This window comes from Xanthomonas sp. 3075 (assembly GCF_014197275.1).
Classification (GTDB): Bacteria; Pseudomonadota; Gammaproteobacteria; order Xanthomonadales; family Xanthomonadaceae; genus Xanthomonas; species Xanthomonas campestris_B.
This window is the reverse complement of sequence record NZ_JACIFI010000024.1, coordinates 1-57,671: the sequence shown is the minus strand read 5'-3', so window position 1 is coordinate 57,671 and position 57,671 is coordinate 1. Positions and strand designations below refer to the sequence as shown.

The following is a 57,671-nucleotide window of genomic DNA, read 5'->3' as shown; positions in this document are numbered from 1 at the left end:
AAAGTTGGTCAACAGAAACAGGAAAATGCGGTTGAACATGGCGCACTGGCTCCACTGATGTGCAATCAACTGCAACGGATTTGCGGCCGTTGGCGCTTGAAATCAAGCAAGCACCTGACCGACGATTCAGTTGCCCATGCCATCGCCCACCTACCGCGGCCGCTTCGCGCCCTCCCCCACCGGCCTCCTGCACTTCGGCTCCCTGCTGGCAGCCTTCGGCAGCTGGCTGCTTGCCCGGCATGCCGGCGGGCAGTGGTGCGTGCGCATCGAGGATATCGACCCGCCCCGCGCCGAAGCGGGCGCCTCCGACCATCAACTGCGCACCCTGGCCGCATTCGGGCTGACCTCGGACCTTCCGGTCATCCGGCAGTCCGATCGGCACGCGCACTACACCGCCGCGCTCACCCAGCTGCTGGACGCCGGGCTGGCCTTCGAATGCAGTTGCAGCCGTGCCGACCTGGCAGGCATGGGCGGCATCCACCACGCCTGCGTGGCACCGCTCAGCGCGCGTCGCGCGGTGCGCCTGCGGGTGTCGCCACAGGCGCCGGTCAGCTTCGACGACGGGCTGCAAGGCCGCGTGGTGCAGGACGTCTACGCGCAGGTGGGCGACGTGGTGCTGCGCCGCGCCGATGGCTACTGGGCGTACCAGCTGGCGGTGGTGGTGGACGACGCCGCACAGGCCGTCACCGATGTGGTGCGCGGCGCCGACCTGCTCGACTCCACGCCACGCCAGCTGGTGCTGCAGCGTGCGCTGGGCCTGCCGCAGCCGCACTACCTGCACCTGCCGCTGATCCTGGATGAGGAGGGCCGCAAGCTGTCCAAGTCGCACGCTGCGCCTGCGCTGGACCCTGCCGACCCGCTGCCGGCGCTGCACGCGGCCTGGGCCGCACTGGGCCAGCTGCCAGCCGCGCTGCCAAGGCACGCCGGCATCGACACGGTGCTGCAGCATGCCGTGCAGCATTTTTCGCCCCAGCGGCTGCCGCGCAGGCACAGTCAGGACGCTAGCGGACGCGCATCACAGCGCGCGCGTGACTAGAATTGCCTCCCAGAACCGGCATCCGGGACGGCGCGTGCGCCAGCGCCCGGCGTGCTCCCAGGCTTTCTTTCGATTTGGAGTCGTCATGACATCTCGCGTCGCATTGGTCACCGGCGGCACCGGCGGTATCGGCACCGCCATCTGCAAGCGTCTGGCCGACCAGGGTCATCGGGTCGCCAGCAACTTCCGCAGCGAAGAAAAAGCGCAGGCGTGGCAGCAGCGCATGCAGGCGCAGGGCTATGAATTCGCCTTGTTTCGTGGCGATGTGGCTTCGTCGGACCATGCGCGCGCGCTGGTCGACGACGTCGAAGCCTCGCTGGGGCCGATCGAAGTGCTGGTCAACAACGCCGGTATCACCCGCGACACTACCTTCCACCGCATGACCGCCGAGCAGTGGCACGAGGTCATCAACACCAACCTCAATTCGGTGTTCAACGTCACCCGCCCGGTGATCGAAGGCATGCGCAAGCGCGGCTGGGGCCGGGTGATCCAGATCAGCTCCATCAACGGGCTCAAGGGGCAGTACGGCCAGGCCAACTACGCCGCCGCCAAGGCCGGCATGCATGGCTTCACCATTTCCCTGGCGCGCGAAAATGCAGCGTTCGGGGTGACCGTCAATACGGTCTCGCCCGGTTACGTGGCCACCGATATGGTGATGGCGGTGCCGGAGGAAGTCCGCGCCAAGATCGTCGCCGACATCCCCACCGGCAGGCTGGGGCGGCCGGAAGAGATCGCCTATGCGGTGGCGTTTCTGGTCGCCGAAGAGGCCGCCTGGATCACCGGCTCCAATCTGGATATCAACGGCGGCCATCACATGGGATGGTAGCGTTTGCTGCAACTTTGCATCGCAGCATGAAATTTCCTTAAAAATCATGCTGCGCAGCATTTTTTTGATGTCTGCTTAAGAAAATAAGGCCTTCTGGCTGTTGCAAGGGCTGCTGCGGTGCGCCATCCTGCGCGCACTATCGTTGTGAGTGAACGCTCCATGGCCGGACTTCGCATCATCAAGAAGTACCCCAACCGCCGTCTCTATGACACGGAAATTTCCAGCTACATCACCATCGAAGACGTGCGGCAACTGATCATCGACGGCGAAGAATTCGAAGTGCGCGACGCCAAGAGTGGCGAAGACCTCAGTCGCGCGGTGCTGCTCCAGATCATTGCCGACCGCGAACAGGACGGCGAGCCGATGCTGTCGACCCAGTTGCTGAGTCAGATCATCCGCTTCTACGGCGACTCGCTGCAGGGCTTCATGGGCAACTACCTGGAGCGCAGCATGCAGGTGTTCCTGGACCAGCAGCAACAGTTCCGCCAGCAGATGGGCAACCTGCTCGGGCAGACCCCCTGGGCGATGATGAACCAGCTGACCGAGCGCAACCTGGAGCTTTGGCAGGAATTCCAGCGCAATTTCGGTGCCGGCTTCGGACGTCCGGGCGGCCCCGGTACGCCACCGACCCCGCCGGGTTCGGGCGGCATGGGCAGCGGCCCGATGGGCACCGGCACGCATGGAACCTCTGGCAGCACCACCGGAAAGGCCCGCAATCGCGGATGAGCGACCGCTGCGCCCGGAGCGTGACGCGCTTCGGGCATGGCAGACCTCAGCGGCGGGCCGGTTTCTCGCAGGCCGAGCAGATACGCTCCACGTGGTAACCACGTGCACGCAGGCGCTCCACCACACCATCGCGCCCCAATAGATGCAGCGCACCGACCACCACCAGCGTGGTCCCGCTGCCCTTGCCGAGCCGTTGCTCAAGACGTGGAACCCAGCGCGCATTGCGCTCGACGTTGATGTCCTGATACAGCGCCGGATAGTGTCGCCGCATGTCCTCGGCCATCTGCGTGGACAGCGTCTGCACATCGCCGTTGCGCCACGCCGCATGCAGTTGGCGGAGCTGATCGCCGGCATCGGCCTCGTCCAGCGACTCTTCCAGCAGCTGATGCTGCTCGGCCGGCGACATGCCATCGAGCAAGGCGATCTGCTCGTCGGCACGCTCCAGCCCATCGGCCGGCTTGCCCCGGGCCTGTGCCTGATCCATCAGGTAATGGTCCAGCCCTGCGTTCGGATCCATGCCCTGCCGGCTCATCTGCGCCAGGCTGATGGTCAACGCCACAAACCAGGGTTCAAGCGGCTGCAGGTGGTCGATCGACATGCCGTATTTGCGCGCATACCTCGTCAAGGCCTGCCAGGTCTTCGCATCCAGCACGTCCTGCAGCCGGCGTCCGTCGGTGCGTCGCGCCGCCTGCAGCATGCGGCTGCCCAATTCCGGCGACTGCGCGTCGGCTGGCGGCAATTCGAACACCAGCCGATCTGCCTTGGCGAAGGCCTGCATCACCTCCGGCGACAGCGGGTAATCACTGGGCTTGAGCAGATGGAACGAGCCGAGCAGATAGACCGTGCCACCCTTGCCATCGACCTTCCACAACAGCGGCACCGGCGGTCCGATGCTTGCGTCGCTGGCGCCACGTGCCCAGGCTGGCGCACTCGCCCCGCTCCATAACACCACGGCGATCAGTGCGCCGCTGCACCAGGTGGCAAAACGGGCGCGCCTCGTTGCATTCACCATGTCGGTTCTCAACCGTGTCGGTCCGGTCACGTCAGTGCGGCGCCTTGTAGGCTTTTTCGCCTGCGGTCACCGCCAGATCGATGCGGTTTTCCGGCGGCGGCAATGGGCAGGTCGCGAATGGGGTGAACGCGCACGGCGGGTTGTAGGCGCGGTTGAAATCGACCACCACCTGCCCCGCTGCATCGGCCACATCCAGGTCGAGAAAGCGCCCAGCAGGATAGCTGCCATGCCCGCTGGTGCGATCGGCGAAGACCACGAACATCGGCTGCCCCGGTGCGCCGATGGTTTCCAGCCGATACGACTTGCCGTCGCGCTCGAATACGATCGCTCCGGCATTGGCCTGCTCGCTGCTGATGCCGACGATGTCCACGATCGGAATGGTCTTTCCGACCGCGTTAGGCACATAGCGCGCCGTGATGCGCCAGGATGGATCGGCCGGCCAGTACTCCAGGCCGGCAAAGCGAGTCCGCGATGGCGCGTCGGCATGCTTGACCCGCAGCGCGTCACGATCGCCACGATGAATCAGGCTCAGCACACCGTTGCCGTCATCGAAACGGATGAAGGTCGGTTGCGGGTCGAGATCGGAGTGGAAACGGATCCTGCCGGTCAGCGGTTTGCCATCGACGGTCAGCGCAGCGCCACGCTCGGGCACGAACCACACCACGCCACCCTCGCTGGACACCATCCCCATCTTCGGCGGACCGACCGCCAGCCTGATGCCGCTATCGGCACTGCTGCCGATGTAATGCGCCTTCAACGACAACCAGTGCAGGCCGACCAGGCTGGTCCAGCCATCGGGCGCACGCAGTTCTTGCAGACGGCCATCGCGCCAGGCGGTGTTGTCGGCCAGGAATGTCTTGTCCGGCACGACCGGCGCGGCAGGCGGCGGCGCGTCGCGTCCGCACCCGGCCAGCGCCGTCGCCACCAGCATGCCAAGCAGCCACCACCGTTCCCTGCGCACGGCCATCAACGTCCCCTCAGGAACCAACGATCGATGTCGCTCAGCGTAAACCGTGCCCAGGTCGGCCGGCCATGGTTGCATTGACCCGAACGCTCGGTGATTTCCATATCGCGCAGCAACGCGTTCATTTCCGGCACGGTGAGGCGGCGATTTGCGCGCACCGCACCGTGACAGGCCATGGTGGAAAGCAGTTCGTCGCGCGCACTGGCGATGCGGCGGCTCTGGCCATGCTCGCGCAGATCGCCGAGCACATCGCGCAACAGCGCCTCCGGTTCGGCATTGGCGAGCAGCGCGGGAATGCTGCGCACATGCAGCGATTGCGGGCCGGCACGGGTGATCTCGAAGCCCAGGCTGGCCAGCGTGTCGGCTTCGCGCTCGGCGGTGTCGGCCTCGCGCTCGCCCACTGCCAGCGTCATCGGCACCAACAGCGGTTGCGCGTGCAGACCGATGCTGTCGTGCGCGTTCTTGAGCCGCTCGTAGCCGATGCGTTCGTGTGCGGCGTGCATGTCCACCACGATCAGGCCTTCGGCGTTCTCGGCCAGGATGTAGATGCCGTGCAATTGCGCGACCGCGTAGCCGAGCGGCGGCACACCACTGTCTGCAGCGGTCTGCGGCAGGCCGGTGCCGGAACCGTTGGGCATCGCTGTGGACTGCTGCTGCGCATCGCTGGACGAGGGTGCGTATAGCGCGCTGTAGGCGGCACGCGCTTCATCCACGCGCAGGCCCAGCGGGGTCTGCGATGGTGTCCAGGCTGCATAACCGCTCGCACCGCCTGCATGACCCCTTGCGGCGCCGTAGCCCGGGCTGTTGTTGCCCATGCCGATCTGCGGGGCTGTCGCATATCCCGCGCTTTCACTGCCAATGGCGTTCGGCGTCGCGCCGGCACGCGTGTGCGCCAGCGCGTCCTGCAAGGTGCGGTACACGAAGTCGTGGATCAGCCGCGCCTCACGGAAGCGCACCTCGTGCTTGGCCGGATGGACGTTGACGTCCACGCGCGCCGGGTCCAGTTCCAGAAACAGCACGTAGGCCGGCTGACGACCATGGAACAGCACATCGCCATAGGCCATCTTGACCGCATGCGCGACGCTGCGATCGCGCACCGAGCGGCCATTGACGTAGAGATACTGCTGGTCGGTGCTGGCGCGCGAATAATGCGGCTGCGCGACCCAGCCATGCAGACGCAGACCGGCGCCGCTGTGATCCACGCGCAAGGCCTGCCGCGCGAAGTCCTCGCCCAGCGTTTCGCCCAGTCGCGCATCCGAATACAGATCCCCCGGCTTGTAGCGACGCGAGGGTTTGCCGTTGTGCGAAACCCGCAACTCCACATCCGGCCGCGCCAGCGCCAACGAACGCAGCCACTCTTCGATATGCCCGAGTTCGGTGCGCTCGGCACGCAGGAACTTGCGCCGCGCCGGCACATTGAAGAACAACTCGCGTACTTCGACGGTGGTGCCGGGCGCGTGCGCACGTGGCATCACCTCGCCCAGGCGCCCGCCTTCGATCTCCAGCGCGGAGCCATGCTCGGCATCGTGGCGACGCGAGATCAGGGTGAAGCGGCTGACCGAAGCGATCGACGGCAGGGCTTCGCCACGAAAACCGAGCGTGGCGACGGTCTCCAGATCGTCCAGCGACGCGATCTTGCTGGTGGCATGCCGCGACACCGCCAGCGGCAGTTCGTCCGGGGTGATGCCAGCCCCGTTGTCGCGGATGCGGATCAGCCGCACGCCGCCTTCTTCCAGCTCGATATCCACGCGCGTGGCGCCGGCATCGAGTGCATTTTCGACCAGTTCCTTGACCACGGAAGCGGGCCGCTCGACGACTTCGCCGGCGGCAATCTGGTTGATCAGAATCTCGGGCAGCTGGCGGATCGCCATCAGCGCAGGCTCGCGCGGTGGACGCACAACATGCGACAGAGCGAGGGTGTAACAGGCAAGACAGACGTCGGCACGGCAATCCGGCGGCGCGCGAGCGCCGTCATCCAGGGAATCAATACGGAATGATAGCCGAGCGGCTTAGCGGCTGCCGCCGGCCACGGTGCCGGCGGCAGCATCGGCTTCGGCCTGCGCACGCGCGGCAAACAAGGTGCCCGGCGGCGGCTGGCGGGTGAAGAAGGTATCGATGCCATCCAGCACCGCCGAGGCGATCTTGCGCTGGTAGGCCGGATCGATCAGGCGGCGTTCTTCATCCGGGTTGGAGATAAACGCCGTTTCCACCAGCATCGCCGGCATGTCGGAGGTACGCAGCACCGCGAAGTTGGCGCGTTCCAGCTGCGGCTTGTGATTGTTGCCGATCCGCTTGAGGCCGCCGAGCACATGCCCTGCCGCGTCTTCGGACGCCTTCATGTGGCCGCTCTGCGCCAGATCGAGCAGCACATTGGCCAGCGTGCTTTCGGTCTGCTGCAAACGCACGCCGCCGACCAGGTCGGCGGCATTTTCCTTGTCGGCCAACCAACGTGCGCGCTGCGAGGAGGCGCCCTTGGTTGACAGCACATAGACCGACGAGCCGGTCGCGCTGCGATTCTCGGCTGCGTCGGCGTGGATGGAGATGAAGATATCGGCCTTGGCGGCGCGTGCCTTCTGCGCACGCATCGGCAGCGGAATGAACACGTCGCTGTCGCGGGTCAGGTAGGCCTTCATGCCGGGTGTGGCGTTGATCTGGCGCGCCAGCTCACGACCGACCGCCAGGGTCACGTCCTTTTCGCGCTTGCCGGTGGGGCCCATGGCGCCCGGATCCTGGCCGCCGTGACCGGGATCGATCGCCACGATCAGCGGCCGCATGCCAGCTGCCATCTTGACCCGCGCAGCCTCGCTGGGCAGCACCGGACGCGGCGGAATGTCGTCATCGTCCGCAGCGGCGATGTTTCCGGACGCGGTCGTCGGCGCAGCGGCGATCGGGGTTCCGTACGCAGCGCGAGACGGCGCATTGCCGCCATTCAAGATGGCCGCGGGCGATGCGGCATTGCCCGCCATCGCGGTGCCTGCCGAGGCGTTAGCCGTGGAGACGGTGACGCGATTTGGCGTGTTGCCGGCGGTGCTCGCCGGTGCGGCCGTGCTGGTCGTCACCGCAGTGGTCGCGGTACCCGGACGCGGTGTCGGCACGCCGGTGGCGACCGTGGTCGGCACCGCTGCCGGCGTGACGCTGGGCATTGCCGATGCGGGCACGTAAGGCGGTGGGGTCGGTGCAGGCGGCGCTGCGGATGCACGTTGCGCGGAAGCGGCCAGCGCGGCAGTGGCGCGCGCCGCTTCGGCTTGCGCATCCACCGGACGCGGTGCGGGCATCGCAGGTGCCATCGTGGTGGTGGCGATGCCATTGGAGGCGGGCGTCGGGTCGCCCGGCCACTCGATCACCAAGGTCGAAGCGCTACCCAGCGTCTGCATCTGCGGCTTCAGCGGCGTGACCGGCGTTGCCAACTCGAAGACCACCCGGAAGGTGCCGGGGACCGGTTGACCGGTACGCACCGATGTCACCAGACCAGCGGCAGCCGGCAGCTTGAGCCCACGCATCCCCGACGAATCGGGAAAATCCACCACCAATCGGTTGGGATTGGCGAGCGACAGTGTCTTGAAACCGCCGCTGCCGGCGAGTTGAATTTCCGCACGCGTCCCGGTGGCACCGGTACTGACGCCAACGCCCTTGATTTCCCCGGCCCATGCAGCAAAAACCGCCAGGCTCAGGCTGGCGGTCAGGGCGGAAACACAAACTTGGCGGATCCCCGGTGTCATGGCGCTGGATTCAATCATCCAACAGCGTGAATTGCAAGGCAATTTCCCTTAATAATCCATAACCTGGCGTTCATTCCTCCTGTTGGCTCGCAAAAAGGGATCGCAACTGAGGCAGGCGCGACATGCGCGTCAGCCAGTCGCGGCCGGTGTCGCTGCGTCCCCGCAGTTGTACGCTGCGGCCATCGCCTTCGACGGCCAGTTCGATGTCCAGATCCGCCGGCGGCAGTACGCCTGCGCCGCGTTCCGGCCATTCGACCAACCACAGGCTCGCGCTGCCTTCGTCCAGGCCGAGAAAATCCAGCTCGCCAGCGTGGCCGATGCGGTACAGGTCCAGATGCCAGGCTTCATCGCCGGTGCTGAGCGGATAACGCTCGACCAAGGTGTAGGTGGGGCTACGAATCGGCCCGGTGACCCCGAGTGCGCGCAACAGCGCGCGCGCCAGCGTGGATTTGCCCGCACCCAGATCACCGTGCAGTTGCACGACCGCACTGCCAGGCCGCACTGCAGCCAACGCCTGGCCGAGGGTTTCAGTGGCCTGCGCGTCGGCCAGGTGTGCGGCGAGTTGATTCATGCAATGGCTCCGGCGTTGGCGAGGCGACGTAATTCGGGCAGTAAATCGGTCGGCAGCAGGCCGCGCTCGCCCTCGCGCGCAGCCGCATCGCCGGCGCAGCCATGCAACAACGCGCCGAGGCTGGCGGCATCGAAGGGCGACCAGCCCTGCGCCAGCAGGGCTGCGATCACACCTGTCAGCAGATCGCCCATACCGCCGACCGCCATGCCCGGATTGCCGGCGTCGATGATCCGCGGCAGCGCATGCGGCGCAGCGACCACGCTGCCGGCCCCCTTGAGGACGACTACCGCGTCGAAGCGCTTGGCTAATGCATCTGCGGCGGCCAGGCGATCGCGCTGGACCTGTGCGGTGGACAGACCAAGCAGACGAGCGGCCTCGCCGGGGTGCGGAGTCAGGACGCGCGGGCCGCGCGTCGGCAGCGCGTTGGCGGCCAGCAGATTCAGGCCATCAGCATCGATGACAACGGCGGTGTCCGACGCCAACACGGCGCGCCACACCCCTTCCGCCCAGGCATCCTGCCCCAGGCCCGGCCCCAGTGCGACCACGTCGGCCTTATCGGCCCATGCAGTGATGTCGTCGTCGGCCTGCACCGCGCGCACCATCGCTTCCGGGCAGCGCGCCAGCAGCGGCGCCACGTGTTCGGCGCGGGTGGCGACCTGCACCAACCCTGCCCCGCTGCGCAACGCGGCTTCGGCGGCGAGCATGATTGCGCCGCCGCTGCCGACATTGCCGCCGACACATAGCACACGCCCGGATTCGCCTTTATGCGTATTGCGGCGACGCGGGCGCAGCTGCGCGGCCAGGGCGTCGATGTCCCACCGCTGCGCAGCCGGCGCAAGCCCATCGAATGCGGCATCGGGGACATCCAGCGATGCGAGTGCGAGCGTGCCTGCATGCTCCAGCGCATCGCCGGTAGACAAGCCGACATGCGCCACGATGAACTGCAAGGTGGCGTCGGCACGTATCGCAGCGCCGAATGCCACGCCGTGATCGGCATCGATCCCGCTGGGCACGTCCAGCGCGAACACCGGAACGCCGGCCGCATTGATGGCCTCGATCAGACCGGAGGTCTCGCTATCGGGTGCGCGGTTGAGACCGATACCGAACAGCGCATCGACAATGACATCGGCCTGCGCCAGCGGATCCGGAAACAGCGCGATCGTCCCGCCTACAGCCAGATAATCGGTACAGGCGCGCTGCGCCAGGTCCGAGCCCGGGCCATGCTCGGGCAGATGCACCACGCGCACCTGACGCCCGGCCCGCTGCGCCAGGCGCGCCAGCACGTAGCCATCGCCACCGTTGTTACCAGTGCCGCAGACCACCACGATGCGGCGTGCCTGCGGCCAGCGTTGCAACAGGTCATGCCAGGCGGCCTGCCCGGCGCGTTGCATCAGGGTGTAGCCATCGCCACCGAGCAGCGTGGTGGCCTGCGCATCGAGCCTGCGCGCGGCGGCGGTGTCGTAAAGATCGAGCGGTGCATACATGCCGGGAATTCTATACTTGTCGCCATGTCTGCCGTTTCCATCCGACCCGACCCCACCGACGCCGCCGCGCGCATCCGTGCGCTTGCGCGCGAGGCCGGCTTTCAACGCTGCGGCATCACCGGCATCGAGCTGGGCGAGGACGAGGCGCATCTGCGCAGCTGGCTGGAAGAAGGTCTGTACGGAACCATGCACTGGATGGCCCAGCACGGCGACAAGCGTTCGCGCCCGCAGGAGCTGGTGCCCGGCACCTTGCGCGTGCTGTCGGTAGGCATGGATTACGGCCGCAAGGACGACAGCGAAGCCTGGAACACCTTGCACGATGGTCGTCGCGCTTACGTGGCGCGGTATGCACTGGGGCGCGACTACCACAAGCTGATGCGCAACCGGCTGCAGAAACTGGCCGAGCGTATCCAGGGCGAGATCGGCGCATTCGGCTATCGGGTGTTCGTCGATTCCGCGCCGGTGCTGGAGCGCGCATTGGCGCGCAATGCCGGGTTGGGCTGGATCGGCAAACACACCTGCCTGATCGATCGCAATGGCGGCTCGTGGTTCTTTCTGGGCGAGATCTATCTTGATCTGCCGCTGCCCATCGACACTCCGGCCACCGCGCATTGCGGCAGCTGCACGCGCTGCATCGACATCTGCCCGACCCAGGCCATCATCGCCCCGTACCGGCTGGACGCACGTCGCTGCATCGCCTATCTCACCATCGAACACGAGGGTGCGATTCCCGAACAGATGCGCAAGCCGATCGGCAACCGCATCTTCGGTTGCGACGACTGTCAGTTGATCTGCCCCTGGAACAAGTTCGCCCAGCGCACCGACGAAGCCGACTTCCGCGCCCGCAACGACCTGGACGTGGCCACACTGCCGCAGCTGTTCGCCTGGGACCAGGACGAGTTCCTGCGCCGCACCGAAGGCAGCCCGATCCGTCGCAGCGGCCATCAGCGGTGGTTGCGCAATATCGCAGTGGGCCTGGGCAATGCGCCCGGCACGCCGGACGTCTTGGCGGCACTGGAAGCACGTCGCCACGATGCATCGGAGCTGGTGCGCGAGCATGTGGGCTGGGCGCTGGCGCAACACGGCCTGTGAGTTCCCGACCGATGCGCTCACACACGCGCATCGCCGCTGCGGGATAATACGGCGATGGCCGACCGCAACGAACAGATCCTCACCCCCAGCCAGCTCAACACGCTGGCGCGCGACCTGCTGGAGGGCAGCTTTCCGTTGGTCTGGGTGGAAGCGGAGTTGAGCAGTGTCACCCGCCCGTCCTCGGGCCACCTGTACTTCACGCTCAAGGACGCCCGCGCGCAGATCCGTTGCGCGATGTTCAAGCCCAAGAGCACCTGGCTGAAGTTCCAGCCGCGCGAAGGCTTGCGCGTGCTCGCGCGCGGACGCCTCACCCTGTATGAAGCGCGCGGCGACTACCAGCTGGTGCTCGATCACATGGAAGAGGCCGGCGAAGGCGCCCTGCGTCGCGCCTTTGACGAACTGCGGGCGCGCCTGGCCGCCGAAGGGCTGTTCGATAGCGAACGCAAGCAGCCGTTACCGGCGCATGTGCGCCGCCTGGCCGTGATCACTTCGCCCAGCGGTGCGGCGGTGCGTGACGTGCTCAGTGTCTTGGCGCGCCGCTTTCCGTTGCTGGAGGTGGACCTGCTGCCGTCGTTGGTGCAAGGCGACAGCGCAGCCGCGCAGATCACCTCGCTGCTGCAGCGTGCCGATGCGTCCGGGCGCTACGACGTCATCCTGCTCACGCGCGGTGGCGGCTCGCTGGAAGATCTTTGGGCATTCAACGACGAGCGGCTGGCCCGCGCGATTGCCGCCGCGCAGACGCCGGTGGTGTCGGCAGTCGGGCACGAGACCGACGTCAGCCTCAGCGATTTCGTCGCCGACGTGCGTGCGCCCACGCCGTCGGTGGCAGCGGAACTGCTGGTGCCCGATCAGCGCGAGCTGGTCGCGCGCGTGCAGCGCGCGCATGCACGCATTGCCCAGCTGCAACAACACAGCTTGGGCAACGCGATGCAGCGCGCCGACCGGCTCGCCTTGCGCCTGCGTGCGCATCGCCCGCAGGCGCGGCTGCAGCTGCTGCACCGCCGTCAGGAAGATGCCGCCCGCCAGTTGCGTGCGCGCATGACCCAGGTGCTGGAGCGGCTGCAGGCACGCGTGCAGCGTGGGCAGGGCCAGCTGCAGGCGCATAACCCGCAGCGCAACCTGGCCAACTTTCAGCAACGGCTGCGCGCACTGCATCCGCAGGCAGCGATGCAGCGGCGCCTGCAGCATGACCAGCTGCGTCTGCGCAGCGTGGCGCGCTCGCTGGAAGCGGTCAGCCCGCTGGCCACGGTGGCGCGTGGTTATGCCATCGTCACCCGCCCCGGCGATGGACGCGTGGTGCGCAGCGCCACCGATGTGGTGGCAGGCGAGCGCCTGCGCGCGCAGCTGGCCGAAGGCAGCATCGACGTGCGAGTCGAATCAAGCGACGACTGACGGCGACGAATCACGTCTACACGGGTTTGCTGCGGACTACCGGAGAAGAACACACCTGCGCGTTGCCGCGATGACAGCGGCACCGTATCGGGTCGCCATCGCCGCCACGCAGCTGTATCGGTGATCGACTTTGCGTTGTTCCCGCTGTATCGCAGTGAGAACTCCGACTGCGGCCGCCCGACGATCGCCGCGTGGCGTGACAGATGGCGCGCCGACGCTCCATTCAACGCCTCGCCCAGGCGGCCCGCCCGGGCGAGGGTTCAACAGACCGCGCGCACCGCTCAAGGTGCGTCAAAGGTGCATCACACGCGCTTTAGCCGTGACTGGGCGTCTGCGCCGCACGTTCCCAGCCCTGCATCAGCAGGCCTGCCAACGCCACTGGATCATGGTCGAAATGATGCCCGCCAGGACGCACCACCACCTCCACGCCACGCGCACGTAGCTCCGGGCACAGCGTGTCTTTCTCCTGATCGCCATAGATGCATTGCAGACGATGCGGATCCAGCGACTGGATCGCCGGCTCCACGTCGCGCTCGGCATCGTTATGCCAGCCCAGCCAGCCACCGACGCGGACCTTGAAATCCGCCTCGTGGCCGAGGCCGAGCAAGCTCACGAACTGCACCGATGCGCGCTGTCGCGGCGACAGGTCCGGGTAGGCAAACGGCAGCACATCGGCACCGAACGAGTAGCCGACCAGCGCCACATGATGGATGTGCCAACGCTGCTGGTAGGTTGCGATCACCCGATCCAGATCCGCACCGACCTGCTGCGGCGTGCGGCTGGCCCAGAAGTAGCGCAGGCTGTTCCAGCCCACCACCGACACGCCCTGCTGCTGCAATTGCGCGGCAATGCCTTTATCCAGTTCACGCCAGCCACCATCCCCGGACAGCATCACCACCAGCCGGTCGCTGCCCGGCGCGTGCAATTCGACCAGCGGTAGATCGCCCAAGCCTTCCGCCTGCGCTGCCAGGAAGTGGTCCCTGGTGGCGGCGGCGATCTGCATCGGGCTGGCATCGTCGACCAGATCATCGAGGAAGCCCTGATTGGCGTCGTGCACGTCGCGCGAGCAGGCCAGCCCCGGATCGTTGGTACCCGCATCGGCGACGACGGCACCACCCAGCACGTCGGGCGCCGCCGACGCCAACGCCTGGCGTGCCAGCACCGCACCATCGCCCTGCCCCACCAGCACCGGCGGCATGAACGCATCCACATGCTCGGCCCGCAGCAGCTTCTTGCCGAGCCGCTCGGCGTCGTCGGCCAGCGAACTGCACGCGGCGTGGTGGGAACGCACACGTTCGCGATACCTCGCGGTATCGACCACCGCCACCAACGCACCGTCGTTGCTGAGCATCTCGGCAAGCCGCTGGCCATCCTGGGCATGGCCGCTGTCGGGCAACAACACGACCATCGCCTTGGGCACGCCTTCCGGGCGAATCACCTCCACCGAACGATAATGCCCGGCGGTATTGCCGTCCTGCATATGCCGCGCCACCGCGTAGCCGCTGCCGCCAATGAGCAGCGCCGCCATCACCCAACGAAACATCTTGATCCCCAAGCCCATCGCGGCAGTCCTGTCAGAAGCGCACAAGCTTAGACCTGCGCACCCTCACCCGGTTCGGCCGCCTGTCAGCACGTGTTCGCTGCGGTTAAGCCTGCCGGCGCCGGTGGATCGGACCAGGCAGGTCCACGCGCGGCACATCGCAGGCAACATCGCTCAAGGCGCCGCACGCTGCCGACCGAACAGGCGCGGGCATTCACTGACTGACCAGCATTGCCGGTCACGCCCTGCCCGCACCCGGGGTGAGCACAGCGATAGCTGGGCAGCACCGTCGGTCGCATCGCTGCCGGCGTCCGCGCCCGCCCCGTGCCTGGTCGCTTGATGGCTGCTTTAGATGCCGCGCGCCAGGCGAAAGCCGATGCGTGCGCTGGTGGTATCCGAATCCTGCGACTGCCGCCATGCCGCGCGCGTCTGCTGCGGGGAGTTGGCCCAGCTGCCGCCACGGATCATGCGCTGCCGGCAGCCGGGGTTGAACCACGCCGCACCGTCGGCGGGCGCGCGGCGGTAGCTGGCATGCCAGCAGTCGGCCACCCACTCGCTCAGGTTGCCGCCCATGTCGTGCAGGCCCCAGGCGTTGGCGCGGAAACTGCCAACCGGCGCCGGCCCCCAGAAGCCGTCGCCATATCCGACGAAGCCGTTGTTCCAGTGCCGGCCGCTGCGCGAGACATCGTTGCCGCCGGTGACGTTGCCCGCATCGATCGGCGGCGAGCCGGCATTGCCCCACGGATAGCGACCGGTGGTGCCGGCGCGCACCGCATATTCGAACTCGGCCTCGCTGGGCACGTGGTAATGGCGGCCGGTCTGTTCCGACAACCAGCTCGCATAGGCCTCGGCGTCGCGAACGCTGACGTGCATCACCGGGCTGTTCGGCGCGGCCTGCGCGCCGTTGTAGTCCGATTGCCAATCCACCCCACTGCGTCGGATGAAGTTACCGCTGCGCTCGTCGTACACCACCGAATGCCCGCGCCGGGTGGCACGCGGACGGGCGCCGGTGGCGCGGACGAATTGACGAAATTCATCGACTGTCACTTCGGTGATCGACAACGCGAAGCCGCGCGCGAAGCGCACGTAATGCGCGGGGCGCTCGTTGTCCGAAGCACCCGGTTCGGCGTCGCCTGCGCCCATCTGAAACGCACCGTGCGGCACCACGATCATCTGCGGCCCGCGACCGCCGACTTTCAGCCCATCGGTGAATACCTGCCCGGGCCGGAAGCTGCCGTAATGCGTGGCCAGCTCCAGGCGACGGCGCAGGTCGCCCGCCACCGGATCGCCCGGATCGGCGATACGCAGTACCTCGGCCAGTTTTTCGCCGGCAGCCTTGAGTCCACGCGGCGAATTCAGATCGTGCAGCCCGGCGTCGTGCAATGCGGTGATTTGCGCCCGACGCATGCGTTCGATGCGCGTGCGCGCATCGGCCATGGTGGGCGCGCGCTCGCGCACCTGGCCGGCCATCTGCAACCAATACCGCGCACCGATGAAGTCGCCCACCTCGGCCGCACGTTCGGCGCGCGCCAACAAGCCACTTTCCACTGCCGCCAGCCCCTGACGCGTGCGCGGGTTATCCGCATCCAGCTGCGCGGCATCGCGAAAATTCGCCAACGCGCCATTACCGTCTTCGCCCAGGCGCCCGGCGCGCAGGTCGTCCTCGCCGGCGCGATTGAACCCGAGCACGCGCTGCGCAGTTTCCACCTCGCGTTGCAGCCCACGCACCTTCGGGTCCTGTGGGGCGAGCGCCAACGCCACGATCGCCAGTTCGCGCGCCTGTTCCAGCGCATCGTCCTGGCGCTCGGTCTGCGCGATCAAGGCATCGCCACGCTCGATCAACCGGCGCCGCGCCTGCTCCAGGCCGCGACGGCTGGCCGCATCCTGGCCACCGGCACGTTGCTGGATCGCCAGATACAGCGGAATCGCATCGTCGGCGGTGCGAAACAGCCGATCTTCCTTCAGCGCCTGGTCGGCACGCTTGCGCGCCTGCGCGAGCGACCCATCGCCAAGCTCTACCGCAGGCGGTTGCCATTGCGCCACGGTTTCGGCGGATTCTTCGCCGCCGATGGATACATTCGGCTTGCTTGGTGCAGCCTCCACTGCCGCCGGTTTTGGCGCAGCGGCAGGCGCAGGCGCCGGTGCGCGCGAACAGCCGCACATGCTGAGCGCGACCAATGTCCACGCTGCGATCCGGTTACCGCACTCACCCACCACCTGCTCCTTCCAGTGCTCTGCCGCACGACAGGCGATCGCGACGTTAGGCTATTCTGCGCGTTCTGCGCAAACCCCTGCTGTCGACGGAAATCACGTGCCCCACTGGATCACCCACCCCTCCGAGCTCACTGAACGCCTGCAAGCGTCGCGTCCGGCCCGCATTGGCCTGGATACGGAATTCATCCGCGAACGCACCTACTGGCCACAACTGGCGCTGGTGCAGATGGCCATCGGCGAGGAGATCCTGCTGATCGACCCGTTGATTCCCGGCATGAACGAGGCACTCGGGGAGTGGTTGACCGCCACCGATATCGTCAAGGTGATGCACAGCGCCAGCGAAGACCTGGTGACCTTCAAGTGCGCCTGCGGCGTATTGCCTCGGCCGTTGTTCGACACCCAGATCGCTGCCGCACTGGCCGGCGTGGGCGGTGGCATGGGCTATCAGAAACTGGTGCAGGAAGTGACCGGCACCTTGCTGACCAAGGGCGAGACGCGCTCGGACTGGATGCGTCGTCCGCTGTCGCCGGCGCAGCTGGAATACGCCGCCGACGATGTGCGTTACCTGTTCGCCATCCACGACGAACTCACCCGCCGCCTGACCGAGCAGGATCGCCTGGGCTGGTTGGCCGAAGATGCCGAGCGCCTGCTCGCGACGGTCGAACACGACGATGGCGAGCGTTGGCCGCATGTGAGCCTGCGCACCGCACAGTTCCTGGAGCCTGCCGCGCAACGTCGGCTGCTGCGGCTGCTGCGTTGGCGCGACCTGCAGGCGCGTCAGAGCGATCGTCCGCGCAGCTGGATCCTGGACAACGAACTGGCCAGCCAGCTGGCGCGCTTTCCGCCCGCCGATCTGGACGCCTTGCTGCGCCAGTTCGACAAGTTCCCCAAGGCGCCGCGCAAGCTCGCCGCTGCGGTATGGGACGCACTCAACACGCCACTGCCCGACGAAGACAAGGCGCCGCTGGCGCAGGCCGCCACCGACGGCAACAAGGCCACGCTCAAGCGCCTGCAGGATGCGGTGGCCCAGCGCAGCCGCGAGCTGGAATTGCCCGACGGCATCCTGGCCTCGCGCCGACACCTGGAAACCCTGATCGAACAACGCAGCTGGCCTGCCGCACTCGGCCAATGGCGCCGCGAGGTGCTCGAAGCGCAGCTGACGCCGCTGCTGGACGACGCGACGGCGTAATGCCGGCAGATAGTCCGCGATCGAAGCGCGCAGCGATGCGGGCATTGGCGTCGCTCGTGCATACCGCCGATCCTGCGACGCCGGGCCCACGGAAGGCCGAAAGAGATTGATAGCGTCGGTGCGGCGCCGACGCCGGACTTGCAGCGACATACATCACAGGATGTCTGGCATCGCGTCCTTGCTGCTCCTGTATCGTTGCAGCAAGGATCGCGGCATGCCCAACCGGCGTTGCCGCCTCCGGCAGGACAATGCGACAGTGCGCCACCGGGCCTTGCAAAAGACCTGGTCGCCGCATGTGCAAGCAGTGCACACGCAGCGGTCGCCCCCGGACCGCATGCCATAATGACGCGCGCCCATTGGGCAGCGTCTCCACCCTTATTCCGAGGCCATACCTCTGTGAGCAATACTTCTTCGAAACTGGACTCCATCGCGCAAGCCAAAGCCAAGCTGCTGGACGAGCTGCAGAAGCTGGAAGAACAGGAGAAAACCGAGCGCGCGAGCGAGGCATCCTCTGCGCATGCCACCATCGTCTCGCTGCTTGAGCAGTTTGCCGGCCATTTCAACACCAAGCAGCGCAACGACATTGCCGCCTACCTGGGCACCACCGGTGCACGCAAGGAAGTGGTCAAGAGCGGCCGCAGCGAAGTGAAGCCCAAGTACGAACTGCCGCACACCGGCGAGACCTGGTCCGGCCGTGGCCGTACCCCGAAGGCCTTTGCGGCCTGGGAAGGCTCGGTGTCGTACAAGGAATGGAAGGCCAAGAACCCGGACCTCAAGTTCCCGCTGGTTCGCGAGTAATGTCTGCAGGGCCGCGCTGTGACGGCGCCGCCCGTCGGCGCCGGACGCCATTGGCGAACCGCGCGGCATGTGGTTAGAATCAAACCACGTGGGGCGGTAGCTCAGCTGGGAGAGCGTCGCGTTCGCATCGCGAAGGTCGAGGGTTCGATCCCCTTCCGCTCCACCATTGCATGATTCATCAAAGGCCTCGGAAACCACGTTTCCGGGGCTTTTTTGCGTAGGCACGGTACTGGTCGCCGGCGCCGCCTGCAGCCATGGCGCGGGGATCACACCGTGCGCGCTAACGTGTCTGCCACCTTCACAGCGGACGCACGCCATGAGCAACGACCAGCGCCAACCCGACAAGGCTGCCGACAACACCCACGGCGTCACCGAGAGTCAGCAAGACCGTCAACAGGACGATGTCGCCAAACAGCGTCCCGGGGTCGAGGACCTGAAAGTCGATAACGAACAGAACCGCCGTCCGAAAGGCAATGCCGGCCAGGGCAAGTAACGCCTGCCACGTCGCTGCAGCACCGGCATGCATCACGCACATTCCACGCCGTTGGCCGATATGGCACCATTCGATCACGCATCGGTTGCTGGATGGCTGACGCGTGCTGCTTCATCGTTTGGAGGCAGACCGGGCTGCGGCTTGGCGACATCGGCATCGCCGCTGCCAGACACTCATCGCGCTATCGGCGCCCTTTCCGGTTGTCCTTTGCATGCAGATTCCTGACGCGCCAGCGTTGAACCTGGTCCACGCCACGCTGTTGCCCGGCGGGATACATGCCGGCCTCGGCGCCCGCAAGCCGGCCAACGAAGACGACCGGCTTGCCGCGCTGCACGATTACCAGATCCTGGATACCGCACCGGAACCGGGCTACGACGCCTTCACCTCGATCGCCGCTGCGGTATGCCGGACCCCAATGGCGCTGATTTCGCTGGTGGATACCCAGCGTCAGTGGTTCAAGTCGAAGGTCGGCATGCAGCCGAGGCAGACGCCGCGCGAGTTGTCCTTCTGCGCCCACGCCATCCTGCAGCCCGATCAGGTGATGGAAGTCGGCGACACCCACCTGGACGCACGCTTCGCCGACAACGCACTGGTCACTGGCGAGCCGCAGATCCGTTTTTACGCCGGTGCCCCGCTGCTGACATCCAACGGCATCGCGCTGGGCACGCTATGCGTGCTCGACCGCACGCCGCGACGCCTGTCGGTGGCCGAACGCAATGCATTGCAAGCGCTGGCACGGCAGGTCGTCAGCACGATCGAATTGCAGCACGCGGCCAAGCTGGTCGAACTGGACACGCTGCGCGACGCGCTCACCGGGCTGTGGAATCGCGACGGCCTGGAGCATGCCATGCAGACGCTCGTACAGCCTTCGACCGCATCGTCACCGCTGCCGCTGAGCTTTGCGCTGATTGATCTGGACGGCTTCAAACGGCAGCAATTGCAGGCCGGTGCGGCCGCCGCAGACGCAACGCGTGTGCAGGCCGCCCGGATCCTCGAAGCCCACCTGCCGCAGCACGCCACGGTGGCGCGCCTGGCGGGCGATCAGCTTTGCGTGGTGTTACCGCAGACCTCGGCGCCGGACGCGGCCAACACCATCGACGCGGTGCGCGGGGCAGTCGAAGCGGCCAGCTGGCCGACCGGCGCACTGACCATCAGCGCCGGCCTGGTTGAGGTCACGTCCAACGAGGCGCACGACAGCCATACCTTGCTGGCGCGCGCGCGGCATGCCCTGCAGACCGCGATTCGCGGCGGACGCAACCGCGTGCAGCGGTTCGATGGTTGGCAGCTGCACGACTGATTGGCCAATGTCGTCGTCTCCCTGACGACCTCTGCAACCTGGCGTTGCCATCCGCAGGCCTTCGCATGCCGAACAGCGTGGCCCCTGCCGGAAGGCGGCATGCACCGTGTCCGGTGTTGAGTGCCGCGCACATCTGCACGGCACAGGCTCTGCGCATTCCGTTGCCGGCCGCGCTCAGGCGGCCAGTGCGTCGCCGCCGCCCGCGATCTCATCCACCTGCAGCACCTGCTCCATGTCCAGCAACACGACGAAGCGTTCGCCGACCTTGCCCATGCCACGCAGCAGATCGCGGCGGATATGCGTGCCGAACGACGGCGCCGCCTCGATATCCTGATCGGCCAACTCGATCACCGCGTTGACCGCATCGACCAGCACGCCGATCACCTGGGTTCCCTGCGCCTGCTCGGTCGCCAGGATCACGATGCAACTGCGCTTGCCGATTGTGCAATCGGCACGGCCCAGTCGTGACTGCAGATCCACCACCGGCACCACGGCACCGCGCAGATTGATGACGCCGCGCACGCAGGCCGGCATCGACGGCACCGGCGTCGGCGTGCGGTACTGGATGATTTCGCGAATACCAAGAATGCTGATGGCGAAGGTTTCGCCATCCAGTTGAAAGGTCAGGTACTGGGCCGCCGCATCGGCGTCGCCAGGCATCACATCGGGGGTCTGTGCAGTCATCGGTCGGTCTCTCAGAAGCGAGCGAATTGGCCTTCGTCCGGGCCCTCGGACATCGCATAGGCCGGCGCAGCCGCGTGACGCCAACCGCTGTTGGCCGCAGTGCGTGACGGGCGTGCGGCGGCGACCTTGCCCCGCTTCGGCGGCGTGCTGACCGGCCCCTGCCCGCCCAGGCGGAAGAACGCCATGCTCTGCTGCAGCTGTTCGGCCTGTGCGCTCATCTCTTCGGCAGTGGCGGCCAGCTCTTCGGACGCACTGGCGTTCTGCTGGGTGGTCTGGCTCAGCTGCACGACCGCCGAATTGATCTGGCTGACGCCGGAAGACTGTTCTTCGGACGCGGCCGAAATTTCCTGTACCAGATCGGAAGTGCGCTTGATGCTGGGCACGATGGAATCGAGCAGACGGCCGGCGCGATCGGCCAGCTCCACGCTGGAACTGGCAACCTCGCCAATCTCCTGGGCGGCGACCTGGCTGCGTTCGGCCAGCTTGCGCACTTCGGCAGCGACCACGGCAAAGCCCTTGCCATGTTCGCCGGCACGCGCCGCTTCGATCGCGGCATTGAGCGCGAGCAGATTGGTCTGATAGGCAATGTCGTCGATGATGCCGATCTTCTGCGCGATCTGCTTCATCGCCTGGGTGGTGGCGACCACGGCTTCGCCGCCTTCGATGGTTTCCTTTGCGGCCTGGGTGGCCATGCCATCGGTGACGCGCGCGTTTTCGGTGTTCTGGCTGATCGATGCGGTCATCTGCTCCAGCGACGCGCTGGTTTCTTCCACGCCGGCGGCCTGTTCGCTGGCGGCCTGCGACAGCGACTGCGCGGTGGCGCTGACTTCTTCCGAGGCACTGGCCAGGGTTTCGGCGCTGGTATTGACCTCGCCCACTACCTGCGACAGCTTCTGCACCATGGTGCGCATCGCTTCGAGCAGCTGCGCGGTTTCGTCGCGGCCCTGCACCTCGATGCGCATGGTCAGGTCGCCTTCGGACAGACTGTTGGCCACCGCCACGGCGCGACGGATCGGGCCGGTGACGCTGCGGCTGATCACCACACCGAGGATGACGCCGAGGATGACGCCGCCAGCAATGATGGCGATCAACAGCTTGGAACTGTTGGTGTGGATGGCGTCGGTTTCCGCGTTGGCCGAAGCCGCGCTGCGCTCGCGCAGGCCGCCCAGGTCGGTCATCAGCGCATCCACTTCATCCGAGCTGGCACGCACCGCGTTGGACAGTGCCTCCAGGTCCGGATCGGCCTGGCGCAATGCTTCGCGGTTTGCGGCTTCGAGGAAGCGGCCGCGCTCGTCCAGATATTTCTGCCAGGCGCGGTCGAATTGCGCCAGCTTGTTCTTGCCTTCCTCGGTCTGGAAGCTGGACCGTGCGCGGGTCATGTAATCGACCACCTTGGCGGTGTATTTGTCGATGTTCTGCACGTGCGACTGGCGCTCTTCGGCGCTACTGGCCAGCAGGAGGTTGGCACGGGCGCGGCCGGCGTAGATGAGGTTGATGTTGGCCTCCTTGACGTTCGACAAACCCAGCAACTCACGCTCGTACAGCGAGGTGGCCAGACTGTTGATGCGACCGGAGTTGGAATAGCCAACCCAGCCGATGCATACGCCGATCGCCGAGACGATCAGGAAGGCGGCAATGAGCCTGGTTCCGATTCTGAGGTTGCCTAACATGGGAAAGTTCTCTTAAGGAGGAGGTGCGCGACATGCGCTGCATGGAGGAAGATGGCGTGCTGCGCTACGCGATCGCTGCGATACGGCTTGTCTAACCAATCGCTTATGGCTATCGGCGACGGCAAAACCCGCTTGAGACATGAACGGTGGTGAAACCCCCATTCAGTGCAGTGGATATCTGCATCTGTGACAGATCACGCACTCTTAACACTCTGTATTCAGAAAATCCCTACCCCTCGTGGCGATCCCCCACGCACCAGCCCGCTGCGGCCTCACCGCCCGATTGCCAGGCTTCACGCATGCCGCCCGCACCGCTCCCGCGCAGCGTCTACGCCACGACGCGCGCGTGGTGGCGCCCCGATTGCTCAACAAGATGCTGGTCGGCATGGACGGACGACGCGGACGCATCAGCGAAGTCGAGGCGTATTGCGGCAGCGAGGATGCGGCCGCGCATTCGTTTCGTGGCATGACGCCGCGCACGCAGGTGATGTCCGCTGCGCATGGGCACCTGTATGTGTATTTCATCTACGGCATGCATTGGGCGATCAATACCGTCTGCGGCGGCGCGCCCGGTCATGCGGTGCTGATTCGCGCGCTGGAGCCGCTGGTCGGTATCGACCGCATGCAGGCAGCGCGCGGTGGTGTGCCGGACAAACACCTGACCACCGGTCCAGGCCGTTTGACGCAGGCCTTCGGTGTGACGGCCGCCGACAACGGGCTGGATCTGACCGATGGCGGGGCACGCTTGTGGATCGAAGACGACGGCACGCCGCCGCCTGCGACCCCACTGGCAACACCGCGGGTCGGCATCCGCAAGGCGGTGGATGCGCCGTGGCGCTGGGTGGTCCCGGGTAGCCGCTATCTGTCGCGCCCGCTACCGCGGTTCAGCGATACACGGCGTGCGCTGCCAGGCGACTGAGCCAGCCACTGCTCCATCGGGGTTTGCTCTGCAGCCCCGGGGCCACGCTGCAACACCTGCAGCGCCTGCTCGGTGTGTTCGGCAGTAAGTTCCTGCAGCGGTTGCAAGCGCTCTGCGGCCCACACCGCCATCGGCATGCCATCGAGATACGCGACGCGATTGCCGGGCACGCGCGCCACGCGCTCGCCGGGCAGGAGGCTGCCCAGCAGATTGCTCGGGTCGCTGGCGCTGACGCATACCCACTGTTGCGGCAAGGCCTGTGCACGCACGCGGCGCAATGCCGCGATCGCATCCGGCAACGCGAACTGCTCGCCGGACAGGCCGGCGATGAATCGGCCACCACGGATGTCGCCACGCGCTTCAAGACGTTGATACATGCGCAGCAGTTCGCGCCACGGTGGCAGCCATGCGGCCTCGCGTTCGAGCAGACGCCAACACACCACCCCATAGCGCCGCAGCAAGCTGCGCGCGACATGTTCCAGCATGTCCTGGTGGCGCTCGCTGGCTTCGGCCAACGGCACCTCCGGCAACGCGCGCACCGGCGCCCAGCGGCCGGCATCGCGAATCCCCAGCGCATTGGCACGGCGACGGTGGCGCGATAGTGCGCTCGGTCGCTTGGAAGCCGGCACCAGCAGCGCGCGCAGCCCGGCATAGCTGTCGCAGTGCGCGCGGCCGCGCATCACCAGCTCGCTCAAGGCCTCTTCCAGTTCGGTTGTCATCAAGCCGGCGGCGTCGGCGATCTCGTCGAAGAACAGCGCACCTTGCTGCTGCAAGACCTCCACCACGCGTTGCGCGCGCGAGCCCAGGGGCGCGTCGTCGGCATCGCGTGCCAGGCTGCTCCAGCGTTGCGCCTCGCGACGTGGCAGCAACACGATCGGCGTGGTCCGCAGCGCCACACCGCTGCGTCCACCGCCGGGGCGTAACCGCGCCCACACGGTGCGCCCGGCGGTGCACAACTCGTCCAGCCATGCCGGTCGATAGTCGCGCACGCGTGCAGGCAGCAACTCGCTCTCCCAGAGCACAGCTGGTGCCTCGAAGCCTTCCAGCTGCCCGACCACGCCGGCCAATGCATCCGGCCCCGCCACCCGGCTACTGCCGTCCACGTGCTGCCACTCGAACAGAAAGCGCGCGTAGTCGCGCTGCGCCACCGGCTCGATCTCGCGGCGCAATCGTCCCAGGGTATAGCGATGGATGCGCGCCAGCAGATGGCGTTCGCACCATTCTTCCGACTGCGCCTGCGCACTGAACCGCCCGGCCATGACATAGCCCTCGCGCTGCAAGGCGGCCAAGGCAACCAGGATCTCGGCCGCGGGCAACTGCAGTGCGCCGGCCAACGCCGGCACCTGCGCCGGGCCAACGGCAGACAAGCGTCCACGCAGCAGTTCGCGGATGGCCCACTCACGCGTCCATTCGTCAACACGACAATCGGCCGGCGCCTGTAACGGCGGCTGCGGCAACGCCTGCGGATACAGCGGCAGGAACCAGTCGATGCGCTCGGCACTGATCCACAGCGCCGGTGCGCCATCCAGGGCAAGACAACTGGCGCGGCCATCGCCAGCAAGTGCGGCCAGCCACACATGCCAGTGCGCATCGGCGGCTTCATCGACGGGAAGTACGCCCAGCCCGACCAAGGCCTCGTGCATTTCCTCGGCATCGCGTGGCTGCGGCCATGCCTGCTCGCGTACCGAGGCGATGGCATCTGCATCGAGCTGCCCCAGGTCGTCGCTGCTCTGCGGCAGGTAGTGGCGGTTCTGCACGGCCTGGGTGCGGCGTTCTTCCAGTGGTGCGTCGTCCAGAAACGCATATGGCCGCGCGTTCAAGGCTTCGGCGGCCAGCGGCGACGGCGCAGCGAGATCGCGCGCCACCAGCGTGATCGCGCCCGATTCCAGCCCGCGCAGCACCTGCAGCCAGCCTTCGCTGTCCATGGCCTGATGCAGGCAATCGTCCAGTGTCTGCATCACCAGCGGGTGATCGGGCACTTCGCGCTCGCCGACCAGATTCTCCGCGCAGGCAACCTGATCGGGAAACACGGTCGCCAGCAGATCCTCCGACTTCATCCGTTGCAGTTGCGGTGCGACCTTGTTGCCGCCGCTAAAGCGCGGCAGCGCCATCGCGTTGGTCGCATTCCAGCGCCAGCGCACGCCGAACAGCGGCGCATCCAGCAAGGCCTGGATCAACACATGCTCGGCCGATGACGAATGCAGATAGCGGGCCACCTCCTCCAAGGCAAAGCTGTGGCTGGTGGACAGCGACAACACGATCGCATCCTCGGTGGCGGCAGCCTGCAGTTCGAAGTTGAAGGTGCGGCAGAAGCGCTTGCGCAACGCCAGTCCCCAGGCACGATTGATGCGGCTGCCATATGGCGAATGGATCACCAACTGGGTGCCGCCGGTGCCATCGAAGAAACGCTCCATCACCAGGCAATGCTGGGTCGGCATCGCGCCCAGCGCCACGCAGGCACTGGCGAGGTAATCCACCAGTTGCCGCGCCGCCTCCGCCGTCAGTCCCCGTTCGCCCACCAGCCATTCGCAGGCGGCCTGGTGCGGCGCTGTTTCGGACGGCACGGAGTCGAGCCGTGCCGCGATCTCGTCGCGCAAACGCGATACCGCCGCCGACAGTTCGTCGCTACGGCCTGGCGCCTCGCCCAGCCAGAACGGAATGTTCGGCGGCGCCCCCTTGGCGTCTTCCACCCGCACCCGCCCCGCTTCCACGCGCAGAATGCGGTAACTGGCGTTGCCCAGTTGAAACACGTCGCCGGTCAGGCTTTCGACGGCGAAATCCTCGTTCACCGTGCCGATCTTGTCTGCCTGCGGCTCCAGCACCACGCTGTAGTCGCCCGTCTCGGGAATGGTGCCGCCGGAGGTCAGTGCGGTCATGCGTGCGCCGCGGCGCGCATGCAGGCGCCGATGCACCGCATCGCGATGCAGATAGCCCGCACGCGGCCCGAGCCGGGTGCTGAAGCCGTCGCACAACATGCGCACCACGCGATCGAACGTGGTGCGGCTCAGTTGCGCGAACGGCCATGCGCGACGCACCAGCGCGAACAGCGCGTCCTCGTCCCAGTCTTCGCATGCGGCCTCGGCCACGATCTGCTGTGCGAGCACATCGATCGGTGCCAGCGGAATGCGCAAGGCATCCAGTTCGCCACGGCGCACGCTATCCAGCAGTGCGGCGCACTCGACCAACTCATCGCGGGTCTGCGGAAACAAGCGTGCCTTCGGCGTCCCACCGACCGCATGCCCGGAACGTCCGGCACGCTGCAGGAACGTGGCGATCGAACGCGGCGACCCGAGCTGGCAGACCAGATCCACATCGCCGATATCCAGCCCCAGTTCGAGCGAGGCGGTGGCCACCAGCACGGTGAGTTCGCCGGCCTTGAGTCGCCGCTCGGCCAGCAGACGGGTTTCGCGCGACAGGCTGCCGTGGTGCGCGGCGACGCGCTGCTTGCCGAGCAGATCGCCAAGATGGCGCGCTGCGCGCTCGGCCATGCGCCGCGTGTTGACGAACACCAGCGTGGTGCGATGTTGCTGCGCGAGTGCGGCCACGCCGGCATACACCTGTAGCCACTGATCGTTGGACATCACCACGCTCAGCGGCGTCGGCGGCAAGGCCAGTGCCAGATCGCGCCTGCGGGTGTAGCCGATATCCACGATCTCGCAGCGCGGCGCCAGCTGGCCGGCATCGCCCGTACCGACCAGGAACTGCGCCACGGTCTCGATCGGCTTCTGCGTCGCCGATAACCCGATACGGGTGATCGGACGCTCCGCCAGCCGCTGCAAGCGCTCCAACGTCAGCGCCAAATGACTGCCGCGCTTGTCCGCCGCCACCGCATGGATTTCATCGACGATGACGGTACGCACATGGCGCAATGCGCTGCGCCCGGAGGCCGAGCCCAACAGCACGTACAACGACTCCGGCGTGGTCACCAGAATATGCGGCGGCGTGCGGCGCGCTTGTGCCCGCTCGCGCTGCGGGGTATCGCCGGTACGCACTGCCGTGCGCACTGCCACATCCGGTAGACCGCTAGCGACCAGTGCGGTGCGGATCCCCTGCAGCGGCGCATCCAGGTTGAGATGGATGTCGTTGGACAGCGCCTTCAATGGCGACACGTAGACCACACGGGTTTCGTCCGGCAACGCACCGCCGTGGGCCAGGCCCTCGCGGATCAAGCCGTCGATGGCGGCGAAGAATGCGGTCAGCGTCTTGCCCGAGCCGGTCGGTGCGGCGACCAGCGTGTGGCGTCCGGCCTGGATTGTCGGCCACGCGGCGACCTGCGCCTGGGTCGGCGCGGCAAAGGTCTGCGCGAACCACACAGCCACGACGGGATGAAACTGCTGCAGGACCGGATGCATAGGCGATAGCGCACACCGTCACGCCAAACCAGGGCGCGCGGCGCATCGATGCGATATGGCGGGAGTTCACTGGATGGGGTTGCGCTGTATCCGACACAAGCCGGCCGCGACGACGGCGGTGAATGGTTTAGAACTGCGATCGCTCTTGTTGCGCGGCGTCCAGGCGTGCATGGCCGGTGCCTGGACACGGCATGCCACTCATGCACTCGGGCGCGTTCGCCTGCTCCGCGCCCGGCCGACCGCCGCTTGCGCTCTGTCGTCAGCCACATCGGTGGAGACACTACGCTGCCGGGGTGATCGCTGGACTCGGTCAGCGCAGGTGTTCCCGGATGGCATGCGCTGACGTGGACAACCGCACATCTGGTCCTGATGCGTGCGCCGACGATCGATGCCCGCGTGTCGGCCGTGACCCTGCAAATGGCCGACGCTCGGCTGATTGGATGCAAGCACCTCGGCATCGGAACGTAGGTGCGCCGATTGTCGATCGGCCGCATGCCATGGCACATTGGCGGCATGCCCAGCCTTATTCTATTGATGATTGCCGGCGCCGCGCTGTACGCGTTCTGGAACTCCTCGCGCGCCGCTGCCGAACGCGCCGGTATCCTCGGCCGCAATGCCTGCCGCGCTGCCGATGTGCAGTGGCTGGATCAGAGCGTGCACTCCACCAGCATCCGCCTGTGCCGCAAGGCCAATGGCTGGCTGGGCTTCGAGCGAACGTTCCGCTTCGAGTATTCGCACGACGGCATCGACCGCCACAGTGGCCGCCTGGTGCTGCGCGGCGATCAGCTGATCGCCTTCACCGGCCCGCAAGTGGCCACGGTGACGCCGCTGAATCCCGAGCATCAGCGCCTGAATTGACAGCTAGCTGTTGCTGGGCGCGTCAGCATGGCGGTCGCGCGCATTGCGGTGGATCGAACGTCCCGACCATCGCTGGTTCCCGGCATCGCCGCACCGCCATCCTCGCTGGCGATGGCCTGACCGGCAGCAGGTAATGCGACGATGCACCACATGCAGCCCGACCCACCCCGTTGCGCGGGGGAACAGGCGACATACGTGGATGCAACTGCACCCATGCAGACGTTAAAAGCCCCGACGCGTTGCGCGCCGGGGCTCTTAGCTACTTGACCACACGCAGATGCGGGCGCTTGCCACTGCTGGGTGGCTCGTCCGGCGTGGGCGCACCCGGCGGCGGCGCACCCGGATCCGGTGGCTCGCTGCTGGTCCCAGGAATGTCATCCGGCAACGCCATGCCCTGCCCGGTCTCACGCGCGTACACCGCCAACACCGCCGCCATCGGCACCATCACCGGATGGCTGACGCCGCCGAAGCGCGCGTTGAAACTGACGCTCTCATTGTCGACCTGCAAGCCGACCACGGCACGCTCGGCGATGTTCAACACAACGCGGCCGTCCTTGACGGCACTGGCAGGCACCTGCACACCTGGCAGCCCTGCGTCCACCAGAACGTGCGGCGTCATGCCGTTGTCGTTGATCCATTCAACCAAGGCCCGCAACAGGTACGGGCGATGGCTGGTCATGCGGGGGAAATCTTCGCTCATGGCGTCATTTTACCCGCACACGGCCCGCAGCGGCGGCTGCACAACAGGGCGTCGGTCTGTTGGCATACAGTCGGCGCATCAGCCCGGCATATCGCGCAGTTTCTTTTCCTGATCGGTCAGGCTGCGGATGAAGCCGGGGTTGCGGAAGATCCGGTTGCCATAGTCCTCGATCGCCTTGCCGTCCTTGGGCAGACCGATCTCCAATGCTTCCAGTCGCCAGATGATCGGCGCCATCGCGCAATCGGCCAGACTCATTTCCGGATTGAGGAAGAACTTGCTGGCCTTGAACAGCGGCACCGAGGCGGTGAGCAGTTCTTTCAGGCGCTTGCGGCCGGCCTCGGCCTGGGTCTTGTTGCCGAGCTGGATCGCCTGCACCTGCGGCACCCAGTCGTGCTCGATCCGCAGCATCGCCAGACGCAGGCGCGCGCGCGAGAGCGGGTCCACCGGCATCAACGGCGGATGCGGGTAGCGCTCGTCGAGGTATTCGCTGACCACCGACGCGGCGTACAGCACCAGATCGCGTTCGACCAGGGTGGGAACCGAATGATAGGGATTGAGATCGATCAGATCTTCGGGGGGATTTTGCGGGTCGACCGGCACCAGGTCGTAGGTCACCCCTTTCGCCGCCAGGACCAAGCGGACCCGGTGGCACAACACGTCGTCGTTGGACGAAAACAAAGTCAAGGTATTCCGCATACGCACACTCGTCGCCATTCAAGGCTCTCCGACGACCGGAATCCGCCGGCCGCATCGGCGCGGCCGGCCCAACGCCGACCGTCACCACGGTCCTTCGAGTGTGCAATCACGTCACGCAAAAGCCAAGAGTGATAGACACCATTCGCCGGCGATTTGGCCATGTTTCTATCTCGAATGTGCGATGGCGCGAGCGAATGACGCCAAATACGCACGCAGTGAGCGGCTGGTCTGCACCCAGCCCGAACAGATGGCTGGCAGTCCAGGCCACGGATGACGGGCTGGGTGCAGGTGGCCGCACGCGACGCTGCCTATCGACACACCGGTCAAACACGCCCTGCCATCCACAGCTACATCGTCGACAAGGCCGATGATCCGCGCCGAACGCAGCGAGACACCGCGCCGCACGAAAATTAACGCGCGCAATCCACAAGGACAGCGCAGATTTCCGTCAATGCAGGCCTTGCCGGCGTGTCGCCCTCGCCTACGTTGCGGCGAGGGGTTCTGTGCAGGTGTCCGATGTGGAAGGGCGACGCGGCACTGCAGCCGCGCCCAGCGCTCAACCTGGCGTTACGCCAGAGGAAGTCAGTGCACGTCCTTCCAATATTCCTGCTTGAGCAAGTAGGCCAGGAAGGTCAGCAGGACCAGAAACAGGATCACCCATACCCCCATGCTCTGTCGCTTCAACACGGCCGGCTCGCCGGCGTATTCCAGGAAGTTGGTGATATCGCGCACGGTCTGATCGAACTCCACCGGCGTCTGGCGGCCCGGCTGACCAAGTTTCAGCCCCTGCACCGGTTTGTCGCCGGTGGCCTTGTCGGGCGGACCGAACTGCGCCTGTTGCAGGCCTTGCAGCTCCCACAAGGGATTGGGCATGGAGGCATTCGGGAACAACTGGTTGTTCCAGCCCAACGGACGGGTCTGATCCAGATAGAACGACTTGAGGTAGGTGTAAACCCAGCCGGTGCCGCGCACCCGCGCAATCAGCGTCAGATCCGGCGGTGCCTTGCCGAACCATTTGGTGGCCGCATCGTGCGGCATGGTGGTCTCGATGTGTTCGCCGACCTTGGCACCGGTGAAGTTGAGGTTGGTCATCACCTCTTCCTCGCTCAAGCCCAGATCGCTGGCCATGCGCGAGTAGCGCAAATATTTCAGCGAATGGCAGCCGGAGCAGTAGTTCATGAACAACTGCGCGCCACGCTGCAGCGATGCACGGTCGCTCAGGTCGTTGCCGGCTTGCTGCACCGCCCCGCCTTCGGCCGCGACCGCCCCGGCAGCAACGAGCAAGCCGCAGAGCAAGGCGGCAGCGCGCATCTTCCATGACCTCACGATGGACTTAGTCATGCATGGTCACCCGTTCCGGTACAGGTTTGGTCTGATCCAGCCACGTCCACAACGGCATGGTGATGAAGAACGCGAAGTACAGGAAGGTCAGCACGCGCCCCACATAGGTCTCATGGGCGTCGGTACCGGGACCGGAACCGATCACGCCCAGCCACACGAAGCACACCACCAGCACGCCAAGCGCGACCTTGGAGATCCAGCCGCGATAGCGGATCGAGCGGACCTTGGCGCGGTCCAGCCATGGCACCAGGAACAGGATGGCGATCGCCGAGAACATCACCAGCACGCCGCCGAGCTTGTTGGGCACCACGCGCAACATCGCGTAGTACGGCGTGTAGTACCACACCGGCTTGATGTGCTCCGGCGTCACCAGGCGATTGGCCTCGGTGAAGTTGTCGTGCTCCAGGAACAGGCCACCGAAGGCAGGCGCGAAGAAGATGATGAAGGCCGCGATCAGCAACAGGAAACCGACACCCACCAGATCCTTGACCGTGTAGTACGGATGGAATGGAATGCCGTCGGCCGGTTTGTGCGCGTCCCAGCGGTTGCCCTTGGGCCCCTTCTTGATGTCCACACCATCCGGGTTGTTGGATCCCACTTCATGCAGCGCGCCCAGGTGCAGCACCACCAGCAGCAACAGCACCAGCGGCAGCGCGATCACATGCAGTGCGAAGAAGCGGTTGAGGGTGGCATCGCCGGGCAGGTAGTCGCCCATGATCCACTCGGTCAACCCGTTGCCGATGACCGGGATCGCCCCGAACAGCGAGATGATCACCTTCGCGCCCCAGAACGACATCTGGCCCCAGGGCAACACATAGCCCATGAAGGCCTCGGCCATCAGCACCAGGTAGATCAGCATGCCCAGGATCCACACCAGCTCGCGTGGTTTCTGGTAGCTGCCGTACATCAGGCCGCGGAACATGTGCAGGTACACCACGATGAAGAACAGCGAGGCGCCGGTGCTGTGCATGTAGCGGATCAGCCAGCCCCACTCCACGTCGCGCATGATGTATTCGATCGAGGCGAACGCCTCGGCCGCGCTGGTCTTGTAGTGCATCGTCAGGAAGATGCCGGTGACGATCTGATTGACAAGCACCACCATCGCCAGCGAGCCGAAGTAGTACCAGATGTTGAAGTTCTTCGGTGCGTAGTACTCGCTGATGTGCTTGCGGTACGTGGGCATCAGCCCCGGTGCGCGTTCGTTGACCCACTCGAACACGCCATTGGCGGTACGAACCAGGATATTGCTCATCAGGCAGCCCCCGTGCTTTTGGCCGACGTCCCGGCACCGTCGGGATCGACACCGATCACCAGGGTGTTGTCGTCCACGTAATGGTGTGGGGGCACCAACAGGTTGATCGGCGCCGGCACGCCGTCGAAGACGCGGCCGGACATGTCGAAGCGCGACTTATGGCACGGGCAGAAGTAGCCGCCCTTCCATTGCGGGTCGTAGGGCTCGGGGCGGATCTCGGCGACCATTTCCGGCGAGCAGCCCAGATGCGTGCACAGCCCGACCAGCACCGAGATATCGGACTTGATCGAGCGGTATTCGGGATTCTTCAGCACGTAGTCCGGCTGCTGGTCCTTGTTCTCGGACTTGGGGTCCTTGAGCCGGTCATCCAGGGACGGCAATGCGTCCAGCATCGCCTTGGAACGTTTGACGATCCAGATGGGCTGACCGCGCCATTCCAGAACCAGCCGTTGTCCTTCCTGCAATGCGCTGATGTCGGCGGTGACCGGTGCACCCGCCAACTTGGCGCGTGCGCTGGGATTCCACGACTTCACGAACGCAGCTGCGACAAATCCTGCTCCGACCACACCGACCACGGACGTTGTCGCGGTCAAAAACCGGCGACGCCCGAGATCAGCAGGTGCGTTTACCCCATCGTTGGCCATCCGGCTCTCCGATCTTGATTAGGTAGCGTGAGGCTGCCAACGGCTGGCGGGGGGTCCAGCCGCGATGAATCGACCGCAGTGTAGCGGAACGCTTAATACACACACAATGCAATGTACGCAGTCGGACCGGCGCAGTGCAAATGGTAGATGCCTGCATCGACGGATCGCATGCGTGAGAACACGCGCCGCGACGCAGCTGGCTGTGACCCAATGCGCAACACAGACCACGGGATGCCGGAGGTGGAGCGGATGGACGCACGCGCAGCGGATGCGGCCAGAACGCTGCGCGGAGGTCGGCCCATCTACGGATCGCATCGCACGGCACGCAACTGCATGCCGCCTGCAGGCGTTGCGTGGAGACGCAGCCCTCAATTGGCGGTGGTGGCCTGCCCACGATAGCGACCGGCCAGCAGCCCGACGCGTTGCACATAGCGCTGGGTCTCGCTGTAAGGCGGCACGCCGCCATAGCGATCCACTGCGCCTTCGCCTGCGTTGTAGCCGGCTGCGGCGAGCGTGAGATCGCCATTGAAGCGTTTCAGCAACCAGGAAAGATATTGCACGCCGCCGCGAATATTTTGCGTTGCATCATAGGCATCGCTGACACCGAAACGGCGTGCGGTGCCAGGCATCAACTGCATCAAGCCTTGGGCGCCGGCGCGACTGAGCGCCAGCGGGTTGTACGCCGACTCGGCATGGATGATCGCCCGCACGATGGCTTCTTCGACACCGAAATCGCGCGCGGCTGCGGTGATTTCCTGCTGGTAAGCATTGGTGTTGAGGCGGATCGCGCCAAAATTGACGCCAGGCTTGGCACCGCAGGCGTAACAGGTTTCGATGAAGCTGTAGTGGATGGTGCGCAGGCCTTCGATGCTGGCGACCTGGCGTGGGCGCGCGCTGGTGTAGTGGCGCACACCGTCCTTCATGTAGGAATAGACCTGCCCGCTGACCACGCGGCGTGGATTGACCGCTGCGGCGGCAGGCATGGGCGCGACCGACGTTTCCGACACCGGCTGCGTGCGCGGCACGATCACCGAAGCGACCTCGGCTGCGCGCGGCGCGCGCGCGCTGGCCGGCAGGCTGATGATCGTGGCCGGTGCCCCGCTATCGATGTTGGAGACGCTGCGCGTAGACCCCGCCACCGGAGCGGCGACCGGGCTCGCCACCCGTGGCGGCAGCCGACGCACAGAACGATCCGGGGTATAGCTGCTGATGACGCTGCAGCTCGCCCCACTCTGACGCTTGCTCAGATAACTGGTCATGCCATCGCCGCTGACGCATTTGTACAGGGTGCCGGCGCTGACCGGCGCCGCCGACAACGTGACAAGGACCACCCCCAGCAGTCTTGACATCCCCTTCATGTGGCGGAGTGTCCCAGCTTGCCCGGAGCTTGCCAAGTGCAGCCATCGGTTATCCGGGCAACGGGTCCAGTCGCACGCGCAACGCGTTCAGCGCCTGGCTCAACGGTTCGCGCACGCTGTCGGGACAGATCCGGTCGAACGGCAGATCGAGCAGCAACAGGTTGGCCGCCAGTGCCGGCATGCTCGGTGCCCCCAGGCCAAGCCAGCAATAGTCGGTGCCTTCCGCTTCCAGCGCCCCCAGCCAGGGCGGAATGCGGGCGGCGAGCACGTCGAGGGTGCCGCGCAGCCGCACTCGCGCCCGGCACGGGAACGGCGACTCGCCGATCGCCTTGCGCAGCAGCTGCAGCGGTTCTTCCGGCAACGCACGGGCGACGCATGGCCCCCCAGTCACGACAGCCTGGTCGATCCGGTCGGCCCGCAAGGTGCGCCAATCCTGGCGTTCGCAGTCCCACACCAGCAGGTACCAGCGTCGCCCGTAATTCACCAATAGCGCCGGCTCGACCCGCCGCGTGATGGGCGCACCGGAATGACGGCGATAGTCCAGTTGCAGTGCGACGCGGTCGCGGCAGGCACTGGCCAAGTGCGCCAGCAGCGCTGCATCCACCAACGCCCCGGCTTCCACGATCGGCAGACTGGCCATGGCCGCATGCGCGCCACTGGCATGCTGACCACTGCGTCGCGGTAACAAGGGATCCAGCTTGGCCAATACGCGGGCGGCAGCGGCGTCCATATCGCCGATTGCCGGGGCGGCCGCACGCAAGGCGATCGCCACCGTCAGCGCTTCATCCTCTTCGAACAACAACGGCAACGTGGCTGCCCCCTGCCCCAGCCGGTAGCCACCGGCGGTTCCGGTCGCGGCATGCACCGGGTAACCCAGCTCGCGCAGGCGGTCGATATCGCGCCGCACGCTGCGTGGGTGAATCTCCAGCCGCTCGGCCAGGGCTGCGCCCGACCAACGACGACCGCCTTGCAACAGCGAAAGCAGACGCAACAGGCGGGCGGCGGTGGAGGCCATTGCGCCACCGTATTGCGGACAGAACATGTCCGCAATAGGTGCGTAGGATTGCCGCATCACCTCGTGTCGCCTTTCGCCTCCACCAAGGAACCGCAATGTCCGATCGTCACATCACCCTGTTCCACAACCCCCGCTCGCGTTCGCGTGGCGTGCTGGTGCTGCTGGAAGAACTCGGCGCCGACTACGATCTGCAGATCATCAACCTGGAAAAAGGCGAGCAGCGCACGCCGGACTACCTGGCGATCAACCCGATGGGCAAGATCCCCGCGATCCGTCATGGCGATGCGGTGGTCACCGAGCAGGTGGCGATCTATCAGTACCTGGCCGAGTTGTATCCGGAAGCCGGTCTGTCGCCGGGACCGGGCGATGCGGATCGCGGCGCCTACCTGCGCTGGATGGCCTTTTATGGCTCGGCGTTCGAGCCGGCGATCATCGACCGTGCGCTGAAGCGCGAGGCGCCGCCGCGCGGGATGTCGCCATATGCCGATTGCGACACGGTGCTGCAGGTGGTCGATACGCAACTGGCCAAGGGCGACTATCTATTGGGCGAGCGCTGCAGCGCGGCCGACGTGCTGTGGGGTGGCGCGCTGGGCTGGATGGTCGATTTCAGCCTGATCGACCCACCGGCCACCACCCGCGCCTACATCGCCCGCATGGCCGACCGCCCGGCGTTCGCCCGCGCCGAGGCAACCAACGCCAAGGCCTGACCATCGGACGCAGCCGACACAAGCAGGTAAACTGCCCGGCTATCTTCTACCCGCCTGGAATAAGCGCCATGCCCGGGACGTCCGTTTCCGATCTGTCCGCAGCCACCGCCGTGGACGCACCTGCCCTGTTGCCGCTGCCGGTGGCTCGCCCGTCGGCGCCTGCCGTGGTACGCGGCAAGCTCTACATCAAGACCCACGGGTGCCAGATGAACGAGTACGACTCGGCCAAGATGGCCGACGTGCTCGCCGCCTCCGACGGCCTGGAGCTGACCGATAACCCCGAAGACGCCGACGTGGTGCTGGTCAACACCTGCTCCATCCGCGAGAAGGCGCAGGAAAAGGTGTTCAGCCAGCTGGGCCGCTGGCGCTTGCTCAAGGAAAACCGGGCCAAGGCCGGCGGTACGCCGGTGATCATCGGGGTGGGCGGTTGCGTGGCCTCGCAAGAGGGCGAAGCCATCGTCAAGCGCGCGCCCTATGTGGATCTGGTATTCGGCCCGCAGACCCTGCATCGCCTGCCGGAGCTGATCCGCGCACGGCGCGAATCGGGCAAGTCGCAGGTGGACATCAGCTTCCCGGAAATCGAGAAGTTCGATCGCCTGCCCGAGCCGCGCGCCGATGGCCCGTCGGCGTTCGTGTCGATCATGGAAGGCTGCTCCAAATATTGCTCGTTCTGCGTGGTGCCCTACACCCGTGGCGAAGAAGTCAGCCGGCCGTTCGAGGACGTGCTGGTGGAAGTGGCGCAACTGGCCGCGCAAGGCGTGCGCGAGATCAACCTGCTCGGCCAGAACGTCAACGCGTATCGCGGTGCGTATGGCGCCGACGCGGGCGAGGCGGCGCAGTATGCCGATCTGGGCTTGTTGATCCGCACCATCGCGCAGATCGACGGCATCGGCCGCATCCGTTTCACCACCTCGCACCCGCTGGAATTTTCCGACTCATTGGTCGATGCGTATCGCGACGTGCCGCAGTTGGCCAATTACCTGCACTTGCCGGTGCAGGCCGGCAGCGACCGCATCCTGTCGGCGATGAAGCGTGGCTACACCGCGCTGGAATTCAAGTCCAAGATCCGCAAGCTGCGCGCGGTGCGCCCGGATATTTCGATCAGTTCGGACTTTATCGTCGGTTTTCCCGGCGAGACCGAAGCGGATTTCGAAAAGACCATGAAGTTGATCGAAGACGTCGGTTTCGATCAGAGCTTTTCGTTCGTGTATTCGCGTCGCCCCGGCACGCCGGCCGCGGATCTGGAAGACGACACGCCCGATGCGCTCAAGCAAGCGCGCCTGGCCCGCTTGCAGGCGCACATCAGTGCGCATGCGGCGACCATTTCGCAGTCCATGGTCGGCAGCGTGCAGCGGGTGCTGGTGGAAGGCCCCTCGCGCCGCGACCCGAACGAATTGACCGGCAGGAGCGAGAACATGCGCCCTGTGAATTTTGCCGGCAATCCGCGCCTGATCGGGCACTTCGTGGACGTGCTGATCACCGAGGCGATGAGCAATTCGCTGCGTGGCGTCATCCAGGTGAGTGACAGCGCGAGTTGATACGACCCAGGCGCCGGATGCCTGGCGCCATGGTGCAGCATCGCGCGCCTCGCATATGCGCTGATCGGCGGATACGCGCCGGCCGATCGAGACCTGCGCTGCGCTGCGGCCGGCTAATCGTTGCACCCCCTGAGTGCGACGGTACTTGCGTTGCATGGCTGGAACAGCAACGTCGCCGCGCGATCTTCCGCAATCACGCTGCTGGCAGGGCCATTGCGCTGCATCGGCTCAGTGTCGCTCGCGCTTGGGCGCGCTGCTGCGCCGTGGCCGGCCTGCGGGTCGACAACAGCGCGCATCGCTCGCACAGCGGTCTCGGTCGTGATCGCGCATGGCACACGGCACCGACTCGCCTCGTTGCGCAGTACGCACAGCTGGTGATCAAAATTTCACCATCCATCTGCAACACCTTGCGGCGCAAGGCCTCACCATACTTACCCACAGGCTTTGCCGAATTCGATCCACACCGCTTGTGGACAACCGCCATCGCAGTGGTGATTTTTTCGCCACCACCCTGCCAGACCTTGCGTCAGTAGGCGTCGCACTTTTTATCCACAGGTTAGTGATGCGTGACTCCACAGCGATTGTGGAAAACCCGCGCACGTCGCCCAGCGATCTCGGAGCCGCGCCATTGCGGCGGCCGGGCGTGTTGGAGGGATCACACGCTGCGCGCTACCCTCGTCTGCCGCCCAACCGATCAGCGCATGCGTGCGCGGTCCGATCCGACCATGAACTCACCTGCACACCGCGACTTCACCCTGGAACCCGACGATACCGAGCGCTTGGCCAATCTGGCCGGCCCGTTCGACGCGCACCTGCGCCAGATCGAGCTCAAGCTGGGTGTGGAGATCGCCAATCGCGGCAACATCTTTCGCGTCACCGGCCCGGAGCCGGCGATCACCACCACGCAGACGCTGCTGACCGCGCTATACGACGAAGCCGCCTCCACCACTTTCGACAGTCACGCCATCCATCTGCGCTTGAACGATGCCAATGTCGAGCACGTGGTCGATCGTTCCTATGCAGCGCAAGAAGTGGCGATCAAGGTCAAGCGCGGCACGGTGCGTGGCCGCGGCGCCAACCAGGCCAAGTACCTGCACGCGATCACCACCCACGACATCAATTTCGGCATCGGCCCTGCCGGTACCGGCAAGACCTTCCTGGCGGTGGCCAGCGCGGTGGAAGCGCTGAACGAGTCGCGCGTGCAGCGGCTGATCCTGGTGCGCCCGGCAGTGGAAGCCGGCGAGAAGCTGGGCTTTCTGCCCGGCGATCTCAGCCAGAAGGTGGACCCGTACCTGCGCCCGCTGTACGACGCGCTGTACGAAATGCTGGGCGTGGAAAAGGTGGTCAAGCTGCTGGAGCGCAACGTGATCGAAATCGCACCGCTGGCGTACATGCGCGGCCGCACGCTCAACGATGCGTACGTGATCCTGGACGAGGCGCAGAACACCACCATCGAACAGATGAAGATGTTCCTGACCCGCCTGGGTTTCGGCTCCACCGCCGTGGTCACCGGCGACCTGACCCAGATCGACCTGCCCAAGCACGTCAAATCCGGCTTGCGCGATGCGATCGAGGTGCTGCACGAGGTCGACGGGGTCAGCTTCACGTTCTTCGAAGCGCGCGACGTGGTGCGGCATCCGTTGGTGGCGCGTATCGTCAATGCCTACGAAAAGCGCGAAAGCGCCTTGTCGCCGCCTGCAGCCGACTGACGATGCGCGGCACGGGCTTGCTGTGGGGAGTGTGGCTGATGCTGGCTTGCCAGGGCTCGGCGCAGGCGCAAGCATCCGAACAAACCGACACGACCACGCGCATCACCCTGCGACAGCAGCTTGCTGCCTCCTGCGTGTCGGTGGCCGGCGCGCAAACGACCATCCTGCTGGACCGTGCCGAGCTGGAACGACTCGCGATGGGAAAGCCTGCAGCCGCTGCGGCAGTTGAGGACGATGCGCAGCGGCTGGCGCGGCTCGCAGGCGTGCGGGCGCAGGGAGTGCTTGCCTCCACTGGCAAGGCGCACGACCGCTTCGGCTGCGCGGTGGTTCAGGAGGGCAAGGGAAGCGCCGACACGCATTATCTGCTCGGTCAACTGCTGGAACGCGGCCGGGTAGCGGTCTGGACCCAGGCCCCGGCGGGCTTCGCCCCTGCCATCGAGGTCAGGCGGGTCGATCCGCATTGCCGGAACGGGCCGATGGGCAGTGCGTTTTATCGCGTCGCCGACGGCGGTCCGTTGATACTGGTGCTGGTGGAGTGCGTCCGCTGATGCCCGCTCACTCAAGCGCGGATGCGCGGACAGGCATCGCAGCAAGGCGCCACTCGCGCGATACTGTTACCTCTGTCTGATCTGACTTGTTGGTGTTGCCATGACCAAAGGCCCCATTCGCCTAGACGTCGCCGTCAGTTACGCGCTCCCGCGCGCCGGTCTGCCGTCGGCGGTGAGTTTTCGCAAGTGGGTGGCCGCGGCGCTGAAGGGACGCATCCGCGAGGCCGATCTGGCGGTGCGCCTGGTCGATGAGAAGGAAGGCTGCTCGCTCAATCACCACTATCGTGGCAAGGACTACGCCACCAATGTGCTGAGCTTTCCGGCCGAGTTGCCCGAAGGCCTGCCCGAGGGCATCAAGATGCCGCTGCTCGGCGATCTGGTGATCTGCGCGCCGGTGGTGGCGCGCGAGGCGGCCGAACAAGGCAAGTCGCTGGCCGCGCATTACGCCCATCTGACCGTGCACGGCACCTTGCATCTGCTGGGCTGGGATCACGAAGACGACAAGGAAGCCGACGCGATGGAGCAGCTGGAGCGCGAAATCCTGGCCGACCTAGGCATCGACGACCCGTACGCGGGGGAGCGCTGATGCCAACCGGGCGATGGCTGCGGGCCAGCGGCATCACCGCTCTGCTGTGGCTGGGCGTGTCCGGCGCCTGGGCCCAGGCCGCGCCGGTGCGCCCGGACCTGCCGGCCCTGATCGAATGCCGCCAGCGCATTGGCGACTTCAACGCGCTGGCACCGGTGCTGGCCGACCCGCTCAAGGCGGTCGCGCTGGGCTGGACGCCGCTGGAGCAGGCCAACCTGTTCATGACCGAATACACGCTCAACACGCCGATCAGCGTGTTCGGCCACCGCACCACCCATATCGCGTTCTCCGGCGCCAGCGTCATGGCGCTGCTGGACCTGCCCGATCCGCGCCCGTTGGCCAAGCAATTGAACCTGGAACTGGGCGTGGATAACGCCGACAAGGTCATGTACGGGCGCGAGCTGGTCAGCGAAGACACCACCAACCCCAAGACCGGCGAGGCGATGATCGAATCGATCGTGCTCAGCGTCTCCAACGTGAAGTCGCATCCGGGCAAGACCGTGGTCGGCTGCGGCTATAGCCTGGACCTGCCCTGAAGCACGGCGTCCGCCCCTGCCCCGTCCACAGCGCCTTAGCGGCTTCCTGCTAGACTGGCGCCTATCGCCTGGTTTGCCGGGTGCCGTCCCCCGTCACGATGTCCGAAGACGACAGTAGCCAATCCCAAGAAACACCCGAAAAACGCCGTAGCTGGCTCGAGCGCCTGAGCGCTGCCTTCTCCGGCGAGCCCCATACCCGCGACGAACTGGTCGCGTTGCTGCGGACCGCCGAACAGGACGGTCTCATCGCCGCAGACACCTTGCGCATGATGGAAGGCGCGATCTCCGTGTCCGAGCTCACCGTGGGCGATGTGATGATCTCGCGCTCGCAGATGGTCTCGTTGCCGGTGGAAGCACGTTTCATCGACCTGATGAAGCAGGTGGTCGAATCCGGCCATTCGCGCTTCCCGGTGCACGGCGAGAACAAGGACGAAGTGCTCGGCATTTTGCTGGCCAAGGACCTGTTGCGCGGCGTGGTCGCCGACAACGGGCCCGGCAACGTGCGCGAACTGTTGCGCCCGGCGGTGCTGATCCCCGAGTCCAAAAAGCTCAATGTCCTGCTCAAGGAATTCCGCCTGTCGCGCAACCACATGGCGATCGTGGTGGACGAGTACGGCGGCGTCGCCGGCCTGGTCACCATCGAAGACGTGCTGGAGCAGATCGTCGGCCAGATCGACGACGAGCACGACGATGCCGAAGAAGAGAATTCGCTGATCGCCATCCAGGCCGACGGCCGCTATGTGGTCGATGCGCTGACGCCGATCGAAGACTTCAACGAACGCTTTGGTGCGCAATTTCCCGACGACGAATACGACACCGTCGGCGGCCTGGTCACCGATGCGATCGGGCATCTGCCGGAAACCGGCGAAGAGCTGACGCTGGGGCGCTTTGCGTTCCGCGTGGCCAAGGCCGACGCGCGACGCGTGCATGCCTTCCATGTGACCATTCTGCCGCCAGACTCGCAGGACGAGGCTTGAACCTGTCGCCTTGCATTGCCGCTGCAGCGTCCAACCGCAGCAGCGTTCGGCACTGGGCTGCGTGCGTGATCGTCCTGCTGTTGGCGCTCCTGGTCGCACCGGTGGCCATGGCTCAGGCTGCCAGCCAAGCCACCGGCCAGCCATCTGTACCGGCACCGCGTGTCGGTGTGGTCACCATGCAGCCGGGCGAGGTGTTCTTCGAACGCTTCGGTCACGATGCCATCGTGGTGGTCGATCCCGTCACCCAGCAGGCCACCTCGTACAACTTCGGCTTCTTCGATCCAAGCGAGCCGGATTTCGTCCCGCGTTTTGCGCGCGGCGAGATGATGTATTACCTGGTGGCGTTGCCGCTGGAAGAAGACCTGCAGCAATATCGCGCCGGCGGCCGCGGCGTCAGCATCCAGTGGCTGGACCTGCCACCGGAACAGGCGCGCGCCCTGGCCGATGGGCTCGCCATCCGCAGCCAGCCGGAAAATGCGCGCTACCACTACGATTACTTCATGGCCAACTGCGCCACGATGGTCCGCGACACGCTGGACCGTGCCATGGGCGGCGCATTGAAATCGCAACTGGCCGGCCGCTCGCGTGGCAACACGTTCCGTAGCGAAGCAGTGCGCCTGGCCTCCCCTGCCCCGTGGATGTGGCTGGGCTTCGATCTGGGGCTGGGCCCTTACGCGGACCGCCCGCTATCGCGCTGGGAAGAAGCCTTCGTGCCGATGCGGCTGGCCGACAGCCTGACCCAGGTGCACAACAGTGCCGGCCGCCCGTTGGTGCAGTCCACCCAGGTCGTGCTGCCGCATCGCATCGCACCGGAGCCGGCCGAACAGCAGCGGCATTGGTGGCCCTGGCTGCTGACCGGGCTGATCGTCGCTACCGGCGTGCTGGCACTCGGTCGCAGGCAACGTCTGCTGGCCGCGCTTGCACTGCCGTACTGGCTGCTGTGCGCAATCGGCGGCGGCTTGCTGGTGTATCTGTGGGGCTTCACCGTGCATCAATCGGCATGGGCCAACCGCAACCTGTTGTTGGTCAACCCGCTATGCCTGCTGTTGCTGATCGGCGGCATCGCCGTGTGGCGTGGACGCCGGCCGGGACGCTGGTTCGATGTGGTGCGCTGGGTGGTCGCTGCCTCGGCGCTGCTGGCCTTGCTGATTCACTGGCTGTCGTTCCAGGCGCAGGGCAACCTGCAATGGGTGCTGCTGCTGTTGCCGATCCACACCGCGCTCGCCATCGCGTTGCGGCGGCGTGACGTCCCCCCTCGCATGCGCTGACCCAGGATGCGCCCATGAATCACCACGGCAGCCATCCGGACAACCCCTCCTGCGTCATCACCTGCGCCTATTACGACGGCCAGGGCGAGCGCCACGACATCAGCCTGGAGCAGATCAGCGACGTGCTGCAGCGCCCGGATGGCTTTGTCTGGGTCGGCCTGTACGAGCCGCAGGAATCGGTGCTGCACAAACTGCAGGACGAGTTCGGCCTGCACGATCTGGCGATCGAAGACGCGCTCAAGGCGCATCAACGCCCCAAGGCCGAGAGCTACGGCAATTCGTTGTTCGTGGTGGTCAACACCGCACAACTGGTCAACGAACGCATCCGCTATGGCGAGACGCATGCGTTTTTAGGTGCACGCTTTCTGTTGACCGTGCGCCATGGCGCGTCGCTATCGTATTCGCCCGTGCGGCACCGGGTCGAACGTGAGCCGGCGATGCTGCGCATGGGCGCTTCGTTCTGCCTGTATGGCGTGCTCGATTTCGTGGTCGACAACTACCTGCCGATCATGGACGAGTTCCGCGACACGCTGGAAGGCCTGGAAAAAGATATCTTCGCCGACGACTACAAACGCGAAACGGTGGTGCGCCTGTATGAGCTCAAGCGCGAACTCAACAAGATGCGGCTGGTGGTGGCGCCACTGCAGGACGTACTCTCGCACCTCAAGCGCAACCCTGGCTCGCTGATCCACGACGAGGTCGGCATCTACCTGCGCGACGTCCTCGATCACGCCGTGCGCAGTAACGACGCCATCGACACCTTGCGCGAAATGCTGGGCACCGCCTTGAGCGTCAACCTGTCGATGGTGACGCTGGCACAGGGCGAAACCGTCAAGCGCCTGGGTGCCTGGGCCGCATTGCTGGCGGCCCCTACCCTGATCACCAGTTGGTACGGCATGAACTTCACCCACATGCCCGAGCTGGACAAACGCTACGCATACCCCTTGCTCGTGGCCGGCGTGGTTGGCTCATGCCTGGCGCTGTATCGCCTGTTCAAGCGCGCGCGGTGGCTGTAGGGCCGCTTTGCGGCCGGGATTCGGGAGTCGGGAGTCGGGATTGGTTAGAGCGGGTTTGCTGATTGCTGATCCAGCTTGAGCCATGGGTGTGTTTTGATCGCTATTGCTTTAATCGGTTGACCAAGACTGTTTGATGTCTGGTGGTTTCTGTTGGCGTACGCGCGAGTCAACCAGCGCCTCATGCGCACCCTCATCCGCCCATCGGGCACCTTCTCCCGATGGAGAAGGGAGCGCCGTGGCCTTTACGAATCCCAACTCCCGAATCACCAATCCCCGCTCTCAAGCCACATAGATCGTCTTGATGTTCATAAACTCGTGGATGCCGTGCTCTGCCAGTTCGCGGCCGAATCCCGAGCGCTTGATACCGCCGAACGGCAGACGCACATCGCTCTTGACCACCGAATTGACGAACGCCGCACCGCACTGCAATTGCTGGGCGACGCGTTCGCCGCGTTTGGCATCGGCAGTCCACACGCTGCCGCCGAGGCCGAAGCTGGTGTCGTTGGCCACGCGCACCGCGTCCGCTTCGTCCCTCACCCGGATCACCGAAGCGACCGGGCCGAACAGCTCTTCGTCATAGGCCGGCATGCCCGGCGCGACCTGATCGAGAATGGTGGCCGGGTAACCGGCATGCGAGCCGGGCACCGGTTCGCCACCGAGCAACACGATGGCGCCTTTCTGCACGCTGGCCCGCACCTGAGTATGCAGTTCGTCGCGCAGATCGGCCCGCGCCATTGGCGCGAGCGTGGTGCCGTCCTGCTGCGGGTCGCCGAGCACGCGCTCGGAAGCGGCCACGACGAAGCGTTCGATAAAGCGATCGGCGATCGCATCCACCACGATGAAGCGCTTGGCAGCGATGCAGGTCTGCCCGCTGTTGTCGAACCGCGATTGCACCGCCGACTGCACGGTGTGCTCCAGATCGGCGTCTTCCAGCACCACGAAGGCGTCGCTGCCGCCGAGCTCCATTACGCACTTCTTCAGCTGGTCGCCGGCGTTGGCAGCCAGCGAACGGCCCGCGCGTTCGCTACCGGTCAGCGTCACTGCGGCAATGCGCGCGTCGCGCAGCACCTCTGCCGCCTGGTCGTTGTCGATATGCAGCACGTCGAACACGCCTGGCGGGATACCGGCCGCGTCCAGCACCTGCTTCATCGCATCGGCGCAACGCGGCACGTTGCTGGCGTGCTTGAGCAATGCCACATTGCCCGCCATCAGGCCTGGCGCGAGAAAACGAAACGCTTGCCACAGCGGAAAATTCCACGGCATCACCGCGAAGACGCAACCTAGCGGCTCGTAACGCACATAGCTGGATTGCGCTTCGGTCGGGATATCACGCGGCGCCAGGTACGCGGCCGCGTGCTCGGCGTAATAGGCACACGCCTGCGCGCACTTGTCGACCTCGGCCAGCGCTTCATGGCGCAGCTTGCCCATCTCTGCGGTCATGGTGCGCTGCAGGTCGTCGCGTCGTTTCGTCAGCTCCTCGCCGACGCGGCGCAGCCGTGCGCCGCGCTCGGCCAGTGGCAGCGCTGCCCAACCGGGGAACGCATTGGCGGCGGCGGCAAGACGCGCCTCGATGGCGGCGGCGTCCAGGGTGTGCTGGGTGTGCTCGACCCGGCCGTTGGCCGGATTGATGGTGTCGTAGGACATGACGGTCTCCTGTTACAGACCGGCCATGCTAGTGGCCGGCAAGTTGCAGCCGCGTCACAACCGCTTCAACTCACTGCAACGCTGTGTTTGCCCACACCGCGACGCAATGCCGCATCTCCATCGGGCCGCTCGCCGACGAACGGCAGCTGGAATGACTCCCAAATCAAGATGACGAAGGCAGCGCTGCCCTGTCCATGGTCCAACCGCACGGAATGCTCTAGCATCCCGCAATTGGCAGATTCGTTTATTCACGGAAGACCACAACATGCGCCGAGATCTCATTGCTCTAGTTGTAATTGGTGCCAGCGCATGCCTGCCGGGATGTGCCGCCATCCAGGACATGTTTCACGGCCCGCGTCCCAGCCCGAACGGATTTGTCACCGTGAGCTGCATAGATGCTGTGCCCAACCGCACGCAACCCTGCGAGGAAGAGGCGCTGCGTGCGTGCTCGGACACGGCGATCCGCCAATTCGTTACTGCGCAGTCGTCGCCGAACATGGTCACGATCTATCCGATCAGCAAAAAGTCCAAGGACGACGGCAAGGACGACGGCAAGGAAAATCGCAAGGATCACGACGACGAACAACCCAGAGTCGAGCAACAGGGCTACCAGATCAGCGCCGAGTATCAGTGCTACCTGACCAAACCGCAGCCCTGGGACAGCGGTTACACGCCTCCAGCCAGGTAAGAGCAGCCGATCGAACGGTTGCACTCACCGCCCGGCGCACGCGCGGAAGGCGTCCAGAATCGGCTTGCCAGCTTCGTACCAGTCGGTGGTTTCACCGTTGGCAGCTGTCTGGCAGCCGCTTGCTGCGGTTCATTCGCCTCACCAATACTGGCAGGCGCTCAGGAAGCAGCCTGCAGCGCCAACCGTGCATCACGCTGACGGTGCTTCTCGCTGCGGGCGAGCAACCACCAGCCGATCACCGCGACGGCCGACACTGCCAGCACCATGACCGTCGCAAGAGCGTTGATCTTGGGGCTGATGCCCATCCGTACCGACGCGAATACCTTGATCGGCAATGTGGTGGAACTGGGCCCGGACAGAAAACTGGCGATCACCACATCGTCCAGCGACAGCGTGAATGCCAGCAACCAGGCCGCTGCCAATGCCGGCGCGATGATGGGCAACGTGATCAGCGCGAACACCTTCAACGGCGTCGCGCCCAGATCCATCGCCGCTTCTTCCAGCGAGCGATCCAGTTCCTGCAGGCGCGAGGACATCAGCACCGTGACGAAGGAGACAGTGAAGGTGACGTGCGCCATCCAGATGGCGACCATGCCGCGCGGTGCGATGCCCAGCACGCCCCCCATCGACACCAGCAACAGCAGGATCGACAGGCCGATGATCACTTCCGGCATCACCAGGGGCGCGGTGATCAACGCACCGAACAGGGTCTTGCCGGGAAAGCGGCGCATGCGCACCATCGCCATGGCCGCCATCGTGCCCAGCACCGTCGAGGCGCAGGCCGTCCAGAACGCAATCTTCAGGCTGACCCAGGCCGCCTCCAATAACTGACGATCGCCCAACAACGCGCCATACCAGCGGGTGGAAAAACCGCCCCATACCGTCGCCAGCCGCGAGGCGTTGAACGAGTAGACCATCAGCAACAGGATCGGCAGATACAGAAAGCCGAAACCCAGCGCGAGCACGCTGGCGCCCACCATGCGGCCACTGCGAGAGGTGCGCATCATGCCGGACGCCCTTCCAGCTCGCGCTGCTGATAACGGTGGAAGATCACGATCGGCACCAGTAACAGCAGCAACATCACCGTGGCCACTGCGGCGGCCATTGGCCAGTCGCGGTTATTGAAGAACTCGCCCCACAGCACGCGGCCGATCATCAAGGTGTCCGGGCCGCCCAGCATTTCCGGGATCACGAACTCGCCCACTGCCGGAATCATCACCAGCATGCAGCCAGCCACGATCCCGTTGCGCGACAGCGGCAAGGTGATGCGCACGAACGCCTGCCACGGGCGTGCGCCCAGGTCGTAGGCCGCTTCGAGCAGGCGCTGATCGTGCTTGACCAGGTTGGCGTACAGCGGCAGCACCATGAACGGCAGATAGCAGTACACGATGCCGATATACGCGGCGAGCGGTGTGTACAGCAACTGCACTGGTTGCCGGATCACGCCCAACGCCAGCAGCGCCTGATTGAGCAAGCCATTGCCATCGAGAATGCCGATCCACGCGTACACACGGATCAAGAACGAGGTCCACGATGGCAGCACCACCAGCATCATCGCCACATGGCGCGTGGCCAGCGGCAGACGCGCGATGACGTAGGCCATCGGGTAACCGATCGACAACGCAAACACGGTGGACACCGCCGCGATCCTGATCGAATTCGCGTACGCCGCCACGTACTGGCTGTCGCGCAGCAAGGCCAGATAATTGTTCAGATGCAGCTTGACGCGCATCGCGCCGTCGGCCGCATGGGCGAACAGCGGCGTGTACGGCGGCATCGCCGTGGCGCGTTCGGCGAAGGAGATCTTCAGCACGATCAGAAACGGGATCGCAAAAAACACCAGCAGCCACAGATACGGCGCAGCGATCACGCCCCAGCGTGCACCCGGCAGTGCGCGCAGCAGGCGCCGCATCATGCGGTGAGCACCACGCCGTCCTGCTCGCCCCAACTTACCCATACCGTATCGCCCCAGGTCGGCGCCTGGCTACCCGCGCGCTGACGATTGGCAACGTGGACCATCAGCTTGAAACCGCTGGGCAGGCGCACGTGATACACCGAATGGCTGCCGAAATACGCGATGTCCTCGATCACGCCCTGCGCCTTGTTGCAGGCCTGTGCGGGTTCATCCTTGCCGATGGCGAGCTGTTCCGGACGCAGCGCAAATGCCACTGCCTGCGCTTGCAACCCGGGGATGCCGTAGCCGATGCGGATACTGGCATCGAACGCAGAGGTCTGGAGGTTGACGGCATCCGGCTTGTTGTCGACGACGCGCGCATCGATCAAATTGACCGAGCCGATGAATTGGGCCGCAAAGCGATTGGCCGGTTGCTCGTAGATTTCGTCAGGAGTGCCGATCTGCTGGATCCGCCCCCGGTCCATCAACGCGATGCGGGTGGCCATGGTCATCGCCTCTTCCTGATCGTGGGTGACCATGACGCAGGTGACGCCGGAGGTCTCGATGATATTGACCAGTTCCAGCTGCATCTGCGAACGCAGTTTTTTGTCCAGCGCGCCCATCGGCTCGTCCAGCAACAACAGCTTGGGCCGCTTGGCGAGCGAGCGTGCCAACGCCACGCGCTGCTGCTGCCCACCGGAGAGCTGATGCGGTTTGCGCCTGGCCAAGTCGCCCAGCTGCACCAGTTCCAGCATCTGGCCAACACGCGTGGCGATGGCCGCCTTGGACAAGGCTTCCTGCTTCAATCCGAACGCGATGTTCTGCTCCACGCTCATGTGCGGAAACAGCGCATACGACTGGAACATCATGTTGATCGGACGCTGGTACGGTGGCAGTGCGTCGAGCGGCTGCCCATCGAGCACGATGCGGCCCTTGGTCGGCCGCTCGAAGCCGGCCAGGCAACGCAGCAACGTGGACTTGCCGCTGCCCGACCCGCCCAGCAACGCGAAGAGTTCGCCCTTGCGGATCTGCAGACTGACGTCATCGACCGCGACGACACCGTCGAATTCCTTGCGCACCTCGCCGATGCGCAGATAGTCGGTATCGCCTGGAGCGTGTTGCAGCAACGGCGCGGGTTCGGGCAGTGCCATGAAACCTCTCGATTGCATCAGTGCCGGCGACACCATCGCCTCGGCCGGCACCCTCATGGAAAACAACGCCGGCCACCGCCGCGCTGCCGCCGACCGTGGCGAGGCGTCAGCGCGCTTCTTGTACCGGCGCGCTCCAGCCCAGGCCCAGGCTCTTCTGCAGCGCGACGTAGTTCACCAGCAACTGCACCTGCGCCTGTGCGGCGGCGTCCTGCGCAGACAGTTGCTGGCGTTGTACGTCGAGCAGATCGATCGACGACGTGGCGCCGGCATCGCGGCGTTGCTGCATCAGTCCGGCAGAGCGCGTGGCCGAAGCTTCGGCCTGGCGCGCGACCACCAGTTGCTTGCGCGCCGAACCAAACCGCGACAGTGCGGAATTGGCATCCTGCAACGCCGCCAGCACCGCAGCCTCGTAGGCCGCCTCGCGGCCGGCGTTGCCGGCGCGCGCCTGCTCCACCTGCGCGCGGGTCTTGCCGAAATCGAAGATCGACCAGCGCAGCATCGGCACCGCCAGCTTGGTCAACGCATCGGAATTGAAATCGCTGGGCGAGCCGGCGATCCAGCTCAGCCCGCCCAATAGGGTCACCTGTGGGAAATAGCCATTCAACGCTTCGCCGATCTGCGCGCTGGACGCGGCCAGCTCGCGCTCGGCCTTGCGCACATCCGGGCGGCGACGAATCAACGCGCCGGCATCGTCCACGCGTACCTGGGTCGGCAACATCGGCAACGGTTGCGGGCTGCTCAGTTGCGCGTCCAATGCACCGGGCGCGCGCCCGACCATCAATGCCAACTGGTCCAGCGCTTCCTGCGATTGCATCTCCAGCGGCAGGCGTTGCGCCTGCTGCTGCTGCACCTGGGTGGCGATCTGTTCGACCTGCAAGTCCGAGGCGGCGCCGCGCTCGCGGCGCTGCTGGGTCAGGCGCAAGGTCTGCCCGATCTTGTCGAGATTTGCATCGGCGATCGCCAACCGCGCCTGCAAGCCGCGGTAGTTGAGATACACCTGCCCCACTTCGGCCGCCAGCTGCACCTGCGCGTCGGCCAGCTCGGCTTCGGAGGCCTGCGCCTGTGCCAAGGCGCCTTCGGCGGCGCGACGGCGGCGACCGAAGAAATCCAGTTCCCAGCTGGCATCGAACCCGGCGCTGTAGAGCTGGGTTTTTTCCAGGTCCAGCGCTTCGCTGCCCTGCGCCGGTGGCTGACCGTTCTGGCCGTTCTGCAATCGGCCCAGGGTGTCGACGATGGCCTGCGGTGGCTCCGCATACACATACATGGCGCTGGCATTGAGCTTGGGCAGGCGCTCGGCACGGCGTTGGCGGGCCAATGCACGGTTGCCGCGCAGGCGCGCCTGCGCCGCACGCAGGTTGGGGCTGTCTGCCAGCGCCTGGGTGATCAGCTGGGTGAGCGTCGGATCGTGCAGTTCCTCCCACCAGTGATTCAGCGGCGCAGCGGCGACCACCTCGGCACCGCTGGCGCGATGCAGTGCAGGTGCCTGCATGGCCGCCTCGGCCACCGCCGGTGGCTTGGTGTAATTGGGGCCCAGCATGCAGCCGCCGAGCAACAAGGCGCTCACCGCCGCGGCCAGCGGCATGCGGATCAGGCGCATGGAATCAGTGCATCGCAAGTTGCGTCCCCTTCGGTAACGGCTTGAGCAAAAAGGCCAGCGGAATCGTGCAGACCACGATCACGCCGAAGATCCAGAACAGATCGCTATAGGTCATCACCAGGGCCTGCTGCTGCACCAGCCGCGCCAGTTGCGCGACCGAGCGAATGGCTGCCTCGCCGCCGGCGCTGCCCTGCATCTGCGCGGTCAGGCCGGAAAGAAAGTCCTGCGCGCGCGAGGAATTGGCAGTGATCGCGCTGCCGATGGTTTCGGTGTGGAAGGTCATGCGGCGCTCCTGGAAGGTGGAGATCAGCGCCAGGCCCACCGAGCCGCCCAGGTTGCGGCCGGCATTGAACAGACCCGATGCATCGCCGGCCAGCTCGGGCGGCACCGACGAAATCGCCGCCTGGTTGAGCGACATCATCGCCAGCGCCAGCCCACAGCCCTGCAGCAACTGGCCGGCGACAAAATGCATGCCGACCGTGTCGGCGGTCAGCGACAGATTGGCGAAGCAGGCTGCGGCAAAACAGATCAGGCCGGAGATCACCAGGATGCGCACGTCCACCGTTTCAAGCAGCTTGGGCATCATCGGCATCAGCAGCACGGTCGGCAGGCCGGACAGCAACAGCACGTATCCGGCCTGCTCGGTGTTGTAGCCGGAGATCACCGCCAGAAACTGCGGAATCATGTACATGACCCCGAACAGGATCATGCCCACCGCCATCACCATGATGAAGACAGCGCCGAAGCTGCGCTGCATCAGCAACGACAGCCGGATCACCGGTGGCCGCTGGCGAAACTGCGACATCACCAGTGCGGCGAATCCGCTCAAGGCGATCACGCTCAGCGTGTTGATCTCGCTGGATTCGAACCAGCGCTCGCGCTGCCCTTCTTCCAGCACCACGGTGAGTCCGCCCAGGCCGGCGGTCAGGCCGTAGATGCCCAGCCAGTCGGCCCTGAGCAGGCCTGCCCAATCGCCCTTGTCGTGTTTGAGGCCGAGCAGCAGCAAGGCCACCAGACCCACGCAGATCGGCACGTTGATGAAGAACGCATAGTGCCAGCTGACGTTTTCGGTGAGCCAGCCGCCCAGCAGCGGGCCGATCACCGGCCCCATGATCACGGTCATACCGAACAAGGCGGTACCCATGGTCTGCTGGCTGGGCGGCAGCCGCGTGGCGACGATGGTCAAGGCGGTGGGAATCAGCGCACCACCGGCCAGGCCCTGGCCGACGCGGCCGATGATCATCATCGTCAACGAGGTCGACAGCCCGCACACCACCGAAAACACGGTGAACATCACCGCGCAGATCAGCAGGAAGTTACGCAGGCCCAGCGTGCGCACGAACCAGCCGGTCAGCGGGATCATAATGATCTCGGCGACCAGATACGCGGTGGAAATCCAGGTGCCTTCGGTGCCGCTGGCACCGACTTCGCCCTGGATGGTGGGCAGCGCCGCGTTGACGATGGAGATGTCCAGCGTCGCCATGAACGAGCCGATGGTGCCGGCCAGCACCGCCAGCCAGGCACCCGGCTCGGCCTTCTCGCGTTGGGCGCTGCCGCCGGCACGGGGGCCGGTGGCTGCTGCTGCCGTCATTGCGCGCGCTCCTGCGCCTGCATGCGATCGGATTCCTCCTCGGCCCGTTGCTTGGCGTCCTTGGCCGAGCGCGTATCCACGGTGACTTCGACCGACATGCCCGGCACCAGCACCTTGCGTGCCTCGTCACCGGCCAGCACGCGGATACGCACCGGGATGCGCTGCACCACCTTGGTGAAGTTGCCGGTGGCGTTCTCCGGTGGCAGCAAGGCGAACTGCGAGCCGGTGCCCGGCGAGAGGCTTTCGACCTTGCCGTGCAGCTTCACGCCCGACAACGCATCGACCTTGATCTCGGCCGGCTGACCCGGACGCATCAGGCCGACCTGGGTTTCCTTGAAGTTGGCCACCAGGTACAGCGATTGCTGCGGCACGATGGTCATGGTGCGGGTGCCGGCGGCCAGGAACTGGCCCACCTGCACGGTCTTGTCGCCCACACGGCCGTGGATGCGGCTGGTCAGCCGGGTGTCTTCCACCGCGACACGGGCCTGATCGGCATCGGCGGTGGCCTGCTTCAAGCCGGCCTGCGCCTGTTCCAGCTGCGCGTTGCTGGCCAGGATCTGGCTCTGCGCCCCCTTGGCCTGCGCCTGCGCCGCGTCGTACTGGGCGCGGGCGCGGGCCAGCTCGTGCTGCAGGCTTTCCTGATGTTCGTGGGTGTCAGCGCCCGAGGCGGCCAACGGGGCGAAGCGCTTCACTTCGGCCTGGGCGAATTTCAGGCTTGCCGCTGCCGAGGTCACCTGGCTACGCGCCTGCACCAGCGAGGACTCCTGCCCAGAGACATTGGCGGTGGCCGCTGCGATATCGGCCTGGCGCGCGGCGATTGCGGCCTCGGCCTGCTGCAGGTTCGCCTGATAGGTTCGATCGTCGATCTGCAGCAGCGGCTGGCCGGCATCCACGATCTGGTTGTCGCCCACCATCACCTTGGTCACATAGCCGCTGACACGCGGCGCCACGGCCACCGAATCGGCCTGCAGGTAGGCGTTATTGGTGTCCTGCATGTAGCGGCCCTTGATCAGGTAATAGGCCAGCCAGATCACCAGCAGGATCGCCACCAGTACGCCGACCACGATCAGCGTCCATTTGACCTTGGGATTCTTCAACGGCGAGGGCTTGGCCGGCTCCTGCTGGTTGCGGTGTGCGTCGGCACCGTGGGCTTCCGTGGCTGACGCATGGCCGTTGTTGGACTGCTGGTCGTTGTTGCTCAAAGTGAGGCGTCCTGTGTCGTGGGCGAGGCACGCGCGCCGACGGACCGCATCGGCGGCTCCGGCGAAGGCGGCGCAACGATACTATTATTTAAACCAGCCAGTACAGATTGTGTGATGAGCTCGCTTGCGCTAGGCCATGGATGGGCAGCAGCACCGCAACAACGGCCGGCGTTCATGCCGCTGTCGACCGTCTCGCTGCATCAATCCAGCCTTGGTTCTTCGAGGCGACGCGTTTCAGCGCCGCATCCACTGCCCTGCCTCAGCGCCCGGTCTTGATCTCGGTCCACAGCCGCGTATACAACCGATCCACCTCGGGCGAGTTGATCGCATAGGTGAACATCTTGGCGGTCACCTCCGGCGGCGGGTAGATGGTGGGGTCGTGACGGATCGCCGCCTCCACCAGCGGTGTGGCGGTGCGCACCGGATTGGCGTAGTGGATGAAGTTGGTGTTGGCCGCAGCCACCTCCGGCTTCAACAGATAATTGATGAAGGCATAGGCGTTTTCCGGATGTTTGGCATCTTTGGGGATGGCCAGCATGTCGAACCATTGCGGCGCGCCCTCCTTCGGAATCGCGTACGCCACCGTGATGCCGTTGCCGGCTTCCACCGCACGATCGCGCGCCTGGATGATGTCGCCCGACCACCCTACCGCCAGGCAGGTATTGCCGTTGGCCAGCGATGTCACGTACTGGCTGGAATGAAAGTTCTGCACATACGGGCGAATCGTCTTGAGCAGCGCAGCGGCCTTTTCGATCTCGGCGGGCTTGCTGCTGTGCGGATCCAGGCCGAGGTAATTGAGCGCGATCGGGATCATGTCCGAGGGCGTGTCCAGCATCGTGACACCGCAGTTCTTGAGCCTGGACAGATTCTCGGGCTTGAAGACCAGATCCCAGCTGTTGGCGACCTCGGTGCTGCCGAAGATGGCCTTGAGCTTATCGACGTTGTAGCCGATGCCGGTGGTGCCGATCATGTACGGCACACCGTAGCGGTTGTCGGGATCCTGCGCGGCGATGCGACGCATGATGTCCGGATCCAGATTGGCCAGATTGGGGATCTTGCGCTTTTCCAACGGCAGGAAGACGCCGGCCTGGATCTGCCGCCCGAAGAAGTTGAGCGTGGGCACCACCACGTCGTAATCGCTGCCCCCGGCGAGCAACTTGGTCTCCACCATCTCGTCGCTGTCGAACACGTCGTAGGTGACCTTGATCCCGGTGCTTTTCTCGAACGCCGGAATGGTGTCTTCGGCAATGTAGTCCGAGTAGTTGTAGACGTTGAGTACCTTGGCTTGCGCCTCGGTCGTGTCCGGTGCGTTGCCGCTACCGCAGGAGGCTACCGAGAAGGTGCACAGCGTCAAGGCGAGCAGTCGCAGCGTCATAGGGATCTCCGGGACAGCGCGATGAGGGCAAGCCGGGGTGCGGCCCGTCGGAGCTCCAGACTACTTGCCATGATTGCGTTTGCCCAGGCACAGCGTGTGCCGTGCGTCGAAATGGGATGCATCGACCGCCAGGGTGCGGCCTGTCCCCGGCTTGGCCGGCGCCAACGCAAGCGACACGGCGCACGCTGCGTGCCGCTGACGGCAACCCCTGGAAACCTCCCTGTGGCACGCCGACGCTGCGGTAGGGGCACTGCCTCAACACGCACCCACAAGCAGCATCACACGGACGATTGCCCCAGCGCGTGTGCGGTGTCGTCCAGCGCCGCCCAGGCCTTGTCGAACAATTCGTCGACCTGTTCCGTGGTGATGATCAACGGCGGCGACAACAGCATGGCGTCGTAGGTGGCGCGCAGGATCAGCCCGCGCCGCAATGCGAAGTCGCGGCACATCGCCCCCACCCGCCCGCGCTGCGGGAAATACACGCCACGCCGGCGTTTGTCCGGCACAAGTTCCAGCGCGCCGACCAACCCGGCGATACGCGCCTCGCCCACCAGGCGATGTTCGCCCAGTTCTGTCCAGCGTTGCGCCAGATACGGTGCGATACGGGTGCGCGCGGTCTCCACGATGCCTTCGTCCTGCAACAGTCGCAGGTTCTCCAGCGCCACCGCCGCGCACACCGGATGCCCGGAATAGGTGCCGCCATGCGCCAACTCGCCGCCCTGGTCCTTGAGCACTGCGGCCACGCGATCGTTGAACATGGCCGCTGCCAGCGGGATGTAGCCGGAGGTGATGCCCTTGGCCAGCGTCATCACATCAGGCTGGAAGCCGAAATAGTCCGCGCCGAACCAGGCGCCCGTGCGCCCGAACCCGCAGATCACCTCGTCGGCGACCAGCAGCACGTCGTAGCGCCGACAGATACGTTCGATCTCGGGCCAGTAACTGCGCGGTGGGATATACACCCCGATCGCACCCATGATCGGTTCGCCGATGAACGCAGCGACACGTTCCGGCCCGAGCTGCAGAATTTTCTGTTCCAACCGACGCGCCGCCAGCAAGCCGTATTCCTCAGGGTCCATGTCCTCGCCGTCGCCGAAGTGATACGGCGGCGCGATGTGGTGAATGTCCGGAATCGGCAAGCCACCCTGCTTGTGCATGCCTTTCATGCCACCCAGGCTGGCACCGGCCATGGTGGTGCCGTGATAGCCGTCGTGACGGCCGATGAAGATGCATTTTTGCGGTTGCCCCTGTACCGCCCAGAAATGCCGCACCAGGCGCAGGATGGTGTCGTTGGCCTCGGACCCGGAGTTGGCGAAGAACGCATGATTCAGATCGCCCGGCGTCAGTTCCGCCAGCTTGGCGGCAAGATGGATGGTCGGTTCGGTGGTGCACTGGAAAAAGCTGTTGTAGTACGCCAGCTGCTCCATCTGCCGCGCCGCAGCCTGCGCGAGTTCCTTGCGGCCGTAGCCCACGTTGACGCACCACAATCCGCCGAACGCATCCAGCAACTTGTTGCCCTGTGCATCCCAGACATACACGCCCTCGCCGCGCATCAGGATGCGCGTGCCCTTGTCGGCCAATGCGGCGTTGTCGTTGAACGGATGCAGATGATGCGCTGCGTCCAGCTGCTGCAGGGTCTTCAGGGCGTGCGGGTCCATAACCGTCTCACTGCGAGGTATGGGCGAGTTTACGATCCGTGGCGGTGAGTTTCGCTAAGGAAGGTCTGAACAATGAGGCCTGAGAGTGCGGGATGTCGCATCGTTCCGGAGAGTCGCGTTTGGATCTTCGGATTTTTCGCAATTTCT

General features: G+C 65.6%; 49 protein-coding genes and 1 tRNA gene (1 of these 50 running past the window's edge). 22 read left to right on the top strand and 28 right to left on the bottom strand.

Going from position 1 to position 57,671, the window contains the following annotated elements; genetic code table 11:
* Positions 1 to 39 carry the 5' end (the start) of a protease HtpX gene (htpX, locus tag GGR62_RS18160; RefSeq protein WP_184409237.1) on the bottom strand. It extends 840 nt beyond the left edge of the window, so the window shows 39 of its 879 coding nt (coding positions 1-39); the start codon lies at positions 37 to 39; its stop codon lies off the left edge, out of view.
* A gap of 97 nt (positions 40 to 136) precedes the next feature.
* Here htpX and gluQRS point away from each other — a divergent pair, with 97 nt between their 5' ends.
* From gluQRS to phaR, 3 genes are all read left to right on the top strand, one after another.
* Positions 137 to 1,036: a tRNA glutamyl-Q(34) synthetase GluQRS gene (gene gluQRS / locus GGR62_RS18155; RefSeq protein WP_184409236.1), complete on the top strand. Its 900-nt coding sequence runs from the start codon at positions 137 to 139 to the stop codon at positions 1,034 to 1,036.
* A gap of 85 nt (positions 1,037 to 1,121) precedes the next feature.
* Complete coding sequence (locus tag GGR62_RS18150; RefSeq protein ID WP_184409235.1) at positions 1,122 to 1,862, top strand: beta-ketoacyl-ACP reductase; 741 nt, start codon at positions 1,122 to 1,124, stop codon at positions 1,860 to 1,862.
* 159 nt (positions 1,863 to 2,021) lie between these two features.
* Positions 2,022 to 2,588, top strand: a complete 567-nt coding sequence (gene phaR / locus GGR62_RS18145; protein WP_184409234.1) for a polyhydroxyalkanoate synthesis repressor PhaR — start codon at positions 2,022 to 2,024, stop codon at positions 2,586 to 2,588.
* A 46-nt stretch (positions 2,589 to 2,634) separates the two neighbouring features.
* On the opposite strand, the gene GGR62_RS18140 is transcribed toward phaR, so the two are convergent.
* From GGR62_RS18140 to GGR62_RS18115, 6 genes are all read right to left on the bottom strand, one after another.
* Positions 2,635 to 3,600, bottom strand: a complete 966-nt coding sequence (locus GGR62_RS18140) for a TraB/GumN family protein (protein WP_184409233.1) — start codon at positions 3,598 to 3,600, stop codon at positions 2,635 to 2,637.
* A gap of 31 nt (positions 3,601 to 3,631) precedes the next feature.
* Positions 3,632 to 4,567 carry a DUF1684 domain-containing protein gene (locus GGR62_RS18135; RefSeq protein WP_184409232.1) on the bottom strand — a complete coding sequence of 312 codons (936 nt, stop codon included), beginning with the start codon at positions 4,565 to 4,567 and terminating at the stop codon, positions 3,632 to 3,634.
* Positions 4,567 to 6,435 carry a DNA mismatch repair endonuclease MutL gene (mutL, locus tag GGR62_RS18130; RefSeq protein ID WP_184409231.1) on the bottom strand — a complete coding sequence of 623 codons (1,869 nt, stop codon included), beginning with the start codon at positions 6,433 to 6,435 and terminating at the stop codon, positions 4,567 to 4,569. Before mutL ends, GGR62_RS18135 begins: the two co-directional genes overlap by 1 nt.
* A 138-nt stretch (positions 6,436 to 6,573) precedes the next feature.
* Positions 6,574 to 8,283: an N-acetylmuramoyl-L-alanine amidase gene (locus tag GGR62_RS18125; RefSeq protein ID WP_184409230.1), complete on the bottom strand. Its 1,710-nt coding sequence runs from the start codon at positions 8,281 to 8,283 to the stop codon at positions 6,574 to 6,576.
* Positions 8,284 to 8,353: 70 nt separating this feature from the next.
* On the bottom strand, positions 8,354 to 8,854 hold the full coding sequence (gene tsaE, locus GGR62_RS18120; RefSeq protein ID WP_184409229.1) for a tRNA (adenosine(37)-N6)-threonylcarbamoyltransferase complex ATPase subunit type 1 TsaE: 501 nt from the start codon (positions 8,852 to 8,854) through the stop codon (positions 8,354 to 8,356).
* Positions 8,851 to 10,338 carry an NAD(P)H-hydrate dehydratase gene (locus GGR62_RS18115; protein ID WP_184409228.1) on the bottom strand — a complete coding sequence of 496 codons (1,488 nt, stop codon included), beginning with the start codon at positions 10,336 to 10,338 and terminating at the stop codon, positions 8,851 to 8,853. The genes tsaE and GGR62_RS18115 overlap by 4 nt, the downstream gene beginning before the upstream one ends.
* Before the next feature lie 24 nt (positions 10,339 to 10,362).
* On the opposite strand from GGR62_RS18115, the gene queG reads away from it, so the two are divergent.
* Positions 10,363 to 11,430: a tRNA epoxyqueuosine(34) reductase QueG gene (gene queG / locus GGR62_RS18110; protein ID WP_184409227.1), complete on the top strand. Its 1,068-nt coding sequence runs from the start codon at positions 10,363 to 10,365 to the stop codon at positions 11,428 to 11,430.
* Positions 11,431 to 11,484: 54 nt separating this feature from the next.
* Positions 11,485 to 12,822, top strand: coding sequence for an exodeoxyribonuclease VII large subunit (gene xseA, locus GGR62_RS18105; RefSeq protein ID WP_184409226.1), 1,338 nt, complete (start codon positions 11,485 to 11,487; stop codon positions 12,820 to 12,822).
* Positions 12,823 to 13,135: 313 nt separating this feature from the next.
* Here xseA and GGR62_RS18100 read toward each other — a convergent pair whose 3' ends face one another.
* On the bottom strand, positions 13,136 to 14,383 hold the full coding sequence (locus GGR62_RS18100) for a virulence factor (RefSeq protein WP_184409225.1): 1,248 nt from the start codon (positions 14,381 to 14,383) through the stop codon (positions 13,136 to 13,138).
* Between the two features lie 327 nt (positions 14,384 to 14,710).
* On the bottom strand, positions 14,711 to 16,525 hold the full coding sequence (locus tag GGR62_RS18095) for a formylglycine-generating enzyme family protein (protein WP_260306271.1): 1,815 nt from the start codon (positions 16,523 to 16,525) through the stop codon (positions 14,711 to 14,713).
* A gap of 148 nt (positions 16,526 to 16,673) precedes the next feature.
* Here GGR62_RS18095 and rnd point away from each other — a divergent pair, with 148 nt between their 5' ends.
* The 5 genes from rnd to GGR62_RS18070 all read left to right on the top strand — a co-directional run bounded on the left by rnd (position 16,674) and on the right by GGR62_RS18070 (position 20,353).
* Positions 16,674 to 17,765 carry a ribonuclease D gene (gene rnd, locus GGR62_RS18090; protein WP_184409223.1) on the top strand — a complete coding sequence of 364 codons (1,092 nt, stop codon included), beginning with the start codon at positions 16,674 to 16,676 and terminating at the stop codon, positions 17,763 to 17,765.
* Between the two features lie 396 nt (positions 17,766 to 18,161).
* Complete coding sequence (locus GGR62_RS18085; protein WP_184409222.1) at positions 18,162 to 18,563, top strand: H-NS family nucleoid-associated regulatory protein; 402 nt, start codon at positions 18,162 to 18,164, stop codon at positions 18,561 to 18,563.
* A gap of 90 nt (positions 18,564 to 18,653) precedes the next feature.
* Positions 18,654 to 18,729: transfer RNA gene (locus GGR62_RS18080), tRNA-Ala, on the top strand.
* A 150-nt stretch (positions 18,730 to 18,879) separates the two neighbouring features.
* On the top strand, positions 18,880 to 19,056 hold the full coding sequence (locus GGR62_RS18075; RefSeq protein ID WP_184409221.1) for a hypothetical protein: 177 nt from the start codon (positions 18,880 to 18,882) through the stop codon (positions 19,054 to 19,056).
* A gap of 211 nt (positions 19,057 to 19,267) precedes the next feature.
* The gene (locus GGR62_RS18070) at positions 19,268 to 20,353 is read left to right on the top strand and encodes a sensor domain-containing diguanylate cyclase (RefSeq protein WP_184409220.1); all 1,086 of its coding nucleotides are present in this window, start codon (positions 19,268 to 19,270) and stop codon (positions 20,351 to 20,353) included.
* A 174-nt stretch (positions 20,354 to 20,527) separates the two neighbouring features.
* On the opposite strand, the gene GGR62_RS18065 is transcribed toward GGR62_RS18070, so the two are convergent.
* Together GGR62_RS18065 and GGR62_RS18060 are read right to left on the bottom strand one after the other, a co-directional pair.
* Complete coding sequence (locus GGR62_RS18065) at positions 20,528 to 21,037, bottom strand: chemotaxis protein CheW (RefSeq protein WP_184409219.1); 510 nt, start codon at positions 21,035 to 21,037, stop codon at positions 20,528 to 20,530.
* A gap of 11 nt (positions 21,038 to 21,048) precedes the next feature.
* The gene (locus GGR62_RS18060) at positions 21,049 to 22,707 is read right to left on the bottom strand and encodes a methyl-accepting chemotaxis protein (protein WP_184409218.1); all 1,659 of its coding nucleotides are present in this window, start codon (positions 22,705 to 22,707) and stop codon (positions 21,049 to 21,051) included.
* A gap of 283 nt (positions 22,708 to 22,990) precedes the next feature.
* On the opposite strand from GGR62_RS18060, the gene GGR62_RS18055 reads away from it, so the two are divergent.
* Positions 22,991 to 23,626, top strand: coding sequence for a DNA-3-methyladenine glycosylase (locus GGR62_RS18055; protein ID WP_184409252.1), 636 nt, complete (start codon positions 22,991 to 22,993; stop codon positions 23,624 to 23,626).
* Here GGR62_RS18055 and GGR62_RS18050 read toward each other — a convergent pair.
* Positions 23,566 to 27,978 (bottom strand): DEAD/DEAH box helicase, encoded by a 4,413-nt coding sequence (locus GGR62_RS18050; RefSeq protein ID WP_184409217.1) that lies wholly within the window; start codon positions 27,976 to 27,978, stop codon positions 23,566 to 23,568. The genes GGR62_RS18055 and GGR62_RS18050 overlap by 61 nt on opposite strands.
* Positions 27,979 to 28,455: 477 nt before the next feature.
* Between GGR62_RS18050 and GGR62_RS18045 the strand changes: the two genes are divergently transcribed.
* Positions 28,456 to 28,836: a DUF3301 domain-containing protein gene (locus GGR62_RS18045; RefSeq protein WP_184409251.1), complete on the top strand. Its 381-nt coding sequence runs from the start codon at positions 28,456 to 28,458 to the stop codon at positions 28,834 to 28,836.
* A gap of 259 nt (positions 28,837 to 29,095) precedes the next feature.
* Here the strand turns inward: GGR62_RS18045 and GGR62_RS18040 are convergent, their stop codons facing one another.
* From GGR62_RS18040 to GGR62_RS18010, 7 genes are all read right to left on the bottom strand, one after another.
* On the bottom strand, positions 29,096 to 29,536 hold the full coding sequence (locus GGR62_RS18040) for a ClpXP protease specificity-enhancing factor (protein WP_184409216.1): 441 nt from the start codon (positions 29,534 to 29,536) through the stop codon (positions 29,096 to 29,098).
* A 78-nt stretch (positions 29,537 to 29,614) separates the two neighbouring features.
* Positions 29,615 to 30,250: a glutathione S-transferase N-terminal domain-containing protein gene (locus GGR62_RS18035; protein ID WP_184409215.1), complete on the bottom strand. Its 636-nt coding sequence runs from the start codon at positions 30,248 to 30,250 to the stop codon at positions 29,615 to 29,617.
* A 564-nt stretch (positions 30,251 to 30,814) separates the two neighbouring features.
* Complete coding sequence (locus GGR62_RS18030; RefSeq protein ID WP_184409214.1) at positions 30,815 to 31,573, bottom strand: cytochrome c1; 759 nt, start codon at positions 31,571 to 31,573, stop codon at positions 30,815 to 30,817.
* Positions 31,566 to 32,825 (bottom strand): cytochrome bc complex cytochrome b subunit, encoded by a 1,260-nt coding sequence (locus tag GGR62_RS18025; RefSeq protein WP_184409213.1) that lies wholly within the window; start codon positions 32,823 to 32,825, stop codon positions 31,566 to 31,568. Before GGR62_RS18025 ends, GGR62_RS18030 begins: the two co-directional genes overlap by 8 nt.
* The gene (gene petA / locus GGR62_RS18020; protein WP_184409212.1) at positions 32,825 to 33,469 is read right to left on the bottom strand and encodes a ubiquinol-cytochrome c reductase iron-sulfur subunit; all 645 of its coding nucleotides are present in this window, start codon (positions 33,467 to 33,469) and stop codon (positions 32,825 to 32,827) included. The genes GGR62_RS18025 and petA overlap by 1 nt, the downstream gene beginning before the upstream one ends.
* A gap of 368 nt (positions 33,470 to 33,837) precedes the next feature.
* Positions 33,838 to 34,827, bottom strand: coding sequence for a lytic transglycosylase domain-containing protein (locus GGR62_RS18015; protein WP_184409211.1), 990 nt, complete (start codon positions 34,825 to 34,827; stop codon positions 33,838 to 33,840).
* A gap of 49 nt (positions 34,828 to 34,876) precedes the next feature.
* Positions 34,877 to 35,842: a WYL domain-containing protein gene (locus GGR62_RS18010; RefSeq protein ID WP_184409210.1), complete on the bottom strand. Its 966-nt coding sequence runs from the start codon at positions 35,840 to 35,842 to the stop codon at positions 34,877 to 34,879.
* A 95-nt stretch (positions 35,843 to 35,937) separates the two neighbouring features.
* Between GGR62_RS18010 and GGR62_RS18005 the strand changes: the two genes are divergently transcribed.
* The 9 genes from GGR62_RS18005 (at position 35,938) to GGR62_RS17965 (ending at position 44,727) form a co-directional block, all read left to right on the top strand.
* Positions 35,938 to 36,549 carry a glutathione S-transferase family protein gene (locus GGR62_RS18005; RefSeq protein WP_184409209.1) on the top strand — a complete coding sequence of 204 codons (612 nt, stop codon included), beginning with the start codon at positions 35,938 to 35,940 and terminating at the stop codon, positions 36,547 to 36,549.
* Positions 36,550 to 36,617: 68 nt separating this feature from the next.
* On the top strand, positions 36,618 to 38,087 hold the full coding sequence (gene miaB, locus GGR62_RS18000; RefSeq protein ID WP_184409208.1) for a tRNA (N6-isopentenyl adenosine(37)-C2)-methylthiotransferase MiaB: 1,470 nt from the start codon (positions 36,618 to 36,620) through the stop codon (positions 38,085 to 38,087).
* A 725-nt stretch (positions 38,088 to 38,812) separates the two neighbouring features.
* Positions 38,813 to 39,796: a PhoH family protein gene (locus GGR62_RS17995; RefSeq protein WP_184409207.1), complete on the top strand. Its 984-nt coding sequence runs from the start codon at positions 38,813 to 38,815 to the stop codon at positions 39,794 to 39,796.
* Between the two features lie 2 nt (positions 39,797 to 39,798).
* A complete protein-coding gene (locus tag GGR62_RS17990; RefSeq protein ID WP_184409206.1) occupies positions 39,799 to 40,344 on the top strand; it encodes a hypothetical protein in 546 nt (181 codons plus the stop codon).
* A gap of 100 nt (positions 40,345 to 40,444) precedes the next feature.
* On the top strand, positions 40,445 to 40,930 hold the full coding sequence (ybeY, locus tag GGR62_RS17985; RefSeq protein WP_184409205.1) for an rRNA maturation RNase YbeY: 486 nt from the start codon (positions 40,445 to 40,447) through the stop codon (positions 40,928 to 40,930).
* The gene (locus GGR62_RS17980; RefSeq protein ID WP_260306269.1) at positions 40,930 to 41,466 is read left to right on the top strand and encodes a hypothetical protein; all 537 of its coding nucleotides are present in this window, start codon (positions 40,930 to 40,932) and stop codon (positions 41,464 to 41,466) included. Before ybeY ends, GGR62_RS17980 begins: the two co-directional genes overlap by 1 nt.
* Before the next feature lie 98 nt (positions 41,467 to 41,564).
* Positions 41,565 to 42,443 (top strand): transporter associated domain-containing protein, encoded by an 879-nt coding sequence (locus GGR62_RS17975; RefSeq protein WP_184409249.1) that lies wholly within the window; start codon positions 41,565 to 41,567, stop codon positions 42,441 to 42,443.
* Positions 42,440 to 43,711 carry a DUF4105 domain-containing protein gene (locus GGR62_RS17970; RefSeq protein ID WP_184409204.1) on the top strand — a complete coding sequence of 424 codons (1,272 nt, stop codon included), beginning with the start codon at positions 42,440 to 42,442 and terminating at the stop codon, positions 43,709 to 43,711. The genes GGR62_RS17975 and GGR62_RS17970 overlap by 4 nt, the downstream gene beginning before the upstream one ends.
* A gap of 14 nt (positions 43,712 to 43,725) precedes the next feature.
* Complete coding sequence (locus GGR62_RS17965) at positions 43,726 to 44,727, top strand: magnesium and cobalt transport protein CorA (RefSeq protein ID WP_184409203.1); 1,002 nt, start codon at positions 43,726 to 43,728, stop codon at positions 44,725 to 44,727.
* A gap of 279 nt (positions 44,728 to 45,006) precedes the next feature.
* Here the strand turns inward: GGR62_RS17965 and GGR62_RS17960 are convergent, their stop codons facing one another.
* On the bottom strand, positions 45,007 to 46,371 hold the full coding sequence (locus GGR62_RS17960) for an NAD-dependent succinate-semialdehyde dehydrogenase (RefSeq protein WP_184409202.1): 1,365 nt from the start codon (positions 46,369 to 46,371) through the stop codon (positions 45,007 to 45,009).
* A 265-nt stretch (positions 46,372 to 46,636) separates the two neighbouring features.
* On the opposite strand from GGR62_RS17960, the gene GGR62_RS17955 reads away from it, so the two are divergent.
* The gene (locus GGR62_RS17955) at positions 46,637 to 47,059 is read left to right on the top strand and encodes a hypothetical protein (RefSeq protein WP_184409201.1); all 423 of its coding nucleotides are present in this window, start codon (positions 46,637 to 46,639) and stop codon (positions 47,057 to 47,059) included.
* 158 nt (positions 47,060 to 47,217) lie between these two features.
* Here GGR62_RS17955 and GGR62_RS17950 read toward each other — a convergent pair whose 3' ends face one another.
* The 8 genes from GGR62_RS17950 to GGR62_RS17915 all read right to left on the bottom strand — a co-directional run bounded on the left by GGR62_RS17950 (position 47,218) and on the right by GGR62_RS17915 (position 57,524).
* Positions 47,218 to 48,066: an ABC transporter permease subunit gene (locus GGR62_RS17950; protein WP_184409200.1), complete on the bottom strand. Its 849-nt coding sequence runs from the start codon at positions 48,064 to 48,066 to the stop codon at positions 47,218 to 47,220.
* Positions 48,063 to 48,974 carry an ABC transporter permease subunit gene (locus GGR62_RS17945; RefSeq protein ID WP_184409199.1) on the bottom strand — a complete coding sequence of 304 codons (912 nt, stop codon included), beginning with the start codon at positions 48,972 to 48,974 and terminating at the stop codon, positions 48,063 to 48,065. Before GGR62_RS17945 ends, GGR62_RS17950 begins: the two co-directional genes overlap by 4 nt.
* Positions 48,971 to 50,104 carry a polyamine ABC transporter ATP-binding protein gene (potA, locus tag GGR62_RS17940; protein WP_184409198.1) on the bottom strand — a complete coding sequence of 378 codons (1,134 nt, stop codon included), beginning with the start codon at positions 50,102 to 50,104 and terminating at the stop codon, positions 48,971 to 48,973. The genes GGR62_RS17945 and potA overlap by 4 nt, the downstream gene beginning before the upstream one ends.
* A gap of 106 nt (positions 50,105 to 50,210) precedes the next feature.
* Complete coding sequence (locus GGR62_RS17935; RefSeq protein WP_184409197.1) at positions 50,211 to 51,701, bottom strand: efflux transporter outer membrane subunit; 1,491 nt, start codon at positions 51,699 to 51,701, stop codon at positions 50,211 to 50,213.
* Between the two features lie 4 nt (positions 51,702 to 51,705).
* Positions 51,706 to 53,292 (bottom strand): MDR family MFS transporter, encoded by a 1,587-nt coding sequence (locus GGR62_RS17930; protein ID WP_184409196.1) that lies wholly within the window; start codon positions 53,290 to 53,292, stop codon positions 51,706 to 51,708.
* Complete coding sequence (locus tag GGR62_RS17925; RefSeq protein WP_184409195.1) at positions 53,289 to 54,494, bottom strand: HlyD family secretion protein; 1,206 nt, start codon at positions 54,492 to 54,494, stop codon at positions 53,289 to 53,291. Before GGR62_RS17925 ends, GGR62_RS17930 begins: the two co-directional genes overlap by 4 nt.
* 259 nt (positions 54,495 to 54,753) lie before the next feature.
* Entirely contained in the window at positions 54,754 to 55,869 is a 1,116-nt protein-coding gene (locus tag GGR62_RS17920) for a polyamine ABC transporter substrate-binding protein (RefSeq protein WP_184409194.1), read from the bottom strand.
* Positions 55,870 to 56,147: 278 nt separating this feature from the next.
* Positions 56,148 to 57,524, bottom strand: a complete 1,377-nt coding sequence (locus tag GGR62_RS17915; RefSeq protein WP_184409193.1) for an aspartate aminotransferase family protein — start codon at positions 57,522 to 57,524, stop codon at positions 56,148 to 56,150.
* Positions 57,525 to 57,671: the final 147 nt, after the last annotated feature.

Coding starts and splice junctions, on each gene's coding strand:
- gluQRS (WP_184409236.1), top strand. CDS start 137: ATGCCATCGCCCACCTACCGCGGCCGCTTCGCGCCCTCCCCCACCGGC.
- GGR62_RS18150 (WP_184409235.1), top strand. CDS start 1,122: ATGACATCTCGCGTCGCATTGGTCACCGGCGGCACCGGCGGTATCGGC.
- phaR (WP_184409234.1), top strand. CDS start 2,022: ATGGCCGGACTTCGCATCATCAAGAAGTACCCCAACCGCCGTCTCTAT.
- GGR62_RS18140 (WP_184409233.1), bottom strand. CDS start 3,600: ATGGTGAATGCAACGAGGCGCGCCCGTTTTGCCACCTGGTGCAGCGGC.
- GGR62_RS18135 (WP_184409232.1), bottom strand. CDS start 4,567: ATGGCCGTGCGCAGGGAACGGTGGTGGCTGCTTGGCATGCTGGTGGCG.
- mutL (WP_184409231.1), bottom strand. CDS start 6,435: ATGGCGATCCGCCAGCTGCCCGAGATTCTGATCAACCAGATTGCCGCC.
- GGR62_RS18125 (WP_184409230.1), bottom strand. CDS start 8,283: ATGACACCGGGGATCCGCCAAGTTTGTGTTTCCGCCCTGACCGCCAGC.
- tsaE (WP_184409229.1), bottom strand. CDS start 8,854: ATGAATCAACTCGCCGCACACCTGGCCGACGCGCAGGCCACTGAAACC.
- GGR62_RS18115 (WP_184409228.1), bottom strand. CDS start 10,338: ATGTATGCACCGCTCGATCTTTACGACACCGCCGCCGCGCGCAGGCTC.
- queG (WP_184409227.1), top strand. CDS start 10,363: ATGTCTGCCGTTTCCATCCGACCCGACCCCACCGACGCCGCCGCGCGC.
- xseA (WP_184409226.1), top strand. CDS start 11,485: ATGGCCGACCGCAACGAACAGATCCTCACCCCCAGCCAGCTCAACACG.
- GGR62_RS18100 (WP_184409225.1), bottom strand. CDS start 14,383: ATGGGCTTGGGGATCAAGATGTTTCGTTGGGTGATGGCGGCGCTGCTC.
- GGR62_RS18095 (WP_260306271.1), bottom strand. CDS start 16,525: ATGTGCGGCTGTTCGCGCGCACCGGCGCCTGCGCCTGCCGCTGCGCCA.
- GGR62_RS18075 (WP_184409221.1), top strand. CDS start 18,880: ATGAGCAACGACCAGCGCCAACCCGACAAGGCTGCCGACAACACCCAC.
- GGR62_RS18070 (WP_184409220.1), top strand. CDS start 19,268: ATGCAGATTCCTGACGCGCCAGCGTTGAACCTGGTCCACGCCACGCTG.
- GGR62_RS18065 (WP_184409219.1), bottom strand. CDS start 21,037: ATGACTGCACAGACCCCCGATGTGATGCCTGGCGACGCCGATGCGGCG.
- GGR62_RS18060 (WP_184409218.1), bottom strand. CDS start 22,707: ATGTTAGGCAACCTCAGAATCGGAACCAGGCTCATTGCCGCCTTCCTG.
- GGR62_RS18050 (WP_184409217.1), bottom strand. CDS start 27,978: ATGCATCCGGTCCTGCAGCAGTTTCATCCCGTCGTGGCTGTGTGGTTC.
- GGR62_RS18040 (WP_184409216.1), bottom strand. CDS start 29,536: ATGAGCGAAGATTTCCCCCGCATGACCAGCCATCGCCCGTACCTGTTG.
- GGR62_RS18035 (WP_184409215.1), bottom strand. CDS start 30,250: ATGGCGACGAGTGTGCGTATGCGGAATACCTTGACTTTGTTTTCGTCC.
- GGR62_RS18030 (WP_184409214.1), bottom strand. CDS start 31,573: ATGACTAAGTCCATCGTGAGGTCATGGAAGATGCGCGCTGCCGCCTTG.
- GGR62_RS18025 (WP_184409213.1), bottom strand. CDS start 32,825: ATGAGCAATATCCTGGTTCGTACCGCCAATGGCGTGTTCGAGTGGGTC.
- petA (WP_184409212.1), bottom strand. CDS start 33,469: ATGGCCAACGATGGGGTAAACGCACCTGCTGATCTCGGGCGTCGCCGG.
- GGR62_RS18015 (WP_184409211.1), bottom strand. CDS start 34,827: ATGAAGGGGATGTCAAGACTGCTGGGGGTGGTCCTTGTCACGTTGTCG.
- GGR62_RS18010 (WP_184409210.1), bottom strand. CDS start 35,842: ATGGCCTCCACCGCCGCCCGCCTGTTGCGTCTGCTTTCGCTGTTGCAA.
- GGR62_RS18005 (WP_184409209.1), top strand. CDS start 35,938: ATGTCCGATCGTCACATCACCCTGTTCCACAACCCCCGCTCGCGTTCG.
- miaB (WP_184409208.1), top strand. CDS start 36,618: ATGCCCGGGACGTCCGTTTCCGATCTGTCCGCAGCCACCGCCGTGGAC.
- GGR62_RS17995 (WP_184409207.1), top strand. CDS start 38,813: ATGAACTCACCTGCACACCGCGACTTCACCCTGGAACCCGACGATACC.
- GGR62_RS17990 (WP_184409206.1), top strand. CDS start 39,799: ATGCGCGGCACGGGCTTGCTGTGGGGAGTGTGGCTGATGCTGGCTTGC.
- ybeY (WP_184409205.1), top strand. CDS start 40,445: ATGACCAAAGGCCCCATTCGCCTAGACGTCGCCGTCAGTTACGCGCTC.
- GGR62_RS17980 (WP_260306269.1), top strand. CDS start 40,930: ATGCCAACCGGGCGATGGCTGCGGGCCAGCGGCATCACCGCTCTGCTG.
- GGR62_RS17975 (WP_184409249.1), top strand. CDS start 41,565: ATGTCCGAAGACGACAGTAGCCAATCCCAAGAAACACCCGAAAAACGC.
- GGR62_RS17965 (WP_184409203.1), top strand. CDS start 43,726: ATGAATCACCACGGCAGCCATCCGGACAACCCCTCCTGCGTCATCACC.
- GGR62_RS17960 (WP_184409202.1), bottom strand. CDS start 46,371: ATGTCCTACGACACCATCAATCCGGCCAACGGCCGGGTCGAGCACACC.
- GGR62_RS17955 (WP_184409201.1), top strand. CDS start 46,637: ATGCGCCGAGATCTCATTGCTCTAGTTGTAATTGGTGCCAGCGCATGC.
- GGR62_RS17950 (WP_184409200.1), bottom strand. CDS start 48,066: ATGATGCGCACCTCTCGCAGTGGCCGCATGGTGGGCGCCAGCGTGCTC.
- GGR62_RS17945 (WP_184409199.1), bottom strand. CDS start 48,974: ATGATGCGGCGCCTGCTGCGCGCACTGCCGGGTGCACGCTGGGGCGTG.
- potA (WP_184409198.1), bottom strand. CDS start 50,104: ATGGCACTGCCCGAACCCGCGCCGTTGCTGCAACACGCTCCAGGCGAT.
- GGR62_RS17935 (WP_184409197.1), bottom strand. CDS start 51,701: ATGCGCCTGATCCGCATGCCGCTGGCCGCGGCGGTGAGCGCCTTGTTG.
- GGR62_RS17930 (WP_184409196.1), bottom strand. CDS start 53,292: ATGACGGCAGCAGCAGCCACCGGCCCCCGTGCCGGCGGCAGCGCCCAA.
- GGR62_RS17920 (WP_184409194.1), bottom strand. CDS start 55,869: ATGACGCTGCGACTGCTCGCCTTGACGCTGTGCACCTTCTCGGTAGCC.
- GGR62_RS17915 (WP_184409193.1), bottom strand. CDS start 57,524: ATGGACCCGCACGCCCTGAAGACCCTGCAGCAGCTGGACGCAGCGCAT.